The organism is Acetobacter sp., from assembly GCF_047723915.1.
Taxonomy (GTDB): domain Bacteria; phylum Pseudomonadota; class Alphaproteobacteria; order Acetobacterales; family Acetobacteraceae; genus Acetobacter.
Window position 1 is genome coordinate 64,316 of sequence record NZ_JBDOBQ010000007.1, and the last position, 57,671, is coordinate 121,986.

The following is a 57,671-nucleotide window of genomic DNA, read 5'->3' on the forward strand; positions in this document are numbered from 1 at the left end:
AGGTTCTTCTGGTTTCCGCCGCGACACGGCAGGGCATTCCCGAACTGTTGCGCATCATACAGGATCAGGTCACCCAGGCCCGGCGGGACGCGCAGGACAACCCGCCCCCGGCCCCCCGGGATACGGACTTCACGGATACGGACATATAAGGCGCGGACGCCACGCAACATCTGCCGCGCGCCCGATCTCAGGGCTGCCACCGCGTGCCGCCGTCACACAGGATTTTTCACGCCCCAAGGGAGTGAGCAATGAGCAAGCCCACCGTCACCCCCAGCCTGAGCAACGCCCGCAGGCTGGTTGTCAAGATCGGCAGCGCACTGGTGGTGGACCCGCAGCAGGCCGCCCCCCGGCAGGCATGGCTGGCCAGTGTGGCGCAGGACATCGCCGTACTGCGCCAGCAGGGCACGACGGTGACTGTCGTATCGTCCGGGGCCATTGCCCTTGCCCGCCATAGCCTGGGGCTGACAGGCGGCCCGTTGCGCCTGGCTGAAAAACAGGCCGCCGCCGCCGTCGGGCAGATCCGCCTTGCACAGGCCTGGAGCAACGTGCTGTCCGAACAGGGGCTGACGGCAGCGCAGCTCCTGCTTACCCCCGATGACACCGAAGACCGCCGCCGCTACCTGAACGCACGCGCCACGCTGAACACCCTGCTGGAACTGGGCTGCGTTCCCGTCATCAACGAAAACGACACCATTGCCACAGCCGAAATCCGCTTTGGTGACAATGACCGGCTGGCAGCCCGCGTCGCGCAGATGACCGAGGCCGACCAGCTTGTGCTGCTATCCGATATCGACGGACTGTACACGGCGGACCCCCGCAGCAACCCGCAGGCGCAGCACCTGCCCGTTATCGAAAGCCTGACGCCCGAGATCGAGGCCATGGGGGGCGAACCCCCACCCGGCTATTCCTCGGGCGGGATGCGCACCAAGCTGCTGGCCGCAGGCATTGCCACCCGGTCGGGCTGCGCCATGGCCATTGCCCTTGGCAACACGCTCCACCCCCTGCGCGCCCTGATGGACGGGGCACGCTGTTCGTGGTTCCTGCCCCAGGCACAGGCCCATACCGCGCGCAAACAGTGGATTGCCGGCAGCCTGACCCCGGCGGGCGAGATCATGGTGGATCAGGGTGCCGCCCATGCGCTGCGTCATGGCGGCTCGCTGCTGCCAGCCGGCGTGCTGGACGTGCGGGGCACGTTCACACAGGGGGAACTGGTCGAGATCGTGGATATGAGCGGCCACGTTCTGGCCCACGGCCTGAGCGGCTACGACGCGCAGGATGCGCGGCGCATTGCCGGCCACCGTTCAACCGAAGTGGCGGATATCCTCGGCCGCGCAGGCCGGGACGAAATCATTCACCGCGATGATCTGGTGATGCTGTAAAAGGCCATTTCAGCACCGGCTCGACACGCCCCCTCGCCTCATCCTGGCGCGTGGCGGACAAAGGCGCCCCGCCAGCCGTATCGCGCGTGGCGGAAAAACGGGCGTTGGCCATCTGCTCGCGCGAAAAATCGGGCCGGTAAGCAGGCTGATTGGCATCAGGCGCGCGCTGCCTGCGCATGATTTCCTCACCCGTTTCAACCCGCTCGGGCTCATGCCATGGCATGCGGCGCACAGGGGCCGCACCATATGCCTCCGCCTGCGGCTCAGGCGGGGCATCGGGGCGGGCATCATAGGCGTCTGACACGTGCGGGGCACGCAATTCGGGAAAAACAGGCAGTTCACGCGGGGTGGGGCGGGCGGGCACCTCCGCCGTCGCGGGTTCGGCCGTGCCGCGTTCAGGCCCGGCGGCGGGTGCGAGAACACGCACCTCCTCCACCACAGGGGCAAAGCCCACACCGGCACGAGCCTGTGCGGGCAGGTGCGCGGGGGGCACATCGGCCCGGCCAGCCGCATCGCCGCGCAGGACATGCGAGCGCAGTTCGGCCTGGAGTTCCTGCACCTGGAAAGACAGTTCCGCCAGCCTGCCTTTCACGCCGAAAACGGCAAAAGGCATCATCAGGAACGCAAGACCGAACACAACCCCGCCAGCCAGCATGAGAAGCTGGCCCCACAGGGGCATCCAATCCGGAAAGGACAATGACATCATGGCAAACCGACCTGAACCTGCCTGCTACCGCATGCCCGAATCCGGCACACCCGAACTTACATCCCCAGCGCGCGACGATAGATGTCGAGCAGCGTTTCCTGCTCTTCCACTTCGGCTGGTTCCTGCTTGCGGATGCGAATGATCTGGCGAATGACTTTTACATCAAAACCGGCCGACTTCGCCTCTGTAAAAATGTCTTTAATGTCGCCCGCCAGCGCCTTGCGCTCTTCTTCCAGACGTTCGACACGCTCGATAATGCTTCTCAGCCGGTCAGCGGCGATCCCGCCCACACTTGCGTCTTCCTCACCGGAGAAATGTTCACCATCCATGGCCAGCCAACCTCTTTCGCACAATACCTGAAATTTTCGTCGCGTCGCGGGTATGCCTGCCCGCGCCCCATACCGAAGGCGCGGACTTATCGCGCCAATGGCATACGGTCAATGTTCCCACACAGACCTGCCCTTGCAAACATGCGACGCCTCTCCCATAACCGCAGCAGCATTGCATGGCACCCCTTGTGGACCGCAATCCCGTCTTTTTCACGGCAGGCCCGACATGACGGGCAGTGCGCCGGCCCCGCACCTGGAACCCCACCATGGCTCATGTTCATCGCACCGGAGCGTTCGACTTCGTTATTTTCGGCGCAACTGGCGACCTGACCCGTCGCAAGCTGCTGCCCGCCTTCCTACGGCGCTTTGTCGCGCGTGAGTTCGGGGCGGATGCGCGGATCATCTGCGTGGCCCGCACGCCCCACGGCAACGACGACTTTCGCAGCAATGTCCAGCAGGACCTGCGCGAATTCGCCCCCGACACCGCCCGGGACGAAGACACGCTGCACGCCTTCCTGGGTCTGCTGACCTATGTAACACTGGACGCCACCCAGCCGGATGCGGACTGGCAGGCCATAAAGGCCGCCCTGCCCGACACCGAACGCACGCGGGTATTCTACCTTGCAACCGGGCCTGCGCTTTACGCATCGCTCTGCCAGGCGCTGTCCACCCATGGGCTGATCACCCCGCTTTCGCGCGTGGTGCTGGAAAAACCCATTGGCACCAGCCTTGCGACCGCACGTGCCGTGAACGAAGGGGTGGGTCATTTTTTCCCCGAGGAGGCGATCTACCGGATCGACCATTATCTGGGCAAGGAAGGGGTGCAGAACATCCTTGCCCTGCGCTTTGCCAACCCCGCCCTTGAAAAACTCTGGTCGTCCGAAGCGATCGAGCATGTGCAGATCACGGCGGCGGAGACAGTCGGGGTCGGCAGTCGCGGCCCCTATTACGACGAGGCCGGCGCCCTGCGCGACATGGTGCAGAACCACCTGCTGCAGGTGCTGTGCATGGTGGCCATGGACGCCCCCGCGTCACTTCGCGCGGATGACCTGCGCAACGAAAAGCTCAAGGTGCTGAACGCCCTGCGGCCCATGACAGCCGACATGGTGCGCCAGAACGTCATTCGCGGGCAGTACACGGCAGGCCGCCTGAAAGGCGAGGACGTGGCGGGTTACACGCAGGACCTGGGCACCAAGCATACCAGCAGCACGGAAACCTTTGTCGCCATCCGCACCAAGATCCGCACCGCGCGCTGGGGCAACACGCCGTTCTATCTGCGCACCGGCAAGCGCCTGGCCACCAAGACCACGGAAATCGTGTTGCAGTTCCGCCCGCAGGCCTGGCCGATCTTTACCAACATGCCCTCACCCGGGCGGCTGGTGATCCGCATCGCCCCGCAAGAGGAACTGTCCTTCGTCATGGCGGTGCGCGATCCGGGGGCCGGGGGGCTGCGGGTGCGCAACGCCACGCTGAACATGTCCTACGAGCACAGTTTTTCCATCGCTTATCAGGACTCCTACGAACGCCTGCTGCTGGACGCCGTGCGCGGCGACCCCGCCCTGTTCATCCGCCGTGACGAGGTGGATGCGTCGTGGCGGTGGGTGGAACCCATTCTGGACACCTGGCAGCAGGGGCTGACCCCGCTTGAACCCTACCCCGCTGGCAGTTGGGGCCCCGCTTCGGCCCGCGCCCTTCTGGCCCGTGATGGCGCCCTGTGGCATGAGGACATGCTGACATGACCGATACCCCTCAAAAAAAATCCTTTCGCCTGCCCGGCGGGCCGCTGACCAAGCGCACCCTGCGCCAGCATGTCCTGCGGCGGCTGGCGCTTGTGCTGCCCCTGTCGCTGCTGATGATCGTCCTGGCCAAAAGCGGCTTCATGGACACGCTGGTGGACCGCTACACCTTCACCTCATCAAGCTGGTACGACGACACGGCGCTGATCCGGCACCTGCGCCTGCTGGTCACGCGCAATGGCATGACACATGACAAGCCGGACTGCCTGCTGTTCGTGGTGAACGGGAACGACCCGCCGACGGGATCGCGGATCGATGTCATGGAAAAACATACGGATGCCTGCCCCGGCCCCAAAGGCGAACTGCCCCGGCTGTTCACCCTGCGGGTGGACAGGATGAACCGCCTGATCCTGTCCGACCAGAATTCCCCCGGCGAATTCCATCCCCTGCCCTGACACACAAGACCCACCGCCACACCGGGGAAACCCTTACCCGTGGGCGTGAAAGGCCTTGCGCAGCGCCCGGCCACCCAGCCGTAGCGCTGCCTTGCCATGGGGCATGAACGCATAAAAGTTCAGGAATGCGTGCAGGGCCCCGGGGTAGCAGCGATAAAGCACCCGCACCCCCGCCCGCCGCAGGGCCTGGGCGTAACAATACCCTTCGTCATGCAGCGGATCGCATTGCGCGGTCACGATCACCGCTGGTGGCAGGCCCGCCAGCCCGGCAGCCAGGCCGGGGACAAAACACGGGTCGTCCCAATCTTTTTCGGCCTGGATATACTGCGCACCATACCACGCCATGGACCGGCGGGAGAGAAAATACCCCTTCGCGTAGGTCTGGTGCGACGGGAATTCCAGCTTTCCGTACAGGGTGGGGTAGTAGAGCAGTTGCAGGGCCGGCATGGGACCGCGCCCCGCCGCCCCGTCCTGCGCCAGTACGGCCGCCAGATTACCACCCGCGCTGTCCCCCGCCACCCCGACAGGGCCGCCCCAGTGCCGTGCCGACAGCGCGGCCAGCCATGCCAGCGCCGCGCGCGCATCCTCCACCGCGGCGGGAAAAGGATGTTCGGGCGCCAGACGATAATCGGGCAGAAGAACCGCGGCCCCGGACACACGCGCAAGGCGGCAGCATATCCCGTGGTGGGAATTCAGCCCGCAATGCACGAACCCCCCGCCATGCAGGTACAGGACCGCCCCGCGCACCCGGCCACGGGGCAGGAACAGCCTGGCGCGCATGGGCCCGGCCGCGCCCGGTACCCAGAGCGACACAACCTTGCGCAACGGCAGCGACGACAGGGCACAGGGGAACGATGGCGTATCCATCGCACGGCGCAGGTGCCGCAGAAAATGCGCCTGCACCTGCCCCGATAGGGCGGAGTCATCGGCCGGCCGCACGCCATGCGCATTGGTATCGGCCGCGTCAGGGTCATGCCCATGGGCAGAACTGTGCCACGGAGCGTGTACCACCTTCTTATGCCGCCTGCCGTCCTGCCACCTGAGCCAGCGCAACAACAGGCGGGACGCAAGATTGGGCCGCGCGGGTGCCCCGGACAGGTCCGCACCATGGGGTACGCCTGACAGACGTGAAGCAGGCGCGGGCGATGAAGCCTGCCCCGCAAATACGTCGGCACAGGGGCCGTGCGGCGCCGGATGAGGAACAGACGTCATGTTGAGGGACTGCGAACCATCTGACATGCCTCCAATGTAACGTTTTTTTTCGCTTCGGTCATGCCTGCTGGTGCCACCAGCCCTTGACCTGCCGCCCAAGCCGCCGCAGGGTGCGCGGGCCAGACGGTCGGACGGTCGCTGTTTCGCACATCACGTGCGGGATGGAGGAAAGTCCGGGCTCCACGGGAGAACGGTGCCGGCTAACGGCCGGCGAGGGTGACCTTAGGGAAAGTGCCACAGAAAACAGACCGCCTTCCGGGTCTGCTGCGTGGGAAACCATGGGACAGGCTGAAGGTAAGGGTGAAACGGTGTGGTAAGAGCACACCGCTCCGCTGGTAACAGGGGAGGCATGGTAAACCCCACCGGGAGCAAGACCGAATAGGAACGGCCGAAGCCCCTGTGGCTTCAGGGGTTCTCCCGCCCCGTCGTTCGGGTTGGTCGCGTGAGGCCTGCCGCAAGGCAGGTCCCAGAGGAATGATCGTCCAGGCCCTGTTCGCAGGGCCAGACAGAACCCGGCTTACAGACCGTCTGGCACCACAAACATTCCAAAACACCACAGGCAGAACCGCACCGCGCCCCCTGCGGCCAGGTCATGGGTTTTCATGGGACGGGCGATGGTCCGGCACCTGAACCGGAGCCGGGTCGGACCTTACAGCTCCATGACCGCCCTGCGAGCACCCCGTGGCCGCCCCCGCACCTTCCCCACGACACCCCATGGGCATTTATGGGCGGACCGGGGCTATTGCCACAGGGCTGCCCGCCTTTGTGCCGGTTTGTGCTTCAGCATCTCTCCACATGTTCTACTGATGTTCTGGTATTGACTCGGGCATGCGTGCGCGAACAAGAACAAAAAAAGAACAAATAACGGATCAGCTTTTATCGTCCCGATGGCCATACAATACCTCGGCTTTGGACATCATTCCGCCATGAATACTTAATTAACGGCTGTTTTCCGCCATTTTTCCCGCGTTTTTTATTTACTTCCCATACTGTCCCATGCTATCCCACGGCTGACCATAAGACATGGCAAAACGGGTTCGCTCCCCGTCCGCATGTGAGCGAAACGGCTGATTAGCAAGGACTCCGATCAGGTGGGTGTGTTCCTCGGCACGCATGAGAATCGATTCGACGCCAAGGGCCGCGTCTCGATTCCGGCCGGGTTCCGCTCAGTGCTCAGGTCCCAGCAGACGGAAGGTGACGCGATGATGATTCTCCGCCCCTCCCACACGCTGCCCTGCGTGGAGGCCTGGCCTGCCTCGGCCTTCGCGCGGCTGACCGAACCGCTCGACCGGCTGAACATGTTCTCCGACGATCATGACGACCTGGCCGCAGCCCTGTATGCCGACGCCTACCCCATGGAACCCGACCGCGAAGGGCGGATTATCCTGCCCGACTTCCTGCGCGAACACGCGGGCCTGACCCAGAGCCCGCTGGCGGCATTCATGGGGCTTGGCCGTATTTTCCAGATCTGGGAACCCGAGGCCGCCCGCGCCCGGCGGGAAGAAGCCCGCCAGCGTTCGCGCCGGGTCAGCATTCCCGCACCCGGCCGCTCCGACCCGAACGGGGAGCCCGCGTGAACGCCCAGCCTGCCCCCACCCCGCACCCCGCGCCCCGCGCCATACCGGATGCGTCTTCCACCATTGCCACGGTCGCCGGTCACGTGCCGGTCATGCTGGCCGAGGTGCTGGACTACCTGCGCCCCGCCGCGGGCGAGCGCATTCTGGACTGCACGTTTGGCGGCGGCGGATACAGCCTGGCCATTCTCAGGGCGGCGGACTGCACCGTATGGGGCATAGACCGCGACCCGGACGCCATTGCGCGCGGGCTCGCACTCAGCAATGCCCTTGCCCAGGTGGAAGGGCGCACGCGCCTGCACCTGCTGCATGGCGGTTTTGGCGCCATGGCCGACATGGTGCAGGGCGCAGGCGTGACCAGCCTTGACGGGATCGTCATGGATCTGGGCGTCTCCTCCTTCCAGCTCGATGAGGCCGAGCGCGGCTTTTCCTTCCGGCTCGACGGTCCGCTGGACATGCGCATGCAAAAAGCAGGACGCAGCGCTGCCGATCTGGTCAATGAGGCGCCCGAGCAGGAACTGGCCGACATCATCCATTTCTATGGCGAGGAACGGCACGCCCGCCGCGTGGCCCGCGCCATTGTCACCGCACGCGCGCAGGCCCCGTTCAGCACCACCACGCAACTGGCGGACCTGGTGCGCTCCGTCGTACCCCGTGACCGTGCAGGGCTGGATTCCGCCACACGCACCTTTCAGGGCCTGCGCATTGCGGTGAATGACGAACTGGGCGAGATCGAACGCGGCCTGACCCAGGCGCTGGACCTGCTGGCCCCCGGCGGGCGGCTGGTTGTGGTCTCCTTCCATTCGCTGGAAGACCGGCTGGTCAAACGGGCCATGCAGCATGCGCTGGGCAAGGATGTCAGCTTTTCGCGCCATGACCCGCGCGCAGCGCTGGCCCCGTCGGCGCAGACCGGTTTTACGGCTCTTGCAGGCAAGGCAATCCGCCCGGGCGATGCGGAATGCGCGGCAAACCCCCGCGCCCGCAGCGCCCGGCTGCGCGCCATTGCCCGGCGCGGCCCCACTGTCCCCTCGTCATCACCTTCCATCCCGGCAGAGGATTGAACCCCATGTTCCCACGTCCGTTCACGTGCTGCTGCGCCGCTCTGGCCATTGCTTCGGGGTTCTTCCTTTATACGAAAAAACACCAGACCACCGTTCTTGACCAACAGATCTCGGGCATTGTGCAGGAGACCGAGCATGTGCGGGCCCAGACCTCCATGCTGCGCACCGAGTGGGCGCTTGAAAACCAGCCTGAACGGCTGGCCCAACTGGTGACACGCCACACCACCAACCTGCACGCCATGGACCCCGCGCAGTTCGTGCGCATGGCCGATCTGGTACAGCACCTGCCCGCCGTCACCAAAGCCACGCCAACCGAGACCGCCGCACCTGCGGTGGCACTCGTGGCCGCGGCCGAAACCCGCGTGACACAGGCGCCACCCGTGCGTGACCGCGCCGATCTGGCCAGCCAGACCGTGACGGCACCCGCCTTGGTCGCCGCCGCGCACCGCGTTGCCGAACCGCATGAACATGCTCCCGTTCTGGTAGCCGACAACAGCGCCCTGCCAGCCCATGCCATGGCCCATGCACCGCTGCCTGCCCCAATGGCTGCTGCTCCCGTAGCTGCCAACGCAGCCCCCCCTGTCGCAGCCCGCCAGGCAACCTCTCTGCCGGTTCCTGCTGCCGTATCGGTCGCGGCGGCTCGCCCTGCGCCAGCCGCTGTCGCGGTGGCGATGTCTGAGGGGGCTCCCACGCCCCGCGCACCACAGGCCCGACGCCAGATTGCCGAGCGCACCCATGCACAATCCGATTCCCGACTGGATTCCATGCTGGCTGAGCTGAATGCCCCCGAACCCACGGTACAGCACCGCAAAGCAGCCGTAACCGCCGTGGCATCGACCGCGCGCGGGACGTCTGCTGCCAGCGTAACACCGGGCAGCACCCCGTACCGCGTGGCGCAGGCGGCCGATGCACCGGCGGCCATCCGCCATCCGCTGCCTGCCTCGGTGGCAAGCTGGCACCCCGCACGCACGGCCCGGACCACAATCGCCAGTGGCTATATGGAAGCGCGCGCGACTTCCGGTTATACGGGGGGCTCTCTGCTGGGCCGTGGTGGCGACAGCCTGCCGCCGCCCGTGCCGGTTACGAACTGACACTTTGTCCAATGATCGTTTTTTCAGACTGACATGGCATCACCCCCGCACGACATCCGACCACCCCATGAGGGCGGCATAACGGGGGTAAGCCCGCGCGTGCGCGCGCACCGTGAACAGATGCATGTCCGGCTGCTGGCGGTGGCCGGGGGCTTCTGCCTGCTGTTCGCCGGTGTCACGGCCAAGCTGACCCTGGCCACGGTCATCAACCCCATGGCGCCGGAAAAGCGGCAGATCGCGCCGCAGGTTCCCGACATTCCCAAAATCGACCCGCATGCGGGGCTTGCGGGCGACTTTTCGCTGCCGCAGGTGCACCGGGCCTCCATTATCGACCGTAACGGGCAGACCCTGGCGCTGTCCCTGCCCGTGGCCCAGGTTTACGCCAACCCGCAGGAACTGATCGACCCGGCGGAGATCGCCCACAAGCTCAAATCCGTCCTGCCCGACCTGAACGAGGAGGAAACCACAAAGCGGCTCTCGCGCCCCAAGCAGTTCGTGTACATCGCGCGTGACATCACCCCCCAGCAGGAACTGGCGATCAATAACCTCGGCATTCCGGGCATTTATTTCGAACCCGGCGAACAGCGGCATTACCCGCTGGGCCGCATGGCCGCCCAGATCATGGGGGCTGTGGATATTGACGACCATGGCATTGCCGGGGTCGAACGGTTTTTCGACAAACGCCTGCTGTCCAGCCACCGCCCGCTGCGCCTGTCGCTGGATATTCGCGTACAGTCCGCCGTGCGGGAAGAAGTGGCCAACGCCATGCAGACCTTCCAGGCCATTGGCGCGTGCGGCATTGTCATGGACGTGCGCACGGGCGAGGTGGTGGCCATGGTCAGCCTGCCCGATTTCGACGCCAACGGGTTCGCCCACGCCACCAACGACGAACGCTTCAACCGGGCTGTGACCGGGCTTTACGAACCGGGTTCGACCTTCAAGCTCCAGACCGCCGCCATGGGGCTTGCCACCGGTACCATCCATATCTGGGACAGTTTTTCCTCCATTCCCCTGCGGATCGGGCGCTTTACCATCCGCGACATGAAGAACGACCATTTCGCGCCCTGGCTGTCCCTGCCGGAAGTCATGGCCTATTCATCCAACCCGGCAGCGGCCCATATCGCGCTGGACGTGGGCGGCGTCAGGCAGGCCAACTGGCTGCGCGACATGGGTTTTTTCGCGCCCGTTCCCATCGAACTGCCCGAAGCCGCGCGCCCGCTGGTGCCGCGCCAGTGGGGGCTGGCCACCACCATGACCGTGGGTTTCGGCCATGGCGTGGCCGAACCGCCACTGGCCATCGTGCGCGGCACCGCCGCGACCGTAAATGGCGGCATACTGGTCAAGCCCACCCTGCTCGACACCGAGGACGGGGGCGATACGGACCCGGCGGACACCACTCCCCTGCTTTCCGGCGCACAGGCCGGAATACAGGCGGGAATACCGACCGCCGGGCTGCCGAACGGCGCAGCCAGTGCAATGGCCAACGGGACGGTGGACGCAACGCCTTATGCAACGGCGGGCGGAACACCCCGTGGGATGGCTGTCGGCCAGCAACCCGCATTGCCCGGCGCGCCTGTACCCGCGCACGCGGCGCAGGTGTCCCCCTCCGGTCCGGACGCAGTGGTAACCCCGCAGGGGCCGCGCGTCATGTCGGAGAACGTATCCGCCCTGCTGCGCCGGCTGCTGCGGCTTGACGTAACGCAGGGCACGGGGCGCACGGCGGAATCGGCCGGGTATTTCGTGGGTGGCAAAACGGGCACGGCCGAAAAGATCGGCCCGCATGGCGGCTACCTCAAGCATGTCAACATTGCCGCGTTTACGAGTATTTTCCCCATGAACGCGCCGCGCTACGCGGTGTATGTCATGCTGGACAGCCCGCAGGCCACACCCCAGACCCATGGCTGGACCACCGCGGGCTGGAACGCGGCCCCCACCGTGTCCAAGATCGTGTCGCGGATCGGCCCCATGCTCCAGATTTTTCCCGACATGGCGCACGCAGCCCAGATCGATGCGCAACTGGCCCTGCCCATGCACCCGTCCGTACCGCGTGGCGTCCGACCGCTCGGCCCCGGCAACGACCCCGGAGACCCCCGCAACCAGGCCATGGAACAACGTGCCGCAAAAACGAGCGCATCCAGGGCGACCGGCAAACAGGTTCTGGCAGACCGCCGAAAATCCAGCCAGGAGACGCTATCCGAATGAGTCTGCCGCTTTCCAGTCTGTTACTTGCGGCTGACCTGCCGCCAACCGGGCAGGACGACATATCTGTCAGCGCCATAACGGCCGACAGCCGGGATGTACGGCCCGGCACGCTGTTCGCGGCCCTGCCCGGCGTAAAAACAGACGGTCGCGACTATATCGGGCAGGCGGTGGAACGTGGGGCCGTGGGCATTGTCGCCCCCGAGGGCACGCAATGGCCGCGGGGCGTTGCCTTGCGCCCGCTTGTTTGCGCCCCCAGCCCGCGCCACGCGCTGGCCAGGATGGCCGCAGCCCTTGCCGGACCGCAGCCCGGCTGCCTGGTTGCCGTGACCGGCACCAACGGCAAGACCAGCACCACGGATTTTCTGCGCCAGATCTGGACCCTGCAGGGCCACAAGGCGGCTGCCATCGGCACGCTGGGCCTGACGGGGCTTGAAGACATGCCGCCGGGGGCAGCCCCCATTACCATGCCGCACCTGACAACACCCGACCCGGTAGCCCTGGCCAACGGCCTTGCCGCGCTGGAACGGCTGGGCGTGCACCATGTCGCGCTTGAAGCGTCATCCCACGGGATCGCACAGGAACGTCTTGACGGGCTGGTGCTGAGTGCCGGTGCTTTCACCAACCTCACGCGTGATCATCTGGACTATCACGGCACGCTGGAAGCTTATCGCGAGGCCAAGCTTGGCCTGCTGCGCACCCTTTTGCCAGAAGGGGCATTGGCCGTTGCCAACGCGGACATGGACCCCACGACGCTTGAAGCCATAAAGGACATAGCCAGCGTACGCAGGCTCAGGCTGCGCACGGTGGGGGAAAACGGTGCCACGCTGCGGCTGCTGAACCAGCGTGCCCTGCCCGTGGGGCAGGAACTCAGCCTGGACTGCAACGGGCAGAAAATGAACGTCTCGCTGGCGCTGCCTGGGCGTTTCCAGGCCGACAACGCCCTGCTGGCCGCATGCCTGGCGGCGGAGGACGAATCCGAACTGCCCGCAATTCTTGGCATGCTGCCCCTGCTCCAGGGCGTGCGCGGGCGCATGGAACGCGCCGCCGTGCTGCCCGGCGGGGCCTGCGCCTATGTCGATTACGCTCACACGCCCGACGCTCTGGCCCGGCTTCTGGCGTCGCTACGCCCGCATGCACGGGGCAAGCTGGTTGTGGTGTTCGGCGCGGGCGGCGACCGTGACAGGGGCAAGCGCCCGCTCATGGGGCAGGAGGCGCTGCGCGGGGCGGATATCGCCATTATTACCGACGACAACCCCCGCTCGGAGAACCCGGCCGCCATCAGGGCCGATATATGGGCCGGGGCGCCAAGCGCGCTCGAAATCGCGGACCGACGCACCGCCATTGCCGAAGCACTGGCCCTGCTCGGCCCCGAAGACGTGCTTGTGGTCGCAGGCAAGGGCCATGAACAGGGGCAGATCATCGGCACCGAGACCCTGCCCTTTGACGATGTTGACGTGATCAGAACACTTGCGGGGCAGGCATGACGGTTTTATGGACCCGCGCGGAATTGCAGGCCGCGACCGGCGGGCGTTTCATGGGCCGGCAGGTCGACCGGTTCAGGAACGACTGCGCGGCAGAGATCACGGGTATTTCCATCGACACCCGCACCCTGCGCACGGGCGACCTGTTCATAGCCCTCAAGGGCGATAGCAGCGACGGCCACGCCCATATCGCCACCGCACTGGAAAAAGGCGCCGCCGCTGTCATGGCGCATGACGGCGGCGGTCTGCACGATGCCCGGATCCTGCTGGTGGACGACACCATGGCGGGCCTGCAGCACCTGGCGCTGGCCGCGCGCGCGCGCTTTGCGGGCAAGGTGGTCGCAATCACCGGCAGTGTGGGCAAGACCACCACCAAGGACATGCTGCGGCTGTGCCTGCAGGCGACCGGCCCCACCCATGCGGCCGAAGCATCCTACAACAACCACTGGGGCGTGCCGCTGACCCTTGCCCGCCTGCCGCGTGACGCAGCCTTCTGCATCAGCGAAATCGGCATGAACCACCCGGGCGAAATCCTGCCGCTGGCCCGCATGGTCCGCCCCGATGTGGCTGTCATCACCACCATCGGTTCGGCGCATCTGGGGCACATGGGCAGTCTGGACGCCATTGCGCGCGAGAAAGCCTCCCTTATGGCCGCCCTGCCCGCAGGGGGGATCGCCATTATTCCCGATGACGCCCATGGGCCCGATATTCTGGCCCATGCGGGCCAGCAGGCCGGGGCCGTGTTATGGCCGGCAGGCACTGGTGCCCATAGTGCGGCACGTCTGACACAACTGCGCACAGGGGCCGATGGATCGGACTTTACAGTCGTGTTCGCCGGCCCGGCTGCCAGGCCCGATGTTGCCGTGCATCTGGCGGCCCCCGGCCTGCACCTGGTACGCAACGCCGTGGCCGCACTGGCCGCCTGCGCCGCCGTGGGCGCGAATGTCCAGGCCGCCGCAGCCGCCCTTGGCGCGTTCGAACCCGGCAAGGGGCGCGGCGCGCTGACACGGATTGCGGGTGGCGACATCACCCTGCTGGACGAAAGCTATAATGCGTCCGCGGCTTCTGTGCGGGCCGCGCTGGACGTGCTACGCCACATTCCGGCCAGCCGCCGCATTGCCGTTCTGGGCGACATGCGCGAGCTGGGTGATTTTTCAACCACGGAGCATGGCACCCTGGCCGAACCGGCCGCCCTGTCTGCCGATCTTGTTTTTTGCTGCGGACCCCATATGAAAACCCTTTTCGAGGCACTGCCTCCAGACCGTCGCGGTGCCTGGGCCCCTACAGCCGCCGCCCTGGCCCCCCATGTCTGCGCGGCGCTTAGAAAAGGAGACGCCATTGTGGTCAAAGGCAGCCTTGGCAGCCGCATGCGCGACGTAATCGGCACCCTTGAGGCCCTTGGCCCGATGGGAGAAGGCTGATGCTGTATATGCTGGCGTCCGACGCCATCCATAGCGGGCATGTCACGCTGCTGAACCTGCTGCGCTACATTTCCTTCCGGGCGGGTTGCGCGTGCCTGACAGCACTTGGCCTGAGCCTGCTGCTGGGCAGACCCTTCATTGCTCAGTTGCGCCGGATCCAGCGCGGTGGCCAGCCCATTCGCGCCCTGGGGCCTGAACGCCACATTGTGGAAAAAGCGGGTACCCCGACCATGGGTGGCGTGCTGATCCTGATCGCGCTCAGCGTCTCCATGCTGCTCTGGGGCGACCTTCAGAACGGGTTCGTCTGGGCCGTGTGGCTGACCACGCTGGGTTTTGGCGCGATCGGATTCATGGACGATTACCGCAAACTGACCCGGCGCAACACGGACGGGCTTTCCAAACGCGCACGGCTGGGGGGCGAATTCGCAATTTCGCTCGTATGTGGCGTGTGGCTCCAGTCCCTGATGCCGCCTGACCTTGCCAACCAGCTTGCCTTTCCTTTCGCCAAGGACCTGCTGCTGCCGCTGGGTATTCTCTTTCCCGTGTTCGCCATGATCGTCATTGCCGGTTTCGGCAACGCCGTAAACTTTACCGACGGGCTGGACGGGCTGGCCATAGGGCCGGTGATTATCGCAGCCCTTGTCTTTGCCATTCTGTCCTATCTGGTGGGCAACCACGTCTTTGCCGACTACCTGCAGGTGCATGCGGTGCCCGGCACCGGCGAGCTTGCCGTGTTCTGCGCGGCCCTTGTGGGTGCGGGGCTCGGGTTCCTGTGGTTCAATGCGCCCCCGGCCTCGGTCTTCATGGGGGATACGGGTTCGCTCTCGCTGGGGGGAGCGCTGGGGTCGCTGGCCGTGGCCATCAAGCATGAACTGGTTCTTTGCATTGTCGGCGGGCTATTCGTGGTGGAAACCCTGTCGGTCATTATCCAGGTGTCCTGGTACAAACGCACCGGCCGACGGGTGTTCCTGATGGCGCCTGTCCACCACCATTTCGAAAAGAAAGGCTGGGCCGAGCCCAAGATTGTCGTGCGGTTCTGGATCATTTCCATCGTGCTGGGCATGTGCGGCCTGGCAACGCTGAAACTGCGATGAGCACTTTTTCCCCCACGCTGTTTGCGGGCAAGCGGTTCGCCGTGTTCGGGCTGGGCCGCAACGGCCTGCCCGTGGTGCGCACCCTTGCGGCCTGCGGGGCCAGCGTACAGGCATGGGACGACGGGGAAGCCGCACGCCACGCACTGGCCACGCATATTGCCGCATCGCTCCATGGCGCGGGCGATATCGCGCTATGGCCCTTCGATACGCTGGACGGGTTCGACGCGCTGATCCTCTCACCCGGCATTGCGCATTATCTGCCCGCCCCGCACCCGATCGCGCTGATGGCGCAGGCCGCGGGCGTTCCTGTCCTGAGCGACGCCGAACTGCTGTACCAGGCCGTGCGCCTGTCTAGCAGCAAGGCCCGTTTTGCAGGGATTACCGGCACCAACGGCAAGTCCACCACCACGGCCCTGCTGGCCCATATCCTGTCAGGGTCCGGGGTGCCGGTGGCTGCGGGCGGTAACCTTGGGCCGGCAGCGCTCAGCCTGCCGCTCCTGCCCGATCATGGCGTGTACGTGCTGGAAATGTCGTCCTACATGCTGGAACGGCTGACGACCCTGCGCTTCGATACCGCCTGCCTCCTGAACCTGACCCCCGACCATCTTGACCGCCACGGCGACATGGCCGGCTACACACGCGCCAAATGCGAGATTTTTGCCCGCCAGACCGCGCAGGATCAGGCCGTGATCGGCATGGACGACGCGCTCTGCACAGCACTTGCCGCCACACTGGCCAAAGGCCCCGCCCGGTGCGAAACCATTTCCGGCTCCGACCCGGCCTGTTCCTATTACGGGCATGACGGCGCGATCTGGCATGACGGAGGAGCCGTAGCGCAGCCTGGCCCTGCCCTGCCCGGCACCCATAATGCCCAGAACGCGGCCGCCGCGCTGGCCATGGCGCATTTTCTTGGCGTTGCGGATGCCCAGGCGGCACAGGGTGTGCTCTCCTTCCCCGGCCTGCCGCACCGCCAGCAGCGCGTGGCCCAGTGCGCGGGCGTGACATTCATCGACGACAGCAAGGCCACCAACGCCGATGCCGCCGCCCGGGCCCTAGGCTGTTACGACCGGCTGGTCTGGATTGCCGGGGGCATGGCCAAAGCGGGCGGCATTGCCACGCTGGCACCCTATTTCGGGCGTATTGTTCATGCCTACCTGATCGGGCGGGACGCGGCTTTGCTGGCTGCCACGCTGGAGGACCATGGCGTGGCGTATACTGTGGCGGAAACGCTGGAAAACGCGGTGCCCGCAGCCTACCAGCAAGCCAGCGAGACCGGGGTGCCGGTTGTGCTGCTGTCCCCTGCCTGCGCCAGTTTCGACCAGTTTTCGGGGTTCGAGGCACGGGGGGCCCGTTTCGCGCAGCTGGCCCAGGAGGTCTGCGCGCAGTATACGGACGAAACAGGAGCGTGACCCATGGCCGGTTATTCCCGCACCGATGACTCGCCTTTTGGCCGCTGGTGGCGCCATGTCGACCGCACCACCCTTGTCTGCACCTTCATTCTGATCGGCTTCGGCTATATTCTCATGCTGGCGGCAAGCCCCGCCGTTGCGGTGCGCATTGGTGCATCGCGCAACATGTTCATTTTCAAGCAGGTCGCGTTCCTGACGCTGGCCGGGCTGATCGTGGTCAGTGTCTCCATGCTGTCGCGCCGGGCCGTGCTGCGCCTCTCGCTAGTGGGGGGGGCGCTCATGCTTGGGGCCACGGCCCTTACCCTTGTGCACGGCATCGAAATCAAGGGGGCGCGGCGCTGGATCGCGCTGCCCATGATGTCGCTCCAGCCATCCGAGTTTCTCAAGCCCTGCTTTGCCGTGGTGACGGGGTGGCTGCTTGCGCAGCGGCGGGTAGCGGGGCTGATACCCGGCATGCTGGTCAGTTTCGCGCTGTTCGGGGTCATTGTGCTGCTGCTCAAGTCCCAGCCCGATATCGGCATGCTTACGGTCATTACCGCGGTATTTCTTGCCCAGCTTTTTGTGAATGGGTTGAACCTGATTTTTGTAGGCATGGGCTTTGCGGGCATGATCGGGGCGGGCGTGGGGGCGTTTTTCATTTTCCCGCATGTGCGTTCACGCGTTGAGCGCTTTCTCCACCCCGACGTGGGCGACCACTACCAGATCGACACCGCCATGCGTGCCTTTGGCAATGGTGGCCTGCTGGGCCGTGGCCCGGGAGAAGGCCGCGTCAAGGACCTGCTGCCCGACGCCCATGCGGATTTCGTGTTCGCCGTGGCTGGCGAGGAATACGGTCTGGTCATCTGCGCGCTGATTATTACCGTATTCGGCATTATTGTCGTGCGCACCCTGCTGCGCCTGATCCGTGAGGACGATCCTTTCGTGGTTATTTCCACCGCGGGCCTGGTAACGGGCTTCGGCCTTCAGGCGTTCGTCAACATGGCGTCCAGCCTGCACCTTATCCCCACCAAGGGCATGACGCTGCCATTCATCTCCTATGGCGGGTCTTCCGCCATGTCGGTGGCGCTGGCCATTGGCATGGTGCTTGCCCTCACGCGGCGGCAGCCCGGACTGGAAACCCGCAAGATCAGCTCTTTGTTTCGCTAGGCCATTATGCCTCACCAGATCCCCCGATAGTAGCTGAGATGTAACCCACATTGGGGGCCCGGCGAGGGAGCCGCAGGTGTCGTCGATAGAATCAACTGCGCAGGAGCAAGATAGGTCCCGTCGTCATGTCAGGATGCCGGGTCAATCCTTCTCCGACGCATGATCGGTCGTTTTTCCATGCGATCCGATAACGTGCGAAAAGCGCCCCGATGTGCCGACGCAGCAGGCCATACATTAAAATCGTCTGCGCACATCATCACATGCACGCCAAAATAGCATTATCTGAAAGATGATGCAGATATCCCGGCACCGGAAAACGCACTGAGCTATGACATTGGGTTTCCTGGGCTAGGGTAGGCGTGCTGATAGACCACTCAACATTACCAGCTTCATAAAGTAGCCCTTTGATTGACCATGGAACCAAGAAGGTTGAGCCAGAATAAGTCGCTAAGTCAGGCACTACCGAAAGGGAAGCTGGAGGTTGATTCTGAGTAAGAATTTTCACATCCTTGATCAAGGACCATGCGACGCTCATATCCCAGCGGTTTTGCTTAAGCTGTTTTGTCAGGAAATCATTGCATATCATCATGGAATGCAAGGAAAAAGCGAACATAACCCCGGCCAGAACCCGATTGAATGCATCAGAAATGCCACAGATCCAGACAACCCACAACGCGATAATAAAATGGATGCCGAGCAATGTTCGTGGCGTAGGCTCCCAACGCTCCAGAATGGAAAGAGGCAGCAGAACAAGTGCGTATAAAGCCAACACAGCTAAAAAGATCAAGCTGACAGACATGCCGCGCTTTAAAAAAGCCAGCATACTCAAACCAACCAACACAACAGCGAAACAGATTTTTACACTCGCATACTGCAAATTGAGAGCCAGAATGAATTTTGTTATGTCATATATATCGTGAAGCCTTTGCGGAATACCCGAAAAATGCAGTAGAGCACCTCTCTGATCCCAGTCATTTTCTCCAGCAAGATGCTTGGTCGCTGCAAAAAGAATTACATAAAGTACAACACTCCCCAAAGGAGCAGCAAAAGCCTTCGCGACAAAAGCAAACGAAAGTCTGGTGCCTTCGTAATTCTCTTTGATAAGAAGAAATGCTGGATAAACAAAAACAAAGATAATAAAAATCTGATAACAACCAAGAGCAAGCGCAGAAAAAATAGCAGAAAATAATATAGTTACAGAATTAGTTTGCCGAGACATATATTTTTCATGGTAATATATACCACACACAATAAATGCAAAACCAAACCCTGTATTGAAAGCAGCTTCCCGATAATTCAGCAGGGTCACCATAAAGGGACTGGAACCAATATAGGTACCCGCCGAAGCCAAAAGCCAACGGTTGAAGGTTTGGGGTGTACAGCTATAAAGAATATAAGTAATCAAAAACGAATAAAGCAATAAAGCTAGACATTCAAATCCAAAGCCTACATTGAACATACTCAGATGTAGAGAGTTCATGCAATGGACGATAAACCCTTCTGTAAAACGCCCTTGATTGAGAAAAAAGGCCGTAGGAAGAAATGTCCGACCTGTCAGAAAATCATCCGGCGTGTAACCAGGAAGCAAGACCTGCCCAAAACTCAATAATGATGAAGAAAAAACTATTAAAAATAATACAATAAATGGCTTTTCTGTCATTTTCTGCATGATCTTTTAATCCCATTGTCTTTATTTTATGTAGAATAACGCCACACAAAGAAAAATATATGATGCCATTTAAAAGCAATAGAAACCTTTTAAGCATCTGAAATAGAGAGCATATTTACTTGGCCTGATAAATCTTTCTTACCAAATATATAGGTCGCTGCTTTGTTTCCATATAAATACGACCAATATACTCTCCCAGCATGCCAATACTGACAATCTGAATGCTACCAAAGAATGTTACGGCAAAGAAGATTGAGGCATAGCCCGGCACAGAATTTCCAAGCAACAGCGTTCGTCCCACAATAAACAAGCCATAGAACAATGCACAAATCGCCCCAACAGTGCCAAGATAGGTCCAGGCGCGGATCGGAAGGGTCGAAAAACTGGTCAGACCTTCAAGGGCGAAATTCCACAAGGCCAAGCCTGAAAATTTGGTTTCACCAGCGTGGCGTGCGGCGCGTACATAATCCAGCGTGACCGTGCGGAAACCGACCCACGCATACAGCCCTTTCATGAAGCGCTGACGCTCCGGAAGCCGCTGGAGCGCGTCGACGACACATCGGTCCATCAAGCGAAAATCCCCGACATTGGAGGGGATTTTGATCTTGGATAGTCTGTTATGCAGGGAATAGAACCATGACGCCGTCAGGCGTTTAGCCGCACTGTCCGATGACCGGTCCAAGCGTCGCCCCAGCACGACTTCAGCGCCGTTTTTCCATGCGTCTATCATATCTGGAATGAGTTCGGGCGGATCCTGCAAATCGGCGTCAATGACAATGACAGCGGAACCAGTCGCGGCATCAAGACCGGCCGTCATGGCGGCCTCTTTCCCGAAATTGCGGGATAACTCAACAATCCTGAACTGACGATCCCGCTCGGATAGCGCAATCAGCCGCTGGAGAGTATTATCTCGGCTACCATCATCAACACAGACGATTTCCCACTCTGTACCAGGAATGGCAGCGAGAACAGGCATGATGGTGCGTGCGAAGAGGTCAATACTTTCCCCTTCATTATAAAACGGCACAACCAAGGAGATAAGACTTGACATTGGCGAACTGTGATCCACACTCATAATGCATCAAGAATTTCCACATTGTGAAAACACCTTGATTTAACAAATAATATGTTTTTTCCTTTATTTTGGAAATAGATAAATTGCTCATACACAGAGTAATGCCCAATCACCTACCTCGCAAATGACCGTGCTTACTTCGTGACGCCACCTTCCTGATTACCCCGCCTACATTCAGCATCACACGACCTCCATAGATATCCGCTCTGGGCCATCATATGCGTGGATGCGAAAAAAAAATGTCGGGACATATCGATGCTTCGATCGGCAATATCAGTGACAAGCAAGCAGACATCCAGACAGGAACAGTGAACGTTTTCTATATAATGCCCGCTGGCACGGGGGCTACACTCCCTTGACCCAGGCTGAACAGGTCTTTCATGCAGCATGGATGCCATCGCGATTTCATAGCCCGATCACGCGATCCATGACTATCATGTTCAGCAAATCCGACACAGTTCAGCCACATCAATCGGCTTTAAACAGACAGGCCCCGGTGGGAGACAAACCCGCCGTGGAGAAAGCAGGCGCTTTACCAGCATTGCGGCGGCTCCACATCCGGTCCCGGTTGCAATGTCCAAGGCGCCCCGCTATGCCTGATCCAGGCGCGGTCGCCCCCGATCCGGGCGTTCCTGCTGAGCCATTTCTGCGCCACGTCGTGGGTAATTTGGGGTGACAAAGGTGACGGGTGGTGACATAAAAATCCATCAATTCCAGCGCCATAGATGCACGAGCGCCTGCGCCTTTCGCCCCGAGTCCGCGCTCATGCCGCCCCAACCGGGTGGCGCGCGGGCGGGCGGCTTTGTCACCACAATCAGACACTGGCGGTTGGTATGAGGCCCTGTACCATTGTTATCGCGGCTGGCGGCACAGGGGGGCATTTTTTCCCTGCCGAGGCACTGGCCGAAACACTGGCAGCCCACGGGCACACGCTCATCCTCATGACCGACGAACGCGCGGGCAGACGGACAAGCGGCGTATTCGCAAAAGGGGCGCAGTATGTACTGCCCGGTGCGGGCGTTGCCGGGCGCGGCCCGGTGCGGGCTATCCGCGCCGGTCTGGTCCTGCTGCGCAGCGCCTACAAGGCAAGGGCCATCCTGCGCGATATCCGGCCCGACGCGGTGGTGGGCTTTGGGGGCTACCCCTCCGTGGCCCCAATGCTGGGGGCGCGCATGCTGGGCCGCAAGCACCCCCGGCTGATCATCCATGAAGGCAACGCCGTGCTGGGCCGCGCCAACGCCGTGCTGTCGCGCTTTGCCGATGTCATCGCGACATCCTTCCCCATTGTGGCCAAGCTGCCCATCGGCTCGCCCACGGTGCTGACCGGCATGCCCGTACGGCCGGCCATTGCCGCCCTTGCGGGTGAGCCCTGGTCCCCTCCGGCCGAGCGGATCAACCTGCTGGTGTGGGGCGGGTCACTGGGGGCGCGCGTGTTTTCGCAGGTGGTGCCAGCGGCCCTGGCCCGCCTACCCGACGACATGAAAGCCCGCCTGCACGTCACCCAGCAGGCCCGGGCGGATGACGTGGACAGCGTGCGCGCCGCCTACGCCCAGACGGGCATTGCCGCGCGGGTCGAACCTTTTCTGAACGACGTGCCGGACCTGCTGCGCACCGCGCACCTGGTGATCGGGCGGGCCGGCGGGTCTTCGGTGGCGGAAATCACCACGGCCGGGCGCCCTTCCATTCTGGTTCCGCTGCCTATTGCCGCGAGCGACGAACAGACCGAAAACGCGCGGGCCGTAACCGAGGCGGGCGCGGGATGGATGATCCGCCAGCCCGATTTTACGCCCACCACGCTTGCCGCCCATCTGACGGACCTGTTCCACACGCCGGATGACCTTGCGCGCGCCGCCACGGGAGCAGCCAGCCTGGCCCGCCCGGACGCCGCCCAGAACCTCGCCAATGTAGTAGAAGAATGCCTCCAGTTTTTTCCATTTCCTGCGCACCCAGCCTCCAGCGGGGAGAAGACACGCCCATGAGAGCCCTCCCTCTTTCCATCGGGACCATTCATTTCGTCGGGATCGGCGGGATCGGCATGTCCGGCATTGCAGAGGTGCTGCACCTGCTGGGCTATAGCGTGCAGGGCACCGACATTGCCGAAAGTGCCAATGTCAAACGCCTGCGGGCAACGGGTATTCCCGTCACCATCGGGCATAATGCCGACAATCTGGGCAGCGCGCAGGTTGTCGTGATTTCCACCGCCGTCAAGCGTGACAACCCCGAGGTGGTGGCTGCCCGCGCGCGGCTGATCCCGGTTGTGCGCCGGGCGGAAATGCTGGCCGAACTCATGCGCCTGCGCTGGGCCGTGGCAGTTGGCGGCACGCATGGCAAGACAACGACCACAAGCCTTGTCGCTGCCGTGCTGGAAGCCGCAAAGCTGGACCCGACGGTTATCAACGGCGGCATTATCGAGGCCTACGGCACCAACACCCGCATGGGCAAAGGCGACTGGATGGTGGTGGAAGCCGACGAAAGCGATGGCTCCTTCCTGCGCCTGCCCTCGGTCATTTCCGTTATCACCAACATGGACCCTGAACATCTGGACCACTGGGGCACGGCCGAAGCGATGGAAGCGGGTTACGACCAGTTCGTCTCCAACGTGCCGTTCTACGGGTTTGCGGTGCTGTGCATCGACCATCCGTCCGTGCAGCAGATGATCCCGCGCCTGTCCGACCACCGCATTGTCACCTACGGGTTTTCGCCCCAGGCCGATGTGCGGGCCGAAAAAGTGATAACCGACAAGCTGGGCGCAACGTTCGAGGTCACGCTGACCGACCGCGTGACCCGCCGCACCCGCAAGGCCGGGCCATTCCGCCTGCCCATGCTGGGGTCGCACAACGTGCAGAACGCCCTTGCCGCCATTGCCGTCGCCACCGAAATGGATATCAGCGACGACGTGATCCGTTCCGGCCTGGCCAGTTTCCGGGGTGTGAAGCGCCGCTTCACCCGCACGGGCGAGACGGCAGGCATTACCGTGATCGACGATTACGGCCACCACCCGGTCGAAATCGCCGCCGTGCTCAAGGCCGCGCGGCAGGCGGGGGCGAACCATGTCATCGCGGTCATGCAGCCACACCGCTATTCGCGCCTGAAAACGCTGTTCTCGGATTTCTGCGCCTGCATGAACGACGCGGATACCGTGATCGTGAGCGATGTCTACGCCGCGGGCGAAGACCCCCTGCCCGAAGCCAGCCGCGACAAGCTGATCGAAGGCCTGCGCGAACGCGGGCACCGTTCGGTAGTGCCGCTTTCCAGCCCGGAGCACCTGCCGGAAATGATCAATGCCATCGCCAAACCCGGTGACTACGTGGTGTGCCTGGGGGCAGGCACCATCACCCACTGGGCACAGGCCCTGCCTGCCCAGCTTGCCGCCCTGAAAGCGCAGAGCAAAGGCGGCAGCGCGGCATGAACACCCCTGCCCCCGGCGTGCCGGCCACGGCTAACACCACGCTGGACGCCCCGATCCTGAACGACATGGTGCGCCACGCGTTCGATACGGCACGCGGGCGGCTGACCCCGCAGGCCCCCCTTGGCGCGCGCACGTGGTTCCGCGTCGGGGGTGCTGCCGAATGGCTCTACCAGCCGGCCGATACGCAGGATCTGGCCGATGTGCTGGGCCGCCTCTCCCCCGAACTGCCCGTGACCACGCTGGGGGCCTGCTCGAACGTCATCATCCGTGATGGCGGGCTGGACGGTATTGTGATCCGCCTTGCCCGTGGCTTTGCCGATATCGCGGTGGAGGCTGACGGCATTGTAGCGGGCAGCGCCTGCCTGGATGCGACCGTTGCCGAACACGCGGCGCAGGCAGGACTGGCCGGGCTGGAGTTTCTGGCGGGTATTCCCGGCTCCATCGGCGGGGCGGTACGCATGAACGCGGGGGCTTACGGGTCCGACATGGCCGCCGTGCTGGACTGGGCGGAGGTCATGACCCGCGACGGCGCCCTGATCAGACTCGATAACGCGACCCTGCGCTTTGGCTACCGCCGTTCCGGCCTGCCCGAAGGGGCCGTAGTGGTCCGCGCCCGCCTGCACGCCACCCCGGACGACAAGGCCGAAATCGCACGCCGTATCGCGGGCGTTCGCGCCGCGCGTGAAGGGTCTCAGCCCGTACGCGCCCGCACGGGTGGTTCCACCTTCCGCAACCCCGATCCTTCGGTCACCACACGCAAGGCATGGGAACTGATCGATGCGGCAGGGTGCCGGGGCCTGCGCCGGGGCGATGCGCAGGTCAGCGAAAAACACTGCAACTTCCTTATCAATCTGGGCGGCGCATCCGCCGCCGACCTCGAAGGGCTGGGGGATGAGGTGCGCGAACGCGTGGCCCAGCATTCGGGCGTAAGCCTGCATTGGGAAATCAAGCGGCTTGGCAGAATGGAGACAACACCCCGATGACGGCCCCCATGACATCCGCAAAACGTATAACCGTGCTGATGGGCGGCCTGTCATCCGAACGCGAAGTCAGCCTGCGTTCGGGCCAGGGTGCGGCCGAGGCCCTGGCCAGCCTGGGCCATGTCGTCAGCACGCTGGACCCCGGGGCCGATCTTGCGGGCCTGGTCACCAGCCTGGCAGAGCAGAAGCCCGACGTGGTGTTCAACGCCCTGCATGGCCGCTTTGGCGAGGATGGCTGCATTCAGGGCATACTGGACTGGATGGGCCTGCCCTACACGCATTCCGGCGTACGGGCTTCGGCCACGGCCATGAACAAGGCCGCCGCCCGGCAGGTGTTTCTGGCAGCCGGCCTGCCTGTGGCCGAAGGCCGCGTGATCGACATTGCCGAACTGGCGGAAAAAGACCCCCTGCCCACGCCTTATGTGGTCAAGCCCGTGTGCGAAGGGTCGTCCGTGGGGGTGTCCATTATCCGCCCCGGCTCCAATGCCCGCCCGGCCATCGTGCGGGACTGGACATTCGGCCCCCAGGCTCTGGTGGAGCGCTTTATTCCGGGGCGGGAAATCACGGTCGGGGTCATGGGCACGCGCGCGCTGACCATAACCGACATCACCCCCAGCGCCGACGGCCACGATTTTTACGACTATACCGCCAAATACGCGGCTGGCGGGTCGCGCCATGTCCTGCCGGCCCAGATCGCCCCCAGGGTCGCGCAACAGGCCCTGGAAGTCGCCGTGGCGGCGCATCAGGCGCTGGGCTGCACGGGTGCATCCCGCGCGGACTTCCGGCTGGACGACACGACCGCCACGCCAGAACTCATCCTGCTTGAGGTCAACACCCAGCCGGGCATGACCGCGACATCGCTGCTGCCCGAACAGGCAGCCTATTGCGGCATTTCGTACCCGGAACTGTGCAACTGGCTGGTTGAGCAGGCCGCCTGCCGCACATGAGGCCAAGCACCCCACCGGACCGTCCTTCGCGCCTGAAGCTGTTTCTGAAACGGCAGAAGCAGCTTGTACGGCCCTTGGCGGGGTTGATCGTGCTGGCGGCACTGGGCGGGGTCGCTTACAGGGCGCTCCAGCTCCCGTCCATGCAGCAGAAGCTGGCCCCGCTGCAGAACAGGCTGCTGGGCACCAATGCCCTGCGGGTTACCTCCATCACCATTGAAGGCGCGCAACTGACCGACGAGGCCGCCATACGCCGCGCCCTTGCCATTTCGGTCGGGGACCCGGTGCTCAGCTTCAGCGTCTCGGCGGCGCGGGAACGGCTGAACGCCCTGCCCTTTATCGACCATGTCAGCGTGGCCCGCCACCTCTCGGGCGAGATCGACGTGTCCATTGTCGAACGCCCACCCTATGCCGTGTGGCAGCATCAGGGCCATTTTACGCTCATCGACCGTCAGGGCCAGCCGGTACCGGACCAGGGGGCCAATGGCAAGGATGCCCAGGCCTTTACAAAACTGCCATTGGTCGTGGGCGACGGCGCGAACGAAGCCGCAACATCCCTGATAGACATACTGGCGGCCGAACCGGACCTGAAAGCGCGGGTCACGGCGGCGGTGCGCGTCAGCAACCGCCGCTGGAACCTGACCCTGCGCGACGGCGCGACCGTGCTGCTGCCCGAGGGGGAAGAAGCCCCGGCCATTCACCGCCTGATGCAACTGAACACCACAACGCAGTTGCTGGACCGCCCCGTGGCGTTTATTGACATGCGCCTGCCCGACCGGCTGACAGTGCGCGAACGCCCCCCGGCCAGAGATCCGCAGGCCATCCCGGACACGCAGGCCGACGGTCCCGCAACGCCCCCCACGGACGGCGCCACAGTGGATACCTCCGGAGGAGCCAGCACCCACCCCGCGGCCCCGACGGGTGAAGCCCAGGCCAGACCACCCCACCCACCGGCGAAAGCCGCCCGGAAAACAGCAGCGGAGGATACACAGAATGAATGACGCGGCGCGTTCACCCTCTCCGTCCGACCTGTCCGAACGGCTGCAACGCAAACGCGGCGCGGCCCCGGCCAGCCTGTCGCTGCATGTGGGCGGGGCGGAAGGCGCCGTGCCCCTGCCACCCAGCGAAAAAAAGCGCCACGTGCCGCAATGGCGCAGCGGCTACACGGCGGTACTCGATATCGGGTCCAGCAAGATCACCTGCCTGATCGGCAAGGGGGAGCCCAATGGCACCCTGCGCGTGACAGGGTATGGCTGGCGCAAGTCGGCGGGTGTGCGCAACGGCGCCATTACCGAACTGCGCGAGGCCGAAGCCGCGATCCGGGCAACCGTGGCGCAGGCCGAAACCATGGCCGAACGCCCCATAGACAAGGTTGTGGTCAACCTGTCCTGCGGGCATCCGGCCAGCCGCCTGTTCAATGTCCACTGGCCCATTGGCGGGCGCGTGGTCAGTGAAGCCGACATCCGCCGCGTCGTGACCGAAGGACGCGTGCAGGCCGCAGTCCAGGGGCGCGAGGTCATTCATACCCTGCCCATAGACTTCACGGTCGACGATACCGAAGGCGTGTCCGACCCCAGGGGGCACCTGTGCGAAACACTGCGCGCGCGGCTGCACATCATCGATGCCGCGACCACCGCCCTGCTCAACCTCGAAACCGTGCTGGCCCGCACAGAACTGAAAATGGAGGCCCTTGTGTCCTCCCCCCTCGCGTCCGGCCTGTCGGTGCTGGACGCGGATGAGCGCGACCTGGGCACCACGGTGGTGGATATGGGCGGGGGCACCACGTCCCTTGCTGTTTTTGGGGAAGGGCAGTTGCTGCACACCGCCCAGATCGGGGTGGGCGGGCTGCATGTCACGCGCGATATAGCGCGCGGGCTGAGCACATCGCTCGACAATGCCGAACGGCTCAAGACCGTTTACGGCAGCGCCGACCTCGCCACCGATGTAGAGGACGACGTGCTGACTGTCGAATTGCTGGGTAACGACGTGCCGCAGTTCGAACAGATCTCCCGCGCGCAGCTTGGCCGTATCATCCGCCCGCGCATGGAGGAAACGCTGGAACTCGTGCGCGAGAAACTGGATGGCGCCGGACTTGGCATGGCCGCGGGCGGGCGCATCGTGCTGACAGGGGGCGGATCGCTCCTTGACGGCATACGCCCCCTGGCCGAACGCATTCTGGGCGCCCCCACCACAGTCGGGCGCGCGGGGGGGACCGGCTTCACCCGTTCGGTGCGCATGGGCAGGCCCAAACACATTGTCGGCCTTCCCGAAAACACCGCAGCAGCAGCCGGTTTTGCAACCGTTGCGGGGCTGCTGTTCTGGGCCGCCAGTGCCGAGCGCCCATGTGGCGATGTTGAATTCCGCGAGGCGGCACCAAGTGGTTTTTTACGCAAACTCGTCGCTTTTCTACGCGAGAGGGTTTGATCTGGTGCCAAGAACACTGGTAGAGTCTGCAGTAACAACGGTCTGACGACCCTTCAAGATAACCCCGTTAACATTCGGGAGCCGCCCATGACGCTCAACCTTACTGTTCCGCCCCAGACGCATGACGATTTCTCCCCGAAAATTACGGTTGTCGGGGTTGGCGGCGGCGGTACGAACGCGGTTGACAACATGATCGCCTCCAGCCTGAACGGGGTGGAATTCGTCGTTGCCAATACCGATGCGCAAAGTCTGGCCAAAAGTCTGGCCGACAACCGGATCCAGCTTGGCCCGCACCTGACCCATGGCCTGGGCGCAGGCGCCAAGCCCGAGGTCGGGCGCGCCGCGGCTGAAGAAGCATCGGACGAAATCGCCCGTTACCTGGACGGCGCGCATATGGTGTTCATTACCGCGGGCATGGGCGGTGGCACAGGCACGGGTGCCGCACCCGTTATTGCCCGCATGGCGCGCGAGCGTAATATCCTGACCATTGGCGTGGTCAGCAAGCCGTTCAAATACGAAGGCAAGCGCCGCGCCGATATTGCAGAAGACGGCATTCGCGACCTCCAGCAATATGTCGATACGCTGATCGTCATTCCCAACCAGAACCTCTTCCGTATCGCCAATGAGCGCACCACCCTGCGCGAGGCCTACAAGCTGGCGGACGAAGTGCTGAACATGGGCGTGCGCGGCGTCACGGATCTGATGATCGAGCAGGGCTACGTGAACCTCGACTTCGCGGATATCCGCAGCGTCATGGCCGAAATGGGCAAGGCGATGATGGGTACGGGCGAAGGCGAAGGTGAAAACCGCGCCGTGGAAGCAGCGGAGGAAGCCATTTCCAACCCGCTGCTGGAAGATACCTGCATGGCCACCGCCAAGGGCCTGCTGGTCAACGTGACCGGCGGCGAGGACATGACCTTCTTCGAAGCCGAGCAGGCCTTCAACCGGATCTGCGCGGAAGTGCCCGAAGAAGCCAACATGATCTTCGGCACCGTGATCGACGAAAAAATGAACGGGCGGATCCGCGTATCGGTTGTGGCGACCGGCATCGACACCCCCACCACGGGCGAACAACAATCCCCCCCGGCGCAGCCCCATGCACAGGTGGCGCCGCAGGCCGAAGCCCCCGCGACACGCCACCCCGCTACCCAGCAGGGTGCGCCCGGCGTGGCACCGCAGTACGACGCCCCGGCCCAGGGCCAGCCTGTCCAGCATACCAGCCCGACCCAGCCCGGCATTGGGCAGCAGCCCGCGCCCGCCACGGGCCCGGGTGGCGCGTTTGCAGGGGGCGTGTTCCCCGGCGGCATTTCCGGGACACCGCATGCATCGGCCCCGCCCGCGCATTCCCTGCCCGGACAGGCAGGCGCAGTCCGGTCGCAGGCCGCACCCGCCGCATCCAAACATGCCAACCTGTTCAGCGAACCGCCGCGCCCCGCCCCTTACCCGCAACAGGACCCCGCATCGCGCAGCCTGTTCGGCCGCGTAACCGGTGCATTCCGCCGCAATCCGGGTATGGACCCCCGACAGGAACCAGCCCCCCAGACACGCCCATCTGTCAGTCAGGCGGACCAGAATCAGGGACTGCGCCCGGATGAAGGAGAAAACGGGCTGGAAATTCCGACCTTTTTGCGCCGTTAAGGTCATTTTTTCTTCATAGTTCATTCATAAACTGTGCCGCCCGTCCCGTGGGCGGCACTTTTTTTATGTAATACTACGCAATAATCATTGACTCGCATTGGCCGATCACGGGCTTTAAATGTGATTATAGATATTTTCGGCCATCTAGACTTGGGATACCCGGATGATGGACAGCCTGCTGAGAGAAACGTCCTCTTCTTCCGTAACAGCGGAAACACGGACCTCTCCTGCGTTTCAACTGCGGGGCAAACCCGCCTTCGCGGTGCAGAAAACGCTCCGCCAGCCCATTTCCGCATCCGGCACGGGACTGCATACCGGTCAGGCCATCCGCCTTGTACTCCAGCCCGCGCCAGCGGGTCATGGTATTGTATTCCAGCGCACCGACCTGGCCGATGCCGCCCCCCTGCCCGCACGCTACGACACCGTTGTGGAAACACGCCTGAGCACGGTGCTGGGTGACAGCACCCGGTCCGAAAACCGCATAGCCACCATCGAACACCTTATGGCAGCATTCCACGGCTGCGGGATTGACAACGCCCGCGTGCTGGTGGACGGCCCGGAAATTCCCGTTTTCGACGGCTCTGCCGCTGATTTTGTTTTTCTGCTCGACTGTGCTGGAACGGTGGCGCAAGGCGCGCCCCGGCGGATGATCGAGGTTCTCAAGCCAGTGCGTGTCGAACAGGGCGATGCCTTCGTCGAACTGCTTCCCGCATCGGATGGAAAGCTGCATCTGTCCCTGAGCATCGATTTTGCCGCCAGGGCCATCGGCCATCAGAGCTGCACGCTGGATCTGAACAGCCGCACCTTCCGCGACCAGCTGGCCCGCAGCCGCACCTTTACGCTCCGCGCCGAAATCGAAGCCCTGCACAAGGCCGGGCTTGCGCGTGGCGGCTCGCTCGACAATGCCGTGGTGGTCGATGACGATCAGGTTCTCAACCCCGGCGGCCTGCGCTGCCCGGACGAATTCATCCGCCACAAGGTTATGGACGCCGTGGGGGATCTTTACCTGGCAGGTGGCCCGCTGACGGCGCATCTGCGCGGACATCGTTCAGGCCACGGGCTGAACAATCAGGTGCTGCGCAAGCTTTTTGCCGACCCCACAGCCTGGGGCTACGCCTCCGAACGTCAGGCCATTGTTGCCGCGGCGTGAACCGGGTGCGGCAGGATTGGCCCCGGCATACCCCAGAACATTATTCCGGAACTTTATTTTTTCCATGCACCGCTGACAAACGCCGTTTCCTGACTTTTCTTGACCGGCCGGCATGCTATAAGACCTTGTCTCTATCTGAAGAGCCGGTATGTCTGATATTTCTGTAAAAGCTTCGCCAGCCCGCCTTGGTCTGTCCCGCCTTCTTGCCACTGCCCTGCTGAGTGGGCTTGCGGGCTGCGGCCTGTTCAAGTCCGACAAGCCACAGGCCGTGCCCCAGATCGCACCGCCCGAAACGCTGTACAACAACGGCATCGATGCGCTACAGACCCATCGCTACGCGCTTTCCGCGATGGAATTTGAAGTGCTGCAACAGAATTATCCATATTCGGGCTACATCCCCAATGCCCAGCTGATGGAGGGCTACGCCTACTACCTTCAGGACAAATATCCTGAATCCGTTCAGCAGCTTAACCGCTTTATCAGCCTGCACCCGACCAGCACCGACGCCGCTTATGCCTATTACCTGCGCGCCCTGTGCTTTTACGAGCAGATTGCCGATGTCCAGCGGGACCAGCAGGGCACGGCGGAAGCCATGGACGCACTGGAAGAAGTGATCACACGCTTCCCCCAAAGCAAATATGCCCGTGACGCCCAGCTCAAGATCGACCTCTGCCGCGACCATCTGGCCGGCAAGGAAATGCTGGTGGGCCGCTATTACCAGCGCGAAAAGAACTATGAAGGCGCCATCAACCGCTATCAGCGCGTGGTGCAGGACTTCCAGACCACCAACCATGTGCCCGAAGCACTGGAACGCATGGTGGAAGTCTACCTGACACTGGGGCTGACCGATCAGGCCCGCAAATCCGCGACCGTTCTGGGCTACAACTATCCCGGCAGCGAATGGTACGCCTACGCCTATGACAAGCTGAAGTACCACCACGCCCTGAACAAGAACATGCCCCTGCCCGGCACACCGGCTGGATCGACCCTGACCCAGCATGGGCCCGAACCCGGAACGCCAGAGGCCAGCAAAGCAGTAGCCCCCGCCCCGGCCGCGTTGAACAAGGGTGCGGCCCCTCTTGATCTCAAGAAAGCGCCCGTAACCCCGGTCAAGACTGAACCCACGGAACCGGCCCCGACCATCAGCCCGGCCCCGCCACCGGTCACGCAGTCACGCGTGCTCAATTAAACCTGCGTCACATCCTTTTCTCTTGAAATAAGAACGAAGCGGGAACATACAGGGTAGGGAAGGCTGTCGGCATGGCAGCACGAGCAACTTAGCCTTGCCATTCCTGCGCGCCCAAAAGCGTATGCATGCAGGAACGGTGCAGGCAGTCCTGGTCAACGGGGTAAGAGGCGGAACGCCGGATGTCGCGATGCTGACAAATCTTTCCATCAGAGACGTGGTCTTGATTGAGGCGCTCGATCTGTCGCTTCATGCGGGTTTTACGGCCCTGACGGGGGAAACGGGGGCGGGCAAATCCATCCTGCTCGACAGTCTGGGTCTGGCCATGGGCGAACGGGCCAATGCGGGCCTTGTCCGCGCAGGGGCGGCCGAAGCACGGGTGACCGCGTGTTTCGAAATGCCAGAGGGGCATGCGGCCTGCGCCATACTGGATGAACAGGGTATTCCGGCTGACGCGGGCGACCCGCTTGTTCTGCGCCGTGTCATCTCGAAAGATGGCCGTTCACGCGCATGGGTGAACGACCAGCCCGTGGGGCTTGCCCTGCTGCGCCGGATCGCCATGACGCTGATCGAAATCCAGGGCCAGCATGAACAGATGGGACTAGCCGACAGCGCAACCCATCGTAGCCTGCTGGACGCCTACGGCATCAAACCGACCCTGGCGGGAAACGTCGCACGTAGTTTCGATCAATGGAAAACCCTGTGCGCGGAACTGGAAACCGCCCGGCGTGAGCTTGAAAACGCCGCCCGGGAGGAAGACTGGCTACGCCACACGGTAGATGAACTGGCAACGCTTGCCCCCCAGCCGGGGGAAGAAAGCCTGCTGGCCGAACAGCGCCATGGCCTGCAACAGGCCGAACGACGGGGTGAAGCTGTGGCTGCCGCCCTGTCTGAACTGACATCGCGCGACCGGCGCAACCCCGGTCCGGCAGCGGCCCTGCGCGCGGCCAGTCGCGCATTGCTTCGCCTTCTTCCCAACGGGGGCGGCGCAGCACCTGCCCCATCGTCAGACGCCCAGGAAGGCCTTGCCACAGAAGCGCTAACCGCTCTTGAAAACGCTGAAAATGCTCTGGCGGAGGCCGAAAACCTGCTCTCCCGCCTGGCGACGGACACCCAGGCCAACCCGCGCCTGCTGGAAGAAACGGAAGAAAGGCTGTTCGCGCTGCGTACGGCGGCCCGCAAGCATAATGTCGCGGTGGATGATCTGGCCGGGCTGCTGGCGTCATTGTCGGCACGGCTCGTGGGGCTTGAAAATGGCGCAACCCAGCTTGAAGCCCTGCAAAAAGCCACGGCGGAAGCCCGCGCGACCTATATCGAGACCGCCGGCCTGCTCAGTGCCGCGCGTGAACGCTGCGCGCGCAAGCTCGAACAGGCAGTTACAGCGGAACTGAAACCGGTCAAGCTGGAAAAAGCCCGTTTTCTGGTGGAAATACAGCCTCTACCCGCAGAAAACTGGAGCAGGCATGGGGTGGAGCAGGTCACATTCCTGATCGCGGCCAACCCCGGACAACCCGCAGGCCCGCTCTCCAAAGTGGCCTCCGGCGGGGAACTGTCACGGCTGATGCTCGCCCTCAAACTGGTGCTGGCAGGGCAATCGGGCATTGGCACGCTGATATTCGACGAAATCGATGCCGGTGTGGGCGGGGCTACGGCCGCGGCCATTGGCGAACGTCTGCACCGGCTGGCGCAGACCGTGCAGGTTCTGGCGGTCACGCACAGTCCGCAGGTCGCAGCCAGCGCGGATGCTCATCTGCGTATTGGCAAGCTGACACGCAACGGGCAGACACAGACCCACGCAACACCGCTTAACCATAACGAACGACAGGAAGAAATCGCGCGGATGCTCGCAGGTGACACCATAACCGACGCGGCCCGCGCCGCCGCAGCCAGCCTGCTGGGGGCTGGCGCATGACCTTGCCCGACCAGGATGAAACCGCAGGGACACTCCCGCCAGAAGATCTGAGCCCGGCACAGGCCCGCACCGAACTGGCACGACTGGCAGCCCTGCTGGCACACCATAACGAAGCCTATTACCGCCTCGACACACCCGAAATCAGTGATGCCGCCTATGACGGGCTGCGCCAGCGCTATACCGCCATAGCCGCCCGCCACCCCGATGCGGAACCACAGGACAGTGCAGCCAATGCGGTCGGGGCCGCCCCCGACAGCGCCTTTGGCAAGCACCGGCACATGGTGCCCATGCTCTCGCTCGACAACGTGTTCGATCGCGAGGATTTTGAAGGCTTTATCAGCCGCGCCACCCGTTTTCTGGGCCTCAACGCCGATGGAGCGCAGCATCTGGCGCTGGTGGGTGAACCCAAGATCGACGGCCTGTCAATCAGCCTGACCTACGAAAATGGTGTTTTTACCCGTGGCACCACGCGTGGCGACGGCACGGAGGGCGAGGATGTCACGGCCAACCTGCGCACCCTGCGCGACCTGCCGCAGCGCCTTGCCGGCCCCTGCCCGGAGCTGATCGAAATCCGGGGTGAGGTGTTTCTGTCCAAGGCGGATTTTCTGGCCCTGAACGCCGCGCAGGAGGCATCTGGCAAAAGGCTGTTCGCCAACCCGCGCAATGCGGCGGCAGGGTCACTGCGCCAGCTTGACCCGCGCATTACCGCCGAACGCCCGCTCTCTCTCTTTGCCTATGCGCTTGGCTTTTCCTCCGCCGCCCCCACGCACAGCCACTGGGCCTATCTCCAGCAGTTGCAGGCGTGGGGTTTTCCGGTCAATCCGCTCTCGCGCAGGATTGCCGGTGCTGCTGACGCCGAAGCGTTCTTCGAACATGTCAGCGCCGAACGCGCGGCTCTGGCCTACGATATCGACGGCGTGGTGTACAAGGTCGACGACCTGGCGCTTCAGGACAGGCTGGGGTTTGCCGGTCGTGCGCCACGCTGGGCCATAGCGTGGAAATTCCCTGCCGAGCAGGCCACCACCACCCTGCGCGAGATCGAAATCCAGGTCGGGCGCACCGGTGCCCTGACACCCGTTGCCCATCTGGACCCGGTCAATGTCGGGGGGGTGCTGGTGACACGCGCAACCCTGCATAACGAGGACGAAATTGCCCGCAAGGATGTCCGCCCCGGCGACAGGGTGTTCATCCAGCGCGCGGGCGATGTCATACCGCAGGTTCTGGGCGTCACCCCCGCCTCGCTGGACATGCCGGACCGTGCGGCACCTTTCGTTTTCCCCACCCATTGCCCGGTCTGCGGAGCTGTGGCCGTCAGGCCCGAGGGCGAGGTCGTGCGGCGCTGCACAGGCGGATTGACCTGCCCGGCCCAGGCAGTGGAACGGCTGATCCATTTCGTGTCCCGTCAGGCATTCGATATCGAAGGGCTGGGAGACCGCAGTATCGGCGAATTTTACGACGCGGGGCTTGTCCGCACCCCGGCCGATATTTTTACACTGCACACCCATGCCGCCGAACTGGAAAAGCGTGAAGGCTGGGGTGAACAGTCGGTCGCCAATCTGCTGGCCGCCATAGAAAACCGGCGCACAATCAGCCTGTCACGCTTCATCTACGCGCTGGGCATTCGCCGGATCGGGGCAAGCAACGCCCGGCTGGTCGCCCGCCATTACGGGTCTTACACCAACTGGCTGACACAGATGCGCGCAGCCGCCATCATCGGGTCGGATGCACGGCTTGAACTGGGGTCCATAACCGGCATAGGCACCACCATTGCCGAGGATCTCGTGGCCTTCGTGGCGGAAGAGCACAACCTTGCCACACTGGCGGACCTGCACGCGGCCCTTGATATTACGGATGAGGTCGCCCCCCAGAGCGGGGTGCTGGCAGGCAAGACCGTGGTGTTCACCGGCACGCTGCTGACCGTGACCCGCCCGGAAGCCAGAGCGACCGCCGAACGCATGGGGGCCAAGGTCTCGGACTCGGTGTCGAAAAAGACCGATCTGGTCGTTCTGGGTGAAAAAGCCGGTTCCAAGGCAAATAAAGCCCTCGAACTCAACATCCGGACCATGGACGAGACAGAATGGAACGCCTTCTGCAATAGCAGAAACAGCAGCCCTGCACCGACCGAATGAGAAGAGACATCTCCGGTGCAGAGATTGCTCGACGGCACAAACTCCGTCATGATAGAGTGACGTCAAGGGTGGATTATTTCGTCGTCCAGAACCAAAAATAAAAATTCGTGCGCAATACGGCCCCTTGCCCCGGTACCCACACCACCCTGACAACCGGGACTGCGGCCCTGCTGCACACAACAATGAAGTGAACGGCAACATGACCAAGTGGATCTACAATTTCGGCGCGGGCCACAGCGAAGGCAACGCCGGAATGCGCAATCTTCTCGGCGGCAAGGGCGCCAATCTGGCTGAAATGGCCAATATCGGCCTGCCCGTGCCCCCCGGATTTACAATCACCACTGAGGTCTGTACCGCCTTTTACGAAAACGGACGCAAATATCCGGCCGATCTCGAGGCGCAGCTTGAAGCCGCGATGGGCCTGATCGAAAAGACCATGGGCCTGCGCTTTGGCGACGCCAAAGCGCCGCTGCTGGTTTCTGTCCGCTCGGGTGCGCGCGTTTCCATGCCGGGCATGATGGACACCGTCCTCAACCTGGGGCTGAACGACACCACGGTCAAGGGACTGGTCGAGTCCTCGGGCGATGCCCGCTTCGCATGGGACAGCTACCGCCGTTTCATCCAGATGTACGGCTCGGTCGTGCTCGGGGTGGCCCATCACAGCTTTGAAGACCTGCTGGAGCAGGTCAAGCGCGCCACCGGCAAGCATGACGACACCGCCCTGACCGCCGAGGAATGGCAGGAAGTCGTCAAGGGCTACAAGCAGATTGTCGAACGCGAGACCGGCACCCCGTTCCCCGAAAGCCCCAAGGACCAGCTCTGGGGTGCCATCGGCGCCGTGTTCGGATCGTGGATGAACCCGCGCGCCAACACCTATCGCAGGCTCCATGACATTCCCGCAAGCTGGGGCACGGCGGTCAATGTGCAGTCCATGGTGTTCGGCAACATGGGCGACGACTGCGCCACGGGCGTGTGCTTCACACGCGACCCCTCCACCGGCGAAAACATTTTCTACGGCGAATACCTGATCAACGCCCAGGGCGAGGACGTGGTGGCCGGTATCCGCACACCGCAGCCCATGGCGGCCTGCCGCGCGGTTGAAGGCCAGTCCCCCATGGAGACGGTCCTGCCCGGCGCCTATCAGGAACTGCTGAAGGTCCGCGACCTGCTTGAACGCCATTACCGCGACATGCAGGACATTGAATTCACGGTCCAGGCCAACAAGCTCTATCTGTTGCAGACCCGTTCGGGCAAGCGTACCGCCGCCGCCGCCCTGCGTGTTGCGATCGACATGGCCAAGGAAGGCCTTATCACGCAGGAGCAGGCGATAACCCGCGTGCCTCCGGCCTCTCTCGACCAGCTTCTGCACCCTGTTCTGGACCCCAAGGCCCAGCGCCAATTGCTGACGCGCGGGCTGCCTGCCTCCCCTGGGGCCGCAACGGGCATTATCGCGTTTTCGGCTGAAGATGTGGAAGACCGCGCCGCCAAGGGTGAGGATGTCATTCTTGTCCGAATCGAAACCTCGCCCGAAGACGTGCATGGCATGCACGCGGCCCGCGGTGTGCTGACCACGCGTGGCGGCATGACGTCGCACGCCGCCGTCGTGGCGCGCGGCATGGGCCGTGTATGCGTGGCCGGTGCCGGCGGCATTGCCGTGGACTACGCGGCCCAGACCCTGAGCGTGGATGGCCATGTTCTCAAGGCCGGGGACTGGATCACGCTCGATGGCGGCACGGGGGCTGTCTATAACGGCCGTGTGCCGACCATTCCGCCCACGCTGTCTGGCGATTTTGCAACCCTTATGGGTTGGGCCGATTCCGTGCGCCGCCTTGGCGTGCGCGCCAATGCCGAAACCCCGGAAGATGCGCAGACCGCGCGCCGGTTCGGAGCGGAAGGCATTGGCCTGTGCCGCACCGAGCACATGTTCTTCGGCCCGGACCGGATCGGTCATGTGCGCCAGATGATCATGGCCGATAGCGAGACCGCTCGCGCCAGAGCAATTGATGCGCTGCTGCCGTTCCAGCGGTCCGACTTTGCCGACCTGTTCCGGATCATGGCCGGTCTGCCGGTAACGGTGCGCCTGCTCGACCCGCCGCTGCATGAGTTCCTGCCGCATGGCGAAAGCGAACTGGCTGACGTGGCCAAGGCGCTGGGCAAGGATGTGGAAAGCCTGCGGGCCCGCCGCTCCGCCCTGTCGGAAGCCAACCCGATGCTGGGCCATCGCGGGTGCCGCCTTGGCATCAGCTACCCGGAAATCTACGCCATGCAGGTGCGCGCCATTGCGGAAGCGGCGCTGGATGTTTCGGCCGAAACCGGCAAGGCCGTCATTCCCGAAATCATGATCCCGCTGGTTGGCACCAAGGCGGAACTCGATCTCGTGCGCAAATCCTGCGAGGCAACGCTCAATGCCGTGCTGGATGAACGCAAGGCCAAGCTGTCCTACACCATAGGCACCATGATCGAACTGCCGCGTGCTGCGATCACGGCGGACCAGATTGCCCAGAGTGCCGATTTCTTCTCGTTCGGGACCAACGACCTGACGCAGACGACACTCGGGCTGTCCCGTGATGACGCAGGGTCCTTCCTGCCGGAATACGTGGAAAAAGGCCTTCTACCCCAGGACCCCTTTATCTCCATCGACCGTGAGGGCGTTGGCGCTCTTGTGCGCATGGGTGTGGAAAAGGGCCGTGCGGCCAAGCCCGATCTCAAGCTTGGGGTCTGCGGTGAACATGGTGGGGACCCGCTTTCCATTTCCTTCTTCGAGGAAGTGGGGCTGGACTACGTATCGTGCTCGCCCTTCCGCGTGCCGGTGGCACGTCTGGCCGCAGCCCAGGCCGCCCTTGCCGAACGCAGCAACAAAGCTGTCAAAGCCTGAGACCATAATGGCCGTCTCGCAGGAGACGGCCATTTTCAATTAGACGTCATGCAAAACAAACTCACCCTTCACCTCGTCTCCGAAGCAACAGGCCAGACGCTCGATTCGGTTGCACGGGCCTGCATTGCGCAGTTCCCCAATACCGATGTCAGGCTCCGGCACTGGAACCTTATTCGCACCCAGATCCAGCTCAGGCGCGTGCTGCGCAATATTGCGCTAGATCGCGGACCGGTCATGTCATCCCTGACAGACCCTACCCTGCAGGCCGACATGGAAGCCGGGTGTGCCAGCATGCAGGTCCGCCTGCTGGACGTACTGGACAACGCCCTGCATTTTCTGACCGAAGAAACGGGCGAGGCCGCGACACGCCACCCCGGCGGCCAGTACATCATGGACGAAAACTACTACCAGCGGATTGAGGCCATGCATTACGTGCTGGCCCATGACGACGGGCAGGAAACCAAGGGGCTGGACAACGCCGACGTCATTCTGGTCGGGGTGTCGCGCGTGTCAAAAACGCCGACCTGCTTCTACCTGGCGAACAGGGGAATCAAGGCAGCCAACGTCCCCCTGGTCATGGGGCTTGAACCACCGGCCCCGCTGTTTACCACCAAAAGACCTGTAATCGGCCTGACGATCGACCCTGAACGCCTGATCGAGATCCGGCGCAACAGGCTTTCGCAAATGATGCCAAGCCGCCGACAGGCTGCCTCAGCCGCGGATTACGCCTATGTCGATCTGGAAAAAGTGCAGGAGGAACTGCACTGGGCGCGCAGGCTGTGCCGCCGCCATAACTGGCCGGTGATCGATGTTACGCGCCGTTCCATCGAAGAAACATCTGCGGCCATTCTCGACATTGTGGATATGAATAACTGACCCTGCTCCACCCTGCTGCAACACAGCGGGGTGGATGGGGCGAAAGCCGGCCTGTCGCTCAGTCAGCCATTTCGGCGGGTGTCAGGCGCTGGATCTGCGTGGCCTGCCCCTGCGCGTTGTAATAAATCACACTATTGCCGCGCCGCTGGGCGTAGCCGTCGGGCCTGCCGTCCTGTGTCCAGAACAGGAGACGATTGTTCTCCGGCTGTTCCATGACTTTATCGCCCTTGGGGCGAAAACGGTATTTTGCAAAATCTCTCTGCGCGCGGGGCAATGGCGGTTTGTCGGCAAGCTTGCGCATTTGCGCGGGCGTATGCATGCCTTCTCCATCCGAGTCGTCATCTGCCAAGGCGGGGCCGCTCACCATGACCGGCAGGGCAAGTGCCGACAGGCATGCCACGATCTTGCACATTTTCAGGGCCGATTGTCTGCGGCGTAACGGCATCATGCCTGTAAGTCCCTTTTTCTTTGGCATCCGGCACGACAGTGCCATTTTTTGCTCCATGCCCGCAATATGGGTGGCGCATGCCGGGCTGGCAAGCAGCGCTCCAGCCCCTTGCTGCCGGACAGGGCGAGACTGTATGCCTGTCCCATGACCCAGACGCTTACCGGCCCCTTTACAGCGGAGCTGGATATCAAGAAAAGCCGGTTCCTGGCCTCCGCCATGCCCGTGGGCTCGGTCGCGGAGGCAGAGGATTTCATAGCACGCGTGGCCCTGGCTGGACCTGACGCAACACACCACTGCTGGGCCTGGCAGGTGGGGCCGCATTGCCGCTGCCATGACGACGGCGAACCCTCGGGCACGGCGGGCCGACCGATCCTGCAGGTTATCACCGCGCAAAAGCTGGACCGCGTGGCGGTTGTCGTGTCGCGCTGGTACGGCGGGATCAAGCTGGGTGCGGGCGGCCTGGTGCGGGCCTATGCTGGCACCGCCGCGGAGTGCCTGCGTGGCGCCCCCAAGGAAGAACTTGTCGAGCGCGTGAAGCTGACCTTTCACTGCCCGTTTTCGCTGGTCGGCCTCATGCAGGGTCGCCTGCCCGAATGGAAGGTGGAGGCCGAACAGCCTTTTTTTGACGCTGACGGCGCCCAGTTCGTTCTGGCGCTGGCTGCTGAACGGCAGGACGAGATCAGTGCCCGGATCATGGACCTGACACACGGCCAGGCCCATATTCACGTACTGGATAGCTGAAAAAGCGGCACTTTAGCGGGGAATGACCCAGCTTCCGCCTGTAGCGTCGCCCACCCCGCCTGACCCGAACGGCCCCGAACTCTGATACGCGGACCCATAGCGCGAGATATTGGCCCCCGTCACGGGGTCGCGCTGTATCTTGGCCAAGTGGTCCGGGTCGTCACCATGTTCGAAGTCCATGGACGGCGCGTCCTGATAACCGGGCGGCAGGCTGCGATGCCCGTGCACCGTCTTTTTCTCGGAACCGGCGTTAGATGCGCCGTCGGTCGCCATGTTCCCGTTCCCTTCGGAGAAGGAGACATTGTCGTCCGGTGTCAGAGCGGGGTCGGCATACGCGGCAGAGACGCCGCCAAGCAGGCCGACGCCCATGCATAAACCGCACGCGGCGGTTACAAATCGTTCACGCAGCAGCGCCATCGCGCATCACCCCGCAGGCTAAAGGAACACACCGCCGCCGCACGCAACCATGGCATGCAGCGGCGGACTTGTTTTTCAGTATGGCATCCCGCTCACAAAAATCCAGACTTTACGCCTCAAAGGTCTGTTTCACGCATGGCTCGCCACCGCGCAGGGCATATCGCGGGCGGTACGATCCAGATCGGATTTGCGTAATTCATGCATTTTAGACATAAAGGCACTCCTTTTCCGGCGGAGTGCCTCCGACCGGGTTGTTTTCACCCATCCCCTCACTATGTGCCTAGACATAGATATGGAACTGACAGGAACCGCGTTATGAGTGCAACGCTCACCCAGCCCACCCCGACGTCTCCGACCTGGATGCCGGACAGCTGGCGTTCGTTTCCTGTCAAGCAGCTGCCGACCTATCCGGACGCGGCGGCGCTCAGCGCGGTGGAAGAACGGCTTGGCGCCTATCCGCCGCTGGTGTTCGCGGGGGAAGTACGCCGCCTGCGCAACCAGCTTGCGCTGGCAAGCCAGGGCAAGGCCTTTGTGCTGCAGGGCGGGCCGTGTGCCGAAAGTTTCGGTGAATTCAAGGCCGACATCGTGCGCGACACGTTCCGCGTGCTGTTGCAGATGGCCGTTGTCCTGACCTTTGGCGCCAAGGTTCCTGTCATCAAGATGGGGCGCATGGCCGGGCAGTTCGCCAAGCCGCGTTCCGCGGACATGGAAACGGTCGATGGCGTCAGCCTGCCGTCTTACCGGGGCGATATCATCAACGGACCGGACTTCACGCCCGAGGCGCGTATTCCCGACCCCGTGCGGATGGAAACCGGCTATTTCCAGTCAGCCGGAATCCAGAACCTGCTGCGCGCCTTCTCACGCGGGGGCTATGCCAACCTGCATGAGGTGCACCGCTGGAACCTGGGCTTTGTCAAACGCTCGCCGCTGGAATCACGCTACCGCGCCATGGCCGAACGCATTGGCGAGACCCTTGCCTTCATGCAGGCCTGCGGGATCGATGCCGCGTCTTCCGCACAGGTGGACGAGACGGAATTCTACACCTCGCACGAGGCGCTGCTTCTGCCGTATGAGCAGGCGCTGACCCGTGTCGATTCCACGTCGGGCGAATGGTATGACTGCTCGGCCCATTTTGTCTGGATCGGGGACAGAACCCGCCAGCCCGATGGCGCGCATGTCGAATTCCTGCGCGGGGTGCGCAACCCCATCGGCATCAAGGTCGGTCCCACGACCAGCGTGGACGACATCAAGCGCCTGACCGAGATCCTGAACCCCACGAACGAAGCCGGGCGCATTACCCTGATCTCGCGCATGGGGGCCACCAAGATCGAGGAATTCCTGCCCCCGCTCATGCGGGCGGTCAAGGGAACGGGGCGTGCCGTCACATGGCTGAGCGACCCCATGCACGGCAACACCATCTCCACTCAGCAGAAAGTGAAGACACGCTCTTTCGATGCCGTGATGCAGGAAGTGAAGGGCTTTTTCGCGGTCTGTGCGGCAGAAGGCGTGCCTGCGGGCGGTGTCCATCTGGAAATGACCGGACAGGATGTGACGGAGTGCGTCGGCGGGGCCCATTGCCTGACCGAAGCCGACCTGGGCGACCGTTATGAGACATTCTGCGACCCCCGCCTGAACGCGGAACAGTCGCTCGAACTCGCCTTCCTGATCGCCGAGGAACTGACGGGCAAGCTCTCCGCCCGGGGCTGATCGCGCACCCGGTCGCGCGATCACACACACGGGTGGTGGCCTTTACGCCGCCGCCCGCAATGCCCATCATGCCGACAGTGCCACTGGCGAAAAGAGCAGACCGCGCATGATAGCCTCCCCCCCGAACGAATTTCCACCCGGCGTGGCCGATGCGCAGGCTGCCGCCGCGCTCCCGGCAGAGGACATTCGGGCCCGGACCGATTCCTACTTCAACCGCACCCGGCAGATCGTCAGCCGCTTCGGGGACTGCACCGTCACCTACGCGTTTTTCATCCGCAGGCCGGTGGTTTCGGCCCCGGCCATGATGCTGGCCTGGCTGGCAAACGTCATGGCGGAGCGCAACAGCCCGTATTCGGTCGATGTGCTCCACCCCGAAGGGGAATGGGTGGGTGCGGGGGAACCGCTGGTTTACATTACCGGCTCCTTCACGCATCTGGCCGACCTTGAAACGCTGCTGCTGCAAAAGCTGGGCAGCCCCTGCGTTGCCGCCCACCGCGCCTACCAGATTGCCCTTTCTCTCCCGCGCACACGTTTTCTGGCCATGGATGCCCGCCACTGCGCAGGATACGAAATGCAGGAACTGATGGCCTATGCCGCCTCTGTCGGGGGGCGGGCCGCGCGCCGCGACGGCGCCATAGGGTTTGTCGGCACCGCCAATGACGCCGTGGCCCCGTTTTTCGAAACGCCCCACGGTCTTGGCACCATGCCGCACGCGCTGATCGGGTATGCCGGATCGACCGTGCGGGCGGCAGAAATGTTCCATGAGGAATTCCCCGAGACCGATCTGGTCGTGCTGGTGGACTACTTCGGGCAGGAAGTTACGGACGCGCTGGCGGTATGCCGCCGTTTTCCCGACCTTGCGGCCGAAGGCAGGCTTTCGGTACGGCTGGACACGCATGGCGGCCGCTTCATGGAAGGGCTGAACCCGCAGGAATCCTATGCGGTGGTCAACCGTCATGCCCCCGAGGCACTGCGCCGTTTCCGTTCCGACAAGGAACTGCGTTACCTGATCGGCACCGGCGTATCGGCCGCCGCGATCTGGAAAATGCGCGAAGCCCTGGACGAAGCCGGCTTTCCCAAGGTGCGGATTGTCGCATCATCGGGGTTCGGGGTGACCAAATGCGCCTGCATGGCCGACGCACGTGCCCCGGTAGACGTCGTGGGCACAGGTTCCTATATACCCGAATGGTGGAACGAGACCTACGCCACAACCGATATCATTGCCTATGACGGGGTGGAGCGGGTGAAAATCGGACGGGAATTTCTTTTCCCGTCAGCCCGGCCCCAAAAGGCGGAGACAACTGAACCATGACCGAGAACGCCGACACGCAGGACGCTACCCCCGGCACGCAGGAGCCCGAAGGCTGGAAAGTGCGCATTCTGGACCTTTCCGCCCCGGAGGACGACAACACGCTTGAAAATGTCGGTGTTTTTCATGACCTGGCCCATGCCAACGCCTTTGCCCGCGCTTACGTGCGCGACAGTATAGAACGCTGCCGCGTGCCCGGTGCCTCCGCCCGTGATGTGCTGCAAGCGTGGTTTACCTTCGGGGAAGATGCGCAGGTGATCGACGCCGGGGACGATGGCTGGCGCTCGGCCAACGAACTGGACGATTTTACCGCCACACCGGCCACCGCCATGGAACGCGACTGGCGCATGCTGGACCCGCGCCGTCTTGTGGAAGACGACGAAGCCGCGATTGCCGAAGCCTATGGCGACGGCGAGGACGATGAAGACGGCTATACCCCGCCCACGGGGCCCGCGCATCTGTAAGCGGGCGGCCTGCCTGTCTCTCGCGTTGCCTCTGGCGTTTTTGCGCCATTCACGGCATAAGCCTCGGTCATGAAACTTCGCTTCGCGCCCAGCCCTACCGGCCTTCTGCACGTTGGCAATGCCCGTCTTGCCATTGCCAACGCCCTGTACGCCCGCAAACATGGTGGACAGTTTCAACTCCGCATAGACGATACCGACACCGCCCGCTCGCGCGAGGAACTGGTCGAGGCGATCCGGCAGGACCTGTCATGGCTGGGTGTGGAATGGAACGAAACCTTCCGCCAGAGCGAACGGCTGGCCCGCTACGCCCGCGCCATAGAGGTGCTGAAGGAGAGCGGCAGGCTTTACCCCTGCTTTGAAAGCGAACACGAACTGGCCGCCAAGCGCGAGACCCAGATCCGTCAGCGCCGCGCCCCCGTTTACGACCGCGCAATGCTGAAAATGACCGCCCAGCAGCGCGCCCAGGCCGAAGCCAACGGCAAGGTTCCTTACTGGCGCTTCAAACTGTCGGACACCATCATGCGCTGGCGCGACCTGGTGATGGGGGATTGCCAGGTCAAGCTGCCTTCGGTCTCGGACCCGGTGCTGGTCCGCACGGACGGCACCGTGCTGTATACACTGGCCTCGGTCGTGGATGATCTGGAAAGCGGCATTACCCATATTATCCGTGGGGAAGACCACGTTACCAATACCGGCGTGCAGATCGACATTGCCAATGCCCTTGGGGCACGGCCCGAGCATTTCCGCTTCGCGCATCTGCCGCTGCTGCTGGACGAAAACGGCGGCAAGCTGTCCAAGCGGTTCGATGCGTGTTCCCTGCGCACCCTGCGTCAGGACGGTGTGGAGGCCGAGGCCCTGGTGGCCTATCTGGCCCGCCTGGGCAGTTCCGACGACCCGGCACTTCTGCCCTTTGCCGAGCAGGCCAAACAGTATGATCTGTCGCATATCTCGCGGTCGGCCGCGCGGTTCGATACGCGCCAGTTGCTGGGGCTGAACCACAAGCTACTTTCACAGACACCGTTCACGGCAGTTGCCGAGCGTCTGCCCCCCGGCGCGACCGAGGCATTCTGGCTGGCCATTCGCAGCAATATCGACCTGCTGTCCGAGGCGCGGCTGTGGTTCCAGGTCACGACGGAAGACATCATTCCCCCCGTGCAGGATGGGGAAGACAGCTTTCTGAGGGAAGCCGCAAGCCTGCTCCCGCCCGAACCGTGGGACCAGACAAGCTGGAAAACCTGGACCGCAAGCGTGCGCGACCAGACCGGCCGCTCGGGCAAGGCGCTGTTCCACCCCCTGCGTGTCGCCCTGACGGGGGAAGAACACGGCCCCGAACTGCGCGACCTCCTGCCCCTGATCGGGCGGGAACGCACTCTGGCGCGACTGGTCCCCAACGGGGGCTGAAAAGCGGGCGCTGAAAACAGGGGCCAAGAATGGAGCAAAGGCCGCCATGCGGCTGGCACGCAACTGGAACTCAGTTGGCATGCAGCCCCACCCCGACCCTGCTGCCCTTTAAAATCGCACGCTGGCTGAACCGCCGCCCGGGTATGACCGGACATGTTCAGCCATGCGGCTTCCAGCGGTTGAGCAGCAGCGAATTGCTGACGACCGAAACCGAACTGAACGCCATGGCCGCCCCCGCCACCACGGGGTCGAGCAGGCCGAATGCCGCCAGCGGCAGCCCCAGAATATTGTAGATAAACGCAAAAAACAGGTTCTGCCGGATTTTGCTCACTGTCGCATGCGACAGGGCAATGGCATCGACCAGCGCCATAAGGTTGCTGCGCACCAGCACCACATCCGCCGTTTCCAGGGCAATGGCCGCCCCTGCCCCGATCGCGAAGCTGACATCGGCGGATGCCAGGGCCGGTGCGTCGTTTATACCGTCCCCTACCATGGCCACGCATGTGTCCGGTCCTTTAAGGCGGGTAATCTCAGCCGCTTTGCCACCTGGCAGCACGCCGGCCAGAACTGTCCCGATCCCGACCTGGCCCGCCACCATACGGGCACTTCTTTCATTGTCGCCGGTCAGCATCACCACGTTCAGGCCACGGTGCCGCAAGGCCGCCACCGCATCGCGCGCCTCGGGGCGGATCTGATCGGCAAGGGCCAGGTACCCCAGTACGCTGCCCGCCCGCGCCACACCTATGACCGTGTGCCCCCGGTCCTGCCAGTTGTGGACTAGCGTTTCATCCACAGCACACCCGCCAGCCTGCAAAAACGCGGGCGAACCCAGCAGCACGGCCTGACCCTCGACCACCCCGGTCACACCCTGCCCCGGCACGGCCTTGAAGTCGGCCAGCGCAGGCACGGAAATGGAATGGGCTTGCGCGCAGTCCATGACCGCACGCGCCAGCGGGTGCTCGGAGTTCTGTTCCAGCGCGCTGGCGATACGCAGCAGATCGGCAGAATCCACGCCCGGAGCCGGCTGCATGGCCGTTACACCGGGACGCCCAAGGGTGAGTGTGCCGGTTTTATCCAGCACCAGCGTTGTCAGCCTGCGGGCCTGTTCCAGCGCATCGGCATTGCGAAACAGAATTCCCGCCCTGGCCCCAAGCCCCGTACCCACCATGATGGCAGTCGGTGTAGCCAGCCCCAGCGAACACGGGCAGGCAATGACCAGAACCGACACCGCATTGACCAGAGCGGCTGTCATGTCCCCCATGATCCACCAGCCCAGCCCGAAGGTCAGCGCCGCAAGGCCCAGTACGGCAGGCACAAAAATGGCTGAAACCTCGTCAGCCAGCCGCTGCACACTGGCCTTGCTGCCCTGGGCCTGCTGCACCATCCGCACGATGCTGGCCAGAACGGTCTGTTCCCCCACGCCGGTTGCCGCGACCCGCAGGGCACCCGTCTGGTTGACGGTGCCTGCAAATACCCCGGCACCTGCGGTCTTGGCCACGGGAACGCTCTCACCGGTCAGCATGGCTTCGTTCACCTCGGATGCGCCGGACCGCACCGTTCCGTCCACCGGAATGCTCTCACCGGGCCGGACCACGAACACGTCCCCCACGCCCAGATGTTCGACCGGTTCGTCCACCACGTCGCCACCCCGTTCGACATGGGCCATACGCGGTTGCAGGCGCAAAAGGCTTTCCATGCCCGCGCGCGCCCGGGCCTTGGCGCGGGATTCCAGCAGTCGGCCCAGCAGCACCAGCGTCACGACAAGGGCCGCGGCCTCGAAATAGACCGGCTGGTCCAGCCCCATGACCGTAACAACGGTGCTGAACACGAAGGCCACGCCGGTTCCCAGTACAACCAACACATCCATGGTCGCGGCACCGTTACGCACCGCGTGCCAGGCCGCCGCGTACAGACCGCGCCCGCACCAGAACAGCACCACCGCCGCCAGCCCGAACTGGAGCAGGCGCGGCATGTCCAGCATGTGGTAGCCCGCCATCATGGCCAGCATCTGCACGACAAAAGGGATGCTCAGCACAGCAGCCAGCACGAATTCAAGCCAAGGCCCCCTGGCCCGCGCGCCATGAGCCTGCGCCCCCGCGACGTCCGGCCCGGCGGGCTCGGGCTGGTAGAGACGTGCGCCATATCCCGTTTTTTCGACCGCGGCGATCAGGGCAGCACTGTCCACCACGCCCTGCGCAAAGCTTACATGCGCGCGCTCTGTGGCAAGGTTGACCGTGGCCTCTACCGACGGGAGGGCGTTCAGCGCCTTTTCCACCCGGTTCACGCAACTGGCGCAGCTCAACCCTGTCAGGGCCAGATCCACGGTCTGGCGTTCCACCGTAAAGCCTGCCTTGTCCACAGCGGCCAGCACAGTTGCAAGGGGGGCTGCGCCGTCAGGCAGGCTGACCTGCGCGCGACCTGTGGCAAAATTGACTGAAGCCTGAACGCCATCCAGCCTGTTCAGCACTTTTTCAACCCGCGCCGCACAGCTTGCGCAGGACATGCCACCAACGGGAAAACTGACTGTCTGGTTCATACCCAACACTACTCCGTTCCTGCACCCACCTGCCACGATATGAGCGGGACAAGGCCCGGCCCCGCTGGCCATGCACCAGCCAGCCCACGAGTCCGCCCGCCAGCTAACCAGCCGATCAGTCAGCCAGCCACCCTCGCTTGCCATACAGCGCGAACCTGCCAGTTTCGACCGGGACTTTCCAAGCATGAATTTCCAGCCCGCCGCGCCCCATGCATCATGACCCCGCCTGTTGCCATATATGCCCCCTGGGGGTATATTCAAGTCATGATACGCTGGCTTGCCATGACTGTGACATGCCTGTTCTGCCTGGGGGTTGGGCTGGGTACGGTCCGGGCTGGCCACGCCATGCCGGGCTTTGCGGCACATGCTGGCTTTTTTCCCCATTCCGCGACAGCCGCCACCGCACGCACCGACATGCCTTGCGACGGGGGTCATACCCATGCCTTGCAGCCAGACCCCGGGCTGTTTCGACCGGCAGGTGTGAGTGTGTGGGCCCTTACCCAGGTGCCTGCCCTGCCCAGTCCTGCCACGCATTATCCCTGCCCGGACTGCGCTGGTGGCGTGGCTGGTGTATCCGGCCATGTGCCGGGCCAGCATCTGGCGCATGCAGCACACCACCAGCATACCATGCCCTGCTGCGATACCGGTTCGCAGTTTTCAGCCATGTTTTTGTCCATGCCGGGCATTCCGCCCGCTATGTTCTGGCACCTGCGCGAGCCAGCCCCCCTGAGCGCCGCCACCGTTCTGCCCGGACAACGCACGACACCGTTACTGCCCCCGCCCCGACCGCACGCCGCCTGACCGAGTTGATGGGCCACGCCCCTTCACGTAACAGCGCAGAGCCAGGCCTTGCTGCCATGGCGTGCCTAACGGACGACCGACCATGCCTGTTTTTCTCCCATCCGGGGCAAGGGGCCCGACGCGCCGCCGGTTCATGACCGGGGCTGGCGCACTTGCGGCTTTGACTGCCCTGCCCCGCGCCGCACACGCAGCCCCCCTGCCAGCCGGGCAGGTACCCCCCACTTCCGCCAGCGAGTACGATCTTGTCATAGAGCGGGCAAGACTGCGTATTCTGGACCGCCCCCAGCATGCGCCTACCGTCAATGGCGGCGTACCCGGTCCCGTCCTGCGCTGGCGCGAGGGCGATACGGTCACGCTGAACGTCCACAATACCCTGGAGGAAGAGACCTCCATCCACTGGCATGGCATTCGCTGTCCGGCCGACATGGACGGCGTGCCCGGGCTGAGCTTTGGCGGCATTCCGGCGGGCGGCACCTTTACCTACCGCTTTCCCGTGCGGCAGAGCGGCACGTACTGGTACCACAGCCATTCCAACATGCAGGAAGCCCTGGGGGTCTATGGCGCCATTGTCATTGACCCGCGCGACAGCGAACCGCTTCGCTACGACCGCGATTACGTGATCCTGCTTTCCGACTGGTCGGACGTGGACCCGCGCGACATCGTCAGCAACCTGAAATTCCAGAGCGACTACTACAATTTCCGCCAGCGCAGCGTGGCGTCGTTTTTCCCCGACGCCGCGCGGTCCGGCGTGGGACCGGTGCTGAAAGACCGGCTGCAATGGGCGGGCATGAACATGTCGGCCACCGACATTGCCGATGTCAGCGGCATTATCTACACCTACCTGCTGAACGGGCACACCCCCGACGCAAACTGGACCGGGCTGTTCCGGCCGGGCGAACGCATCAGGCTGCGTTTCATCAACGCGTCGGCCATGACGTTCTACGATATCCGCATTCCGGGCCTGAGCATGGACGTGATCCAGGCTGACGGCAATGCGGTGGCCCCTGTCACGGTCGATGAATTCCGCATAGGCGTTGCCGAAACCTATGACTGCATCGTGCAGCCGACCGATGACAGGGCCTATACCATTTTTGCCCAGAGCGAGGACCGGACAGGCTATGCGCGCGGCACGCTGGCCACGCATATGGGACAGGCAGGCCCCATACCCCCCATGGACCCGCGACCGGTCCGCAGCATGGTGGATATGGGCATGGCCCATGACGGCATGAAAGCCATGGGGAACATGCAGGACATGGGGCGTATGACCAATATGCCCGGTATGCCCGGCATGGACCACAATGGCGGCAGCCATGCCCATGGCAGCATGACCATGCCCGAACCCACCCGCCCCCCGCCGCTGAATGTGGAAAACCAGAACGTGGCGGCCATGCCCACCGACCAGCTGGCCGACCCCGGCGATGGGCTGCACAATAACGGCCGCCGCGTCCTGACCTATGCCGACCTGCGGGCCATGCGCCCTGCCGTGGACCCGCGCCCGCCCTCACGCCGGATCACGCTGCACCTGACCGGCAATATGGAACGCTATATCTGGGGTTTTGACGGCAAAAAATTCTCCGAGGCAGACCCCATACCCCTGCGTCTGGGCGAACGGGTACGCTTTGTGCTGATCAACGACACCATGATGGAACACCCCGTTCACCTGCATGGGTTATGGAGCGAGCTTGAAAATGGCCAGGGAGCCTACAACCCGGTCAAACATACGATCATCTCCCAGCCGGGCAGCCGGCTGAGCTATCTGGTCACCGCCGATACGCCCGGCCTGTGGGCGTTCCATTGCCACCTACTCTATCATATGGATCTGGGCATGTTCCGCACGGTGGTGGTGTCATGAAAACAGGCGTTGCTCCACCGCTCTTCGGCTTACTGGCTGGCATGCTGACAGCCTTTTGCGGCACCTTTGCCGCGCAGGGCACACCGCCGGGGCCTGTTGCCGGCAATAATGCGAACACCATGCCGGGCATGGCCATGCCTGTCGCCCCCCATGCCACAACACACCAACATACGGATATGGACACCATGCCCGACATGGATGGCATGGACGATATGGCCGGGATGAACGATATGGGCGACATGTCCGGCATGACACGACATGCAGCCCCGCCGGGGCCGAAACCGGGCACAGCGCCTGTGCCCCCCAGGGGGTCGCACCATGCCCATTCCCTCCCGGATACCCTGCCCACCCGGCCACCGGCCACACCCCGGGGCGAGCAGCCGGCACCCGCCATGTTACCCGGTGGGGCAGGCAGGGGCAGCAAGGGAGCTGGCGGCGTTCATGTCGCCCTCCCTCCCCTGACGCCGGATGCGCGCTGGCCCGCGACAGCGCCACCCGTGCCACACATACGCTACGTGCATGACATGCCGCCCGTCATGGACCGTGGTACCTATCTGCATGTGCTGATGGACCAGATGGAAGGCCGTTACAGCGCGGGGGGCTCCCTGTTCCGCTATTCGGGCCAGGCATGGTACGGGAGTGACTACAACAAGCTCTGGCTCAAATCCGAAGGCAGTGTGGACAGGCACGGCACCATGACCGACGGCGACCATGAACTGCTGTATGACCGCGCCATTTCCACCTATTTCGACGTGCAGACCGGCGTTCGGCTCGATCTGGACAGTGGGCCTGTGCGGGCCTGGGGTGCTGTGGGGGTACAGGGGCTGGCGCTGTATTTTTTCGACGTATCGGCCACGGCCTATTTCAACAGCCGGGGCGTTGCGGGCAAGCTCGAAGGCTCATACGACCTGCTGATTACCAACCGGCTGATCCTTCAGCCACAGGCGGAACTGAACTTTTATTCCCGCACCGACACAGCGCGTGACACCAGTGCGGGTTTTTCCGATATCGATGCCGGGCTGCGCCTGCGCTACGAGTTCACGCGCAAGGTGGCCCCCTATATTGCCTTGACCTATACGGGCCATTATGGCGACACGGCCAGCCATATGCCAACCGGACGGCACGCACCCGCAAGCGGACCGGAGGACCTGCGCTTTACCTTTGGCGTGCGCACCTGGTACTGAACGACACCGACAACCCGCCCCTCACACGCCTGACAGCCTGCCCCCTGCCGACGCTGTTAAAGTTTTTTGACATGGCAGGTTTTGCGCAGGCCCTGCTTTGTCAGGCAGGGGTATTGCCTCTACAACAGAGCAGACACCGCAAAACGAAGGCGTAGCGCCATGCCGACCGACAAACCCGGATGCGAAGCCTGCTCACCTGCCGGCCAGACGAGCGGGCGGCACGTGATCCAGCCTGACAAGACAGCCCTGATCAACCGCCTGCGCCGGATCGAGGGGCAGATCGGCGGCGTTACCGCCATGGTGCGCGAGGACCGCTACTGTGTGGATATCCTAACCCAGCTTTCCGCCGTGCGCTCAGCGATTGATGCGGTCAGCATCCGTATTCTCGAAACACACGCCAAAGGCTGCGTGCGCGAAGCGGTTCAGGACCATGATGGTGATGACACGATCGAGGAACTGATGGGCGTGATCAGAAAAATGATCCGCTAGCACGTCAGGGCTCAGATATACGCGGCCTGCTGCGCAGGAGGCTGACCTGTATTGAGGTGGGGCCGGGTGCTCCTTCCCCCATCCGCTTTGTCTTTACGCCTCCTGCGCACCGGCCCGCGCGGGCAGGGCACGGGCAGCGCCGGACAGCCCGGAGCGCCATCCTGCATCAGATGTTTCAAAGCCCGCGCCTTCCCCAGCCATGAGGCAGACCCCGCAGGGCCTGCCCCCGGGCAAGGATTACCCTGTTGCGGATGTCTTGCCCTTTGACAGCCAGTCTCTGCGACCGCCAATATCTACACCCATCGGTATCTGCTACCGTGATAACCTGCCTGAACGCGCGGCTTATTGCCGGGGCAGAATTTTCTGCGCCGCGAATACGCGGGCGGGCTGCCCGCCGCCGGGCCTGCAAAAATTCACGGCGTGGCACTGCATGACGGACTGACTGCCCTGCAATTGCCGGGCCTGCCAACCCGCATGAAGGAAGGTACATGGACAGGACCTATACGCCAGCCGACGTGACGGTGCGCGATATCGACCCCATACCCGTTACCATCATGGAGCACAGGGGCGATCCGGCCCTGATCGGGGGTACGGTCCAGCGTTTTATTGCCTGGCGCAAAGCCCATGGGCTGAACCCCGCCGCCAGCCGGACTTTCAACATTTTCTATTCCAACCCCCACACCACACCCCCGGCGCAATACCGGCTTGGCCTGTGTGTCGGCACGGATACGGCACCCGGCCCGTTGGGCGAGGGCATGAGGCACGGCCATATTCCCGGCGGTCGGTACGCCGTGCTGCGCAGTGTGGGGGACGAGCACGCGCTGGACCGCGCGATTGTGTATCTCTGTCGGGACTGGCTGCCTGCCAGCGGCGAGCAGATGGAGCATGTTCCGCCGTTTTGCGAACGTGTCCGTTTTTTCCCGCACGTTCCGGCAAAGGACGCCGTGACGGATTTTTTCCTGCCGTTACAAAGCCGCTGATCAAAGCTGCGCCACCGTAAACGCCACGGTGGCGCAGCCTTGCCTTACGGTGCGGGGTTGGAATGCACCTGATGAATGGCGTTGATTTTCTCTTCCAGCTCCGGCGTGATGACAAGGTCGACCGAACCCAGAATGGTCTCAAGCTGGGCAAGACTGGTCGCCCCGATAATATTGGACGTCACAAACGGCCGCGATGTCACAAACGCTATGGCAAGCTGAACGGGATCGAGCCCTTCTGCCCGCGCAAGCGCCAGATAGGCCTCGATCGCGACATCCACCCCCGGTTTTTCGTAACGCTGCCCACGGTCGAACAGAGTGGTGCGGGCACCTGCGGGCCGCGCGCCGTTCAGGTATTTGCCGGTCAGGTAACCCTGCGCCAGCGGCGAATACGCCAAAAGCCCGACCCGTTCGCGCAGGGCCATTTCCGCAAGGCCGATCTCGAACGTGCGGTTGATCAGGTTATAGGCGTTCTGGATGGAGGCCACACGGGGCAGCCCGCTTCTGGATTCCGCCAGGAACCGGGACACGCCCCAGGCTGTCTCGTTCGACAGGCCGACATGGCGGATTTTGCCTTCAGCCACAAGGTCGCCCAGAACGGCCAGCGTTTCCTCGATCGGCACTTCATCCGCTTTGGTGATGTCGTCAAAAGTCGTGCCGCCTGCGCCGAACAGACCGATCTGGCGATCCGGCCAGTGGAGCTGGTACAGATCGATATAATCCGTGCCCAGCCGCCGCAGCGACCCTTCCAGCGCATAGCGGATCTGGCGTGGTGTCAGCCGGGCCTCTTCCCCGCCGGGGCGGAACCAGGGGGACGCGCTGCGCCCCACGACCTTGCTGGCAATAATCAGCCTGTCACGCCCGCCACGGGCCTTGAGCCAACTGCCGATAATGGTTTCCGTCGCCCCGTAGGTCTCGGCTTTTGGGGGAATGGCGTAAAGTTCGGCGGTGTCGATGAAATTGATGCCGCGTTCAAGCGCGAGATCAAGCTGGGCATGGCCTTCGGCTTCCGTGTTCTGCTGGCCGAACGTCATTGTGCCAAGGCAGATTTCACTGACCAGAAGACCAGTCCGTCCAAGTTCGCGTTGTTTCATGTAGGAGACCCGATTGAAAAAGGAGCGTTCAAAAACGAAGCGGCCATCATGGAAGCAACGGGCGGCATGTTCAAGATCACGCCCCGCCCTGTAGCCCGCGAACACGCCGGAATGACCTGAACGGCACGGGCCGGCACACCACCATGCCGGATACGTGTCACGGACATGCTAAACGCAGGGAGCGTGCTCCCGACCCGAAAGGCCGCAACCCGGCAATGCGCGTCAAGCCCCGGCGGCACACCTCAAACCCCGCGTAAAGGAGAATGAACAATGCGCCAACCATTCTTTCCACAGCGATCGGCCCTGCTTTTGCGGGGTGTCGCGGCCATGCTGGCTCTCTGTTGCGTGGCAGGGGCCGCACGGGCGCGCCCGCTCCCCAGCGTTCCACCCGGCTTTACCCTGAGCGTGCTGAGCGACCAGGTGCCCGGGGCGCGGGAAATCGCCCTGGGGCCACCCGGGCTGGCCTTTGTCGGCACGCTGGGGGAAGGTGTTGTTTACGCCGTATCATGGGATATCGCCCACCCCGAACAACCAGCCCGGGTGCGCACCATCGCCCGTGACCTCGATGCCCCGGCCGGGGTGGCGTTCCATGACGGCGATCTTTTTATTTCCGCCACCACCAGAATTGTGCGGCTGCGCGATATTGCCCACCATCTGGACACCCCGCCAGCCCCCGAGGTGGCGGCCGATCACCTGCCCTGGAAAGAAGGCGATCATGACTGGAAATTCATTGCGTTCGGGCCGGACGGCAAGCTGTATGTGCCCATTGGTGCGCCATGCAATATCTGCGCAACCGGGCATGACTTCGGCAAGCTGATGCGCATGAACGCCGACGGTACCCAGCGCGAGGATATTGCATTCGGGCTGCGCAACAGCGTGGGCCTGACCTGGCCTGTAGGGGCCACAAGCCCTTTCCCGCTTTACTTGACCGATAACGGCCGCGACTGGATGGGCGATGACAGGCCCAGCGACGAGTTGAACCGACTGGACCGCGCGGGGCAGGATTTCGGGTTCCCGCATTGTCACCAGGGCAATCTGCCGGACCCCGTATTTGGCGCGGGACAGTCCTGCGCGCAGTATACGCCGCCCATTTTCCTCCTTGGCCCGCATGTTGCAGCATTGGGGCTGAGATTTTACGAGGGCGACAGGCTGCCCGCCCCCCTGCGCGGCAGTCTGATCATAGCCGAGCACGGGTCGTGGAACAGTTCCACGCCTGTGGGGTACCGCGTGGTCGCGGTTGCGATGCGGGACGGCAAGGCGGTGGGCGAGACCGTGCTGCTCAACGGGCTGAGCGGGCGCACACCCCTGGCACGCCCGGCGGATGTCCAACCCCTGCCCGACGGTTCGGTCCTGATTTCCGATGACATGCACGGCCGGCTTTTCCGGCTCAGCTATAATCCGGGCAGGTAACGGCCCGAACAGGTGGTGGTTCGGACAGGTGGTGGCCCGACAGGGGCCGGGACAGGTAGCGGCCCTGCCGGTCGGTTCCGGCACGGCGCCCAGCGCCATAACACCCCGTGAATCCGCATGCGGGACGTGCCGAGTGTCCGCCGCCGCCATCGTGTCAGAACAGTGCTGATGCAGCATGACTGCATGGCAAACGGAATCCGCTTTCATTTGTCCCGCGTTTGCGCGTATGACCCCCGCAAGGACTGGCAACGGCTTTATGTTTGAACCGGATTACGCCC

The 57,671-nt window shown here is 63.4% G+C and carries 46 protein-coding genes and 1 other RNA gene (1 of these 47 cut by a window edge); 38 read left to right on the plus strand and 9 right to left on the minus strand.

Annotated elements, in window-relative coordinates; genetic code table 11:
* Both obgE and proB read left to right on the plus strand, forming a co-directional pair.
* Positions 1-149, plus strand: partial view of a GTPase ObgE gene (gene obgE / locus ABF990_RS06065; RefSeq protein WP_415500608.1) — the 3' end only. It extends 910 nt beyond the left edge of the window; 149 of the gene's 1,059 nt are visible here — the last part of the coding sequence; its start codon lies off the left edge, out of view; the stop codon is at positions 147-149.
* Positions 150-248: 99 nt separating this feature from the next.
* Positions 249-1,379: a glutamate 5-kinase gene (proB, locus tag ABF990_RS06070; protein WP_415500607.1), complete on the plus strand. Its 1,131-nt coding sequence runs from the start codon at positions 249-251 to the stop codon at positions 1,377-1,379.
* Here proB and ABF990_RS06075 read toward each other — a convergent pair.
* The gene (locus ABF990_RS06075) at positions 1,348-2,085 is read right to left on the minus strand and encodes a hypothetical protein (RefSeq protein WP_415500606.1); all 738 of its coding nucleotides are present in this window, start codon (positions 2,083-2,085) and stop codon (positions 1,348-1,350) included. The two genes, proB and ABF990_RS06075, sit on opposite strands and share 32 nt — an antisense overlap.
* Positions 2,086-2,141: 56 nt before the next feature.
* Positions 2,142-2,414, minus strand: a complete 273-nt coding sequence (locus tag ABF990_RS06080; RefSeq protein ID WP_207847181.1) for a DUF2312 domain-containing protein — start codon at positions 2,412-2,414, stop codon at positions 2,142-2,144.
* A 266-nt stretch (positions 2,415-2,680) separates the two neighbouring features.
* Here ABF990_RS06080 and zwf point away from each other — a divergent pair, with 266 nt between their 5' ends.
* Both zwf and ABF990_RS06090 read left to right on the plus strand, forming a co-directional pair.
* Positions 2,681-4,153 carry a glucose-6-phosphate dehydrogenase gene (gene zwf, locus ABF990_RS06085; protein ID WP_415500605.1) on the plus strand — a complete coding sequence of 491 codons (1,473 nt, stop codon included), beginning with the start codon at positions 2,681-2,683 and terminating at the stop codon, positions 4,151-4,153.
* Positions 4,150-4,605 carry a hypothetical protein gene (locus ABF990_RS06090; RefSeq protein WP_415492496.1) on the plus strand — a complete coding sequence of 152 codons (456 nt, stop codon included), beginning with the start codon at positions 4,150-4,152 and terminating at the stop codon, positions 4,603-4,605. The genes zwf and ABF990_RS06090 overlap by 4 nt, the downstream gene beginning before the upstream one ends.
* Before the next feature lie 33 nt (positions 4,606-4,638).
* Here the strand turns inward: ABF990_RS06090 and ABF990_RS06095 are convergent, their stop codons facing one another.
* Positions 4,639-5,844 carry an alpha/beta hydrolase gene (locus ABF990_RS06095; RefSeq protein WP_415500604.1) on the minus strand — a complete coding sequence of 402 codons (1,206 nt, stop codon included), beginning with the start codon at positions 5,842-5,844 and terminating at the stop codon, positions 4,639-4,641.
* Positions 5,845-5,936: 92 nt separating this feature from the next.
* On the opposite strand from ABF990_RS06095, the gene rnpB reads away from it, so the two are divergent.
* The 10 genes from rnpB to ABF990_RS06145 all read left to right on the plus strand — a co-directional run bounded on the left by rnpB (position 5,937) and on the right by ABF990_RS06145 (position 18,296).
* An RNA gene (gene rnpB, locus ABF990_RS06100) (RNase P RNA component class A) lies at positions 5,937-6,353 on the plus strand.
* A gap of 555 nt (positions 6,354-6,908) precedes the next feature.
* The gene (gene mraZ, locus ABF990_RS06105) at positions 6,909-7,394 is read left to right on the plus strand and encodes a division/cell wall cluster transcriptional repressor MraZ (RefSeq protein ID WP_415492495.1); all 486 of its coding nucleotides are present in this window, start codon (positions 6,909-6,911) and stop codon (positions 7,392-7,394) included.
* Between the two features lie 41 nt (positions 7,395-7,435).
* A complete protein-coding gene (gene rsmH / locus ABF990_RS06110) occupies positions 7,436-8,452 on the plus strand; it encodes a 16S rRNA (cytosine(1402)-N(4))-methyltransferase RsmH (RefSeq protein WP_415500610.1) in 1,017 nt (338 codons plus the stop codon).
* 5 nt (positions 8,453-8,457) lie between these two features.
* Entirely contained in the window at positions 8,458-9,543 is a 1,086-nt protein-coding gene (locus ABF990_RS06115) for a hypothetical protein (protein WP_415500603.1), read from the plus strand.
* Between the two features lie 33 nt (positions 9,544-9,576).
* A complete protein-coding gene (locus ABF990_RS06120) occupies positions 9,577-11,745 on the plus strand; it encodes a peptidoglycan D,D-transpeptidase FtsI family protein (protein WP_415500602.1) in 2,169 nt (722 codons plus the stop codon).
* Positions 11,742-13,229: a UDP-N-acetylmuramoyl-L-alanyl-D-glutamate--2,6-diaminopimelate ligase gene (locus ABF990_RS06125; RefSeq protein ID WP_415500601.1), complete on the plus strand. Its 1,488-nt coding sequence runs from the start codon at positions 11,742-11,744 to the stop codon at positions 13,227-13,229. Before ABF990_RS06120 ends, ABF990_RS06125 begins: the two co-directional genes overlap by 4 nt.
* A complete protein-coding gene (locus ABF990_RS06130; RefSeq protein ID WP_415500600.1) occupies positions 13,226-14,647 on the plus strand; it encodes a UDP-N-acetylmuramoyl-tripeptide--D-alanyl-D-alanine ligase in 1,422 nt (473 codons plus the stop codon). The genes ABF990_RS06125 and ABF990_RS06130 overlap by 4 nt, the downstream gene beginning before the upstream one ends.
* Before the next feature lie 8 nt (positions 14,648-14,655).
* Positions 14,656-15,741 carry a phospho-N-acetylmuramoyl-pentapeptide-transferase gene (gene mraY, locus ABF990_RS06135; protein WP_415492308.1) on the plus strand — a complete coding sequence of 362 codons (1,086 nt, stop codon included), beginning with the start codon at positions 14,656-14,658 and terminating at the stop codon, positions 15,739-15,741.
* Positions 15,738-17,150 carry a UDP-N-acetylmuramoyl-L-alanine--D-glutamate ligase gene (gene murD, locus ABF990_RS06140; RefSeq protein WP_415500599.1) on the plus strand — a complete coding sequence of 471 codons (1,413 nt, stop codon included), beginning with the start codon at positions 15,738-15,740 and terminating at the stop codon, positions 17,148-17,150. The genes mraY and murD overlap by 4 nt, the downstream gene beginning before the upstream one ends.
* Before the next feature lie 3 nt (positions 17,151-17,153).
* The gene (locus ABF990_RS06145) at positions 17,154-18,296 is read left to right on the plus strand and encodes an FtsW/RodA/SpoVE family cell cycle protein (RefSeq protein ID WP_415500598.1); all 1,143 of its coding nucleotides are present in this window, start codon (positions 17,154-17,156) and stop codon (positions 18,294-18,296) included.
* A 256-nt stretch (positions 18,297-18,552) separates the two neighbouring features.
* Here the strand turns inward: ABF990_RS06145 and ABF990_RS06150 are convergent, their stop codons facing one another.
* Positions 18,553-19,956: a glucosyltransferase domain-containing protein gene (locus ABF990_RS06150; protein WP_415506523.1), complete on the minus strand. Its 1,404-nt coding sequence runs from the start codon at positions 19,954-19,956 to the stop codon at positions 18,553-18,555.
* Between the two features lie 124 nt (positions 19,957-20,080).
* Complete coding sequence (locus ABF990_RS06155) at positions 20,081-21,016, minus strand: glycosyltransferase family 2 protein (RefSeq protein ID WP_415500214.1); 936 nt, start codon at positions 21,014-21,016, stop codon at positions 20,081-20,083.
* Positions 21,017-21,873: 857 nt separating this feature from the next.
* On the opposite strand from ABF990_RS06155, the gene murG reads away from it, so the two are divergent.
* The 13 genes from murG (at position 21,874) to ABF990_RS06220 (ending at position 40,563) form a co-directional block, all read left to right on the plus strand.
* Complete coding sequence (murG, locus tag ABF990_RS06160) at positions 21,874-23,019, plus strand: undecaprenyldiphospho-muramoylpentapeptide beta-N-acetylglucosaminyltransferase (protein WP_415500213.1); 1,146 nt, start codon at positions 21,874-21,876, stop codon at positions 23,017-23,019.
* Positions 23,016-24,449 (plus strand): UDP-N-acetylmuramate--L-alanine ligase, encoded by a 1,434-nt coding sequence (murC, locus tag ABF990_RS06165; RefSeq protein WP_415500212.1) that lies wholly within the window; start codon positions 23,016-23,018, stop codon positions 24,447-24,449. Before murG ends, murC begins: the two co-directional genes overlap by 4 nt.
* A 65-nt stretch (positions 24,450-24,514) precedes the next feature.
* A complete protein-coding gene (gene murB / locus ABF990_RS06170; RefSeq protein WP_415500217.1) occupies positions 24,515-25,432 on the plus strand; it encodes a UDP-N-acetylmuramate dehydrogenase in 918 nt (305 codons plus the stop codon).
* A gap of 8 nt (positions 25,433-25,440) precedes the next feature.
* On the plus strand, positions 25,441-26,376 hold the full coding sequence (locus tag ABF990_RS06175; RefSeq protein ID WP_415500211.1) for a D-alanine--D-alanine ligase: 936 nt from the start codon (positions 25,441-25,443) through the stop codon (positions 26,374-26,376).
* A complete protein-coding gene (locus ABF990_RS06180) occupies positions 26,373-27,374 on the plus strand; it encodes a cell division protein FtsQ/DivIB (RefSeq protein WP_415500210.1) in 1,002 nt (333 codons plus the stop codon). Before ABF990_RS06175 ends, ABF990_RS06180 begins: the two co-directional genes overlap by 4 nt.
* Positions 27,367-28,797 (plus strand): cell division protein FtsA, encoded by a 1,431-nt coding sequence (ftsA, locus tag ABF990_RS06185; RefSeq protein WP_415491613.1) that lies wholly within the window; start codon positions 27,367-27,369, stop codon positions 28,795-28,797. The genes ABF990_RS06180 and ftsA overlap by 8 nt, the downstream gene beginning before the upstream one ends.
* Positions 28,798-28,884: 87 nt before the next feature.
* Positions 28,885-30,435, plus strand: coding sequence for a cell division protein FtsZ (ftsZ, locus tag ABF990_RS06190; protein ID WP_415500209.1), 1,551 nt, complete (start codon positions 28,885-28,887; stop codon positions 30,433-30,435).
* A gap of 166 nt (positions 30,436-30,601) precedes the next feature.
* Complete coding sequence (gene lpxC, locus ABF990_RS06195) at positions 30,602-31,585, plus strand: UDP-3-O-acyl-N-acetylglucosamine deacetylase (RefSeq protein ID WP_415500215.1); 984 nt, start codon at positions 30,602-30,604, stop codon at positions 31,583-31,585.
* Between the two features lie 148 nt (positions 31,586-31,733).
* The gene (bamD, locus tag ABF990_RS06200; protein WP_415491611.1) at positions 31,734-32,774 is read left to right on the plus strand and encodes an outer membrane protein assembly factor BamD; all 1,041 of its coding nucleotides are present in this window, start codon (positions 31,734-31,736) and stop codon (positions 32,772-32,774) included.
* Between the two features lie 187 nt (positions 32,775-32,961).
* Positions 32,962-34,683, plus strand: a complete 1,722-nt coding sequence (gene recN, locus ABF990_RS06205) for a DNA repair protein RecN (protein WP_415491610.1) — start codon at positions 32,962-32,964, stop codon at positions 34,681-34,683.
* Positions 34,680-36,812: an NAD-dependent DNA ligase LigA gene (ligA, locus tag ABF990_RS06210; RefSeq protein ID WP_415500208.1), complete on the plus strand. Its 2,133-nt coding sequence runs from the start codon at positions 34,680-34,682 to the stop codon at positions 36,810-36,812. Before recN ends, ligA begins: the two co-directional genes overlap by 4 nt.
* Before the next feature lie 199 nt (positions 36,813-37,011).
* On the plus strand, positions 37,012-39,687 hold the full coding sequence (ppdK, locus tag ABF990_RS06215; RefSeq protein ID WP_415491608.1) for a pyruvate, phosphate dikinase: 2,676 nt from the start codon (positions 37,012-37,014) through the stop codon (positions 39,685-39,687).
* A 48-nt stretch (positions 39,688-39,735) separates the two neighbouring features.
* Complete coding sequence (locus ABF990_RS06220) at positions 39,736-40,563, plus strand: pyruvate, water dikinase regulatory protein (RefSeq protein WP_415491607.1); 828 nt, start codon at positions 39,736-39,738, stop codon at positions 40,561-40,563.
* Between the two features lie 58 nt (positions 40,564-40,621).
* Here ABF990_RS06220 and ABF990_RS06225 read toward each other — a convergent pair whose 3' ends face one another.
* On the minus strand, positions 40,622-41,011 hold the full coding sequence (locus tag ABF990_RS06225; protein ID WP_415491606.1) for a hypothetical protein: 390 nt from the start codon (positions 41,009-41,011) through the stop codon (positions 40,622-40,624).
* A 144-nt stretch (positions 41,012-41,155) separates the two neighbouring features.
* On the opposite strand from ABF990_RS06225, the gene ABF990_RS06230 reads away from it, so the two are divergent.
* Complete coding sequence (locus ABF990_RS06230) at positions 41,156-41,752, plus strand: IMPACT family protein (RefSeq protein ID WP_415491605.1); 597 nt, start codon at positions 41,156-41,158, stop codon at positions 41,750-41,752.
* A 12-nt stretch (positions 41,753-41,764) separates the two neighbouring features.
* On the opposite strand, the gene ABF990_RS06235 is transcribed toward ABF990_RS06230, so the two are convergent.
* Complete coding sequence (locus ABF990_RS06235) at positions 41,765-42,169, minus strand: hypothetical protein (protein WP_415491603.1); 405 nt, start codon at positions 42,167-42,169, stop codon at positions 41,765-41,767.
* Between the two features lie 315 nt (positions 42,170-42,484).
* Here ABF990_RS06235 and ABF990_RS06240 point away from each other — a divergent pair, with 315 nt between their 5' ends.
* The 4 genes from ABF990_RS06240 (at position 42,485) to gltX (ending at position 47,050) form a co-directional block, all read left to right on the plus strand.
* The gene (locus ABF990_RS06240) at positions 42,485-43,876 is read left to right on the plus strand and encodes a class II 3-deoxy-7-phosphoheptulonate synthase (protein WP_415491602.1); all 1,392 of its coding nucleotides are present in this window, start codon (positions 42,485-42,487) and stop codon (positions 43,874-43,876) included.
* A 106-nt stretch (positions 43,877-43,982) separates the two neighbouring features.
* Complete coding sequence (locus ABF990_RS06245) at positions 43,983-45,188, plus strand: nicotinate phosphoribosyltransferase (RefSeq protein ID WP_415491601.1); 1,206 nt, start codon at positions 43,983-43,985, stop codon at positions 45,186-45,188.
* Positions 45,185-45,649 carry a hypothetical protein gene (locus ABF990_RS06250; protein ID WP_415491600.1) on the plus strand — a complete coding sequence of 155 codons (465 nt, stop codon included), beginning with the start codon at positions 45,185-45,187 and terminating at the stop codon, positions 45,647-45,649. The genes ABF990_RS06245 and ABF990_RS06250 overlap by 4 nt, the downstream gene beginning before the upstream one ends.
* A 69-nt stretch (positions 45,650-45,718) precedes the next feature.
* On the plus strand, positions 45,719-47,050 hold the full coding sequence (gltX, locus tag ABF990_RS06255) for a glutamate--tRNA ligase (RefSeq protein WP_415491599.1): 1,332 nt from the start codon (positions 45,719-45,721) through the stop codon (positions 47,048-47,050).
* Positions 47,051-47,207: 157 nt separating this feature from the next.
* Here the strand turns inward: gltX and ABF990_RS06260 are convergent, their stop codons facing one another.
* A complete protein-coding gene (locus tag ABF990_RS06260) occupies positions 47,208-49,586 on the minus strand; it encodes a heavy metal translocating P-type ATPase (protein WP_415491598.1) in 2,379 nt (792 codons plus the stop codon).
* A gap of 264 nt (positions 49,587-49,850) precedes the next feature.
* On the opposite strand from ABF990_RS06260, the gene ABF990_RS06265 reads away from it, so the two are divergent.
* The 5 genes from ABF990_RS06265 (at position 49,851) to ABF990_RS06285 (ending at position 54,892) form a co-directional block, all read left to right on the plus strand.
* Positions 49,851-50,387: a hypothetical protein gene (locus ABF990_RS06265; RefSeq protein WP_415491597.1), complete on the plus strand. Its 537-nt coding sequence runs from the start codon at positions 49,851-49,853 to the stop codon at positions 50,385-50,387.
* An 82-nt stretch (positions 50,388-50,469) separates the two neighbouring features.
* Positions 50,470-52,239 (plus strand): copper resistance system multicopper oxidase, encoded by a 1,770-nt coding sequence (locus tag ABF990_RS06270; RefSeq protein ID WP_415500207.1) that lies wholly within the window; start codon positions 50,470-50,472, stop codon positions 52,237-52,239.
* Positions 52,236-53,423: a copper resistance protein B gene (locus ABF990_RS06275; RefSeq protein WP_415500206.1), complete on the plus strand. Its 1,188-nt coding sequence runs from the start codon at positions 52,236-52,238 to the stop codon at positions 53,421-53,423. The genes ABF990_RS06270 and ABF990_RS06275 overlap by 4 nt, the downstream gene beginning before the upstream one ends.
* A gap of 159 nt (positions 53,424-53,582) precedes the next feature.
* Entirely contained in the window at positions 53,583-53,912 is a 330-nt protein-coding gene (locus tag ABF990_RS06280) for a metal-sensitive transcriptional regulator (RefSeq protein WP_415492025.1), read from the plus strand.
* A 488-nt stretch (positions 53,913-54,400) separates the two neighbouring features.
* Positions 54,401-54,892: an AraC family transcriptional regulator gene (locus ABF990_RS06285; protein ID WP_415500205.1), complete on the plus strand. Its 492-nt coding sequence runs from the start codon at positions 54,401-54,403 to the stop codon at positions 54,890-54,892.
* A gap of 44 nt (positions 54,893-54,936) precedes the next feature.
* On the opposite strand, the gene ABF990_RS06290 is transcribed toward ABF990_RS06285, so the two are convergent.
* Positions 54,937-55,983 (minus strand): aldo/keto reductase, encoded by a 1,047-nt coding sequence (locus tag ABF990_RS06290; RefSeq protein ID WP_415492023.1) that lies wholly within the window; start codon positions 55,981-55,983, stop codon positions 54,937-54,939.
* 270 nt (positions 55,984-56,253) lie between these two features.
* Between ABF990_RS06290 and ABF990_RS06295 the strand changes: the two genes are divergently transcribed.
* Positions 56,254-57,393 (plus strand): PQQ-dependent sugar dehydrogenase, encoded by a 1,140-nt coding sequence (locus tag ABF990_RS06295; RefSeq protein ID WP_415500204.1) that lies wholly within the window; start codon positions 56,254-56,256, stop codon positions 57,391-57,393.
* Positions 57,394-57,671 lie beyond the last annotated feature (278 nt).

Bases quoted from the DNA above. Each gene is read 5' to 3' on its own strand.
- ABF990_RS06270 (WP_415500207.1), top strand. From the start codon at position 50,470: ATGCCTGTTTTTCTCCCATCCGGGGCAAGGGGCCCGACGCGCCGCCGG.
- ABF990_RS06125 (WP_415500601.1), top strand. From the start codon at position 11,742: ATGAGTCTGCCGCTTTCCAGTCTGTTACTTGCGGCTGACCTGCCGCCA.
- ABF990_RS06095 (WP_415500604.1), bottom strand. From the start codon at position 5,844: ATGTCAGATGGTTCGCAGTCCCTCAACATGACGTCTGTTCCTCATCCG.
- ABF990_RS06080 (WP_207847181.1), bottom strand. From the start codon at position 2,414: ATGGATGGTGAACATTTCTCCGGTGAGGAAGACGCAAGTGTGGGCGGG.
- bamD (WP_415491611.1), top strand. From the start codon at position 31,734: ATGTCTGATATTTCTGTAAAAGCTTCGCCAGCCCGCCTTGGTCTGTCC.
- lpxC (WP_415500215.1), top strand. From the start codon at position 30,602: ATGGACAGCCTGCTGAGAGAAACGTCCTCTTCTTCCGTAACAGCGGAA.
- ABF990_RS06275 (WP_415500206.1), top strand. From the start codon at position 52,236: ATGAAAACAGGCGTTGCTCCACCGCTCTTCGGCTTACTGGCTGGCATG.
- ABF990_RS06175 (WP_415500211.1), top strand. From the start codon at position 25,441: ATGACATCCGCAAAACGTATAACCGTGCTGATGGGCGGCCTGTCATCC.
- proB (WP_415500607.1), top strand. From the start codon at position 249: ATGAGCAAGCCCACCGTCACCCCCAGCCTGAGCAACGCCCGCAGGCTG.
- ABF990_RS06290 (WP_415492023.1), bottom strand. From the start codon at position 55,983: ATGAAACAACGCGAACTTGGACGGACTGGTCTTCTGGTCAGTGAAATC.
- ABF990_RS06155 (WP_415500214.1), bottom strand. From the start codon at position 21,016: ATGTCAAGTCTTATCTCCTTGGTTGTGCCGTTTTATAATGAAGGGGAA.
- ftsZ (WP_415500209.1), top strand. From the start codon at position 28,885: ATGACGCTCAACCTTACTGTTCCGCCCCAGACGCATGACGATTTCTCC.
- ABF990_RS06285 (WP_415500205.1), top strand. From the start codon at position 54,401: ATGGACAGGACCTATACGCCAGCCGACGTGACGGTGCGCGATATCGAC.
- ABF990_RS06075 (WP_415500606.1), bottom strand. From the start codon at position 2,085: ATGATGTCATTGTCCTTTCCGGATTGGATGCCCCTGTGGGGCCAGCTT.
- ABF990_RS06145 (WP_415500598.1), top strand. From the start codon at position 17,154: ATGGCCGGTTATTCCCGCACCGATGACTCGCCTTTTGGCCGCTGGTGG.
- ABF990_RS06220 (WP_415491607.1), top strand. From the start codon at position 39,736: ATGCAAAACAAACTCACCCTTCACCTCGTCTCCGAAGCAACAGGCCAG.
- murB (WP_415500217.1), top strand. From the start codon at position 24,515: ATGGTGCGCCACGCGTTCGATACGGCACGCGGGCGGCTGACCCCGCAG.
- ABF990_RS06180 (WP_415500210.1), top strand. From the start codon at position 26,373: ATGAGGCCAAGCACCCCACCGGACCGTCCTTCGCGCCTGAAGCTGTTT.
- ABF990_RS06225 (WP_415491606.1), bottom strand. From the start codon at position 41,011: ATGATGCCGTTACGCCGCAGACAATCGGCCCTGAAAATGTGCAAGATC.
- zwf (WP_415500605.1), top strand. From the start codon at position 2,681: ATGGCTCATGTTCATCGCACCGGAGCGTTCGACTTCGTTATTTTCGGC.
- ABF990_RS06265 (WP_415491597.1), top strand. From the start codon at position 49,851: ATGATACGCTGGCTTGCCATGACTGTGACATGCCTGTTCTGCCTGGGG.
- ABF990_RS06240 (WP_415491602.1), top strand. From the start codon at position 42,485: ATGAGTGCAACGCTCACCCAGCCCACCCCGACGTCTCCGACCTGGATG.
- ABF990_RS06090 (WP_415492496.1), top strand. From the start codon at position 4,150: ATGACCGATACCCCTCAAAAAAAATCCTTTCGCCTGCCCGGCGGGCCG.
- ABF990_RS06245 (WP_415491601.1), top strand. From the start codon at position 43,983: ATGATAGCCTCCCCCCCGAACGAATTTCCACCCGGCGTGGCCGATGCG.
- murC (WP_415500212.1), top strand. From the start codon at position 23,016: ATGAGAGCCCTCCCTCTTTCCATCGGGACCATTCATTTCGTCGGGATC.
- ppdK (WP_415491608.1), top strand. From the start codon at position 37,012: ATGACCAAGTGGATCTACAATTTCGGCGCGGGCCACAGCGAAGGCAAC.
- recN (WP_415491610.1), top strand. From the start codon at position 32,962: ATGCTGACAAATCTTTCCATCAGAGACGTGGTCTTGATTGAGGCGCTC.
- murD (WP_415500599.1), top strand. From the start codon at position 15,738: ATGAGCACTTTTTCCCCCACGCTGTTTGCGGGCAAGCGGTTCGCCGTG.
- ftsA (WP_415491613.1), top strand. From the start codon at position 27,367: ATGAATGACGCGGCGCGTTCACCCTCTCCGTCCGACCTGTCCGAACGG.
- ABF990_RS06235 (WP_415491603.1), bottom strand. From the start codon at position 42,169: ATGGCGCTGCTGCGTGAACGATTTGTAACCGCCGCGTGCGGTTTATGC.
- ABF990_RS06250 (WP_415491600.1), top strand. From the start codon at position 45,185: ATGACCGAGAACGCCGACACGCAGGACGCTACCCCCGGCACGCAGGAG.
- ABF990_RS06280 (WP_415492025.1), top strand. From the start codon at position 53,583: ATGCCGACCGACAAACCCGGATGCGAAGCCTGCTCACCTGCCGGCCAG.
- ABF990_RS06295 (WP_415500204.1), top strand. From the start codon at position 56,254: ATGCGCCAACCATTCTTTCCACAGCGATCGGCCCTGCTTTTGCGGGGT.
- mraY (WP_415492308.1), top strand. From the start codon at position 14,656: ATGCTGGCGTCCGACGCCATCCATAGCGGGCATGTCACGCTGCTGAAC.
- ABF990_RS06120 (WP_415500602.1), top strand. From the start codon at position 9,577: ATGGCATCACCCCCGCACGACATCCGACCACCCCATGAGGGCGGCATA.
- gltX (WP_415491599.1), top strand. From the start codon at position 45,719: ATGAAACTTCGCTTCGCGCCCAGCCCTACCGGCCTTCTGCACGTTGGC.
- ABF990_RS06115 (WP_415500603.1), top strand. From the start codon at position 8,458: ATGTTCCCACGTCCGTTCACGTGCTGCTGCGCCGCTCTGGCCATTGCT.
- ABF990_RS06150 (WP_415506523.1), bottom strand. From the start codon at position 19,956: ATGACAGAAAAGCCATTTATTGTATTATTTTTAATAGTTTTTTCTTCA.
- ligA (WP_415500208.1), top strand. From the start codon at position 34,680: ATGACCTTGCCCGACCAGGATGAAACCGCAGGGACACTCCCGCCAGAA.
- ABF990_RS06130 (WP_415500600.1), top strand. From the start codon at position 13,226: ATGACGGTTTTATGGACCCGCGCGGAATTGCAGGCCGCGACCGGCGGG.
- murG (WP_415500213.1), top strand. From the start codon at position 21,874: ATGAGGCCCTGTACCATTGTTATCGCGGCTGGCGGCACAGGGGGGCAT.
- ABF990_RS06230 (WP_415491605.1), top strand. From the start codon at position 41,156: ATGACCCAGACGCTTACCGGCCCCTTTACAGCGGAGCTGGATATCAAG.
- ABF990_RS06260 (WP_415491598.1), bottom strand. From the start codon at position 49,586: ATGAACCAGACAGTCAGTTTTCCCGTTGGTGGCATGTCCTGCGCAAGC.